General features: G+C 47.4%; 67 protein-coding genes and 1 tRNA gene (2 of these 68 running past the window's edge). 34 read left to right on the top strand and 34 right to left on the bottom strand.

The genetic code is table 11. The features are described 5' to 3' along the window. The 5 genes in view from GQ52_RS06455 to GQ52_RS06435 are tightly spaced (at most 49 nt apart) and all read left to right on the top strand, a layout consistent with a single transcriptional unit that may run on beyond the window. Positions 1-739, top strand: partial view of a type II secretion system F family protein gene (locus GQ52_RS06455; RefSeq protein ID WP_047516024.1) — the 3' portion only. The gene continues 179 nt to the left of window position 1, outside the view; the window shows 739 of its 918 coding nt (coding positions 180-918); its start codon lies beyond the left edge, outside the window; it ends in the stop codon at positions 737-739. Then, positions 736-1,425, top strand: a complete 690-nt coding sequence (locus GQ52_RS06450; RefSeq protein WP_047516021.1) for a hypothetical protein — start codon at positions 736-738, stop codon at positions 1,423-1,425. The genes GQ52_RS06455 and GQ52_RS06450 overlap by 4 nt, the downstream gene beginning before the upstream one ends. 17 nt (positions 1,426-1,442) lie before the next feature. Further along, entirely contained in the window at positions 1,443-1,712 is a 270-nt protein-coding gene (locus GQ52_RS06445; protein WP_047516019.1) for a DUF3613 domain-containing protein, read from the top strand. Next, on the top strand, positions 1,690-3,318 hold the full coding sequence (locus GQ52_RS06440; RefSeq protein ID WP_024930502.1) for a hypothetical protein: 1,629 nt from the start codon (positions 1,690-1,692) through the stop codon (positions 3,316-3,318). The genes GQ52_RS06445 and GQ52_RS06440 overlap by 23 nt, the downstream gene beginning before the upstream one ends. A 49-nt stretch (positions 3,319-3,367) precedes the next feature. Continuing rightward, positions 3,368-4,018 carry an NAD-dependent epimerase/dehydratase family protein gene (locus tag GQ52_RS06435; RefSeq protein WP_047516016.1) on the top strand — a complete coding sequence of 217 codons (651 nt, stop codon included), beginning with the start codon at positions 3,368-3,370 and terminating at the stop codon, positions 4,016-4,018. An 88-nt stretch (positions 4,019-4,106) separates the two neighbouring features. Here the strand turns inward: GQ52_RS06435 and GQ52_RS13910 are convergent, their stop codons facing one another. Further along, positions 4,107-4,448 (bottom strand): PilZ domain-containing protein, encoded by a 342-nt coding sequence (locus tag GQ52_RS13910; protein ID WP_081624269.1) that lies wholly within the window; start codon positions 4,446-4,448, stop codon positions 4,107-4,109. 215 nt (positions 4,449-4,663) lie between these two features. Between GQ52_RS13910 and GQ52_RS06430 the strand changes: the two genes are divergently transcribed. Further along, positions 4,664-5,356, top strand: a complete 693-nt coding sequence (locus tag GQ52_RS06430) for a hypothetical protein (RefSeq protein WP_235273011.1) — start codon at positions 4,664-4,666, stop codon at positions 5,354-5,356. Between the two features lie 223 nt (positions 5,357-5,579). Here the strand turns inward: GQ52_RS06430 and rnk are convergent, their stop codons facing one another. After that, positions 5,580-5,939 (bottom strand): nucleoside diphosphate kinase regulator, encoded by a 360-nt coding sequence (rnk, locus tag GQ52_RS06425; RefSeq protein WP_047516013.1) that lies wholly within the window; start codon positions 5,937-5,939, stop codon positions 5,580-5,582. A gap of 162 nt (positions 5,940-6,101) precedes the next feature. Next, on the bottom strand, positions 6,102-7,025 hold the full coding sequence (locus GQ52_RS06420) for a LysR family transcriptional regulator (RefSeq protein WP_047516010.1): 924 nt from the start codon (positions 7,023-7,025) through the stop codon (positions 6,102-6,104). Positions 7,026-7,150: 125 nt separating this feature from the next. Here GQ52_RS06420 and GQ52_RS06415 point away from each other — a divergent pair, with 125 nt between their 5' ends. The 7 genes from GQ52_RS06415 to GQ52_RS06385 all read left to right on the top strand — a co-directional run bounded on the left by GQ52_RS06415 (position 7,151) and on the right by GQ52_RS06385 (position 11,375). Next, entirely contained in the window at positions 7,151-7,486 is a 336-nt protein-coding gene (locus GQ52_RS06415) for a hypothetical protein (RefSeq protein WP_047516007.1), read from the top strand. A gap of 315 nt (positions 7,487-7,801) precedes the next feature. Continuing rightward, positions 7,802-8,212, top strand: a complete 411-nt coding sequence (locus GQ52_RS06410) for a hypothetical protein (RefSeq protein WP_047516005.1) — start codon at positions 7,802-7,804, stop codon at positions 8,210-8,212. Between the two features lie 45 nt (positions 8,213-8,257). Further along, positions 8,258-8,791 (top strand): cytochrome b, encoded by a 534-nt coding sequence (locus GQ52_RS06405; RefSeq protein WP_047516002.1) that lies wholly within the window; start codon positions 8,258-8,260, stop codon positions 8,789-8,791. A gap of 254 nt (positions 8,792-9,045) precedes the next feature. Then, entirely contained in the window at positions 9,046-9,384 is a 339-nt protein-coding gene (locus tag GQ52_RS06400) for a helix-turn-helix transcriptional regulator (protein ID WP_047516001.1), read from the top strand. Then, positions 9,384-9,842, top strand: a complete 459-nt coding sequence (locus GQ52_RS06395; RefSeq protein ID WP_047516000.1) for an ArsI/CadI family heavy metal resistance metalloenzyme — start codon at positions 9,384-9,386, stop codon at positions 9,840-9,842. The genes GQ52_RS06400 and GQ52_RS06395 overlap by 1 nt, the downstream gene beginning before the upstream one ends. Next, positions 9,842-10,888 (top strand): ACR3 family arsenite efflux transporter, encoded by a 1,047-nt coding sequence (arsB, locus tag GQ52_RS06390; RefSeq protein ID WP_047515999.1) that lies wholly within the window; start codon positions 9,842-9,844, stop codon positions 10,886-10,888. Before GQ52_RS06395 ends, arsB begins: the two co-directional genes overlap by 1 nt. A 16-nt stretch (positions 10,889-10,904) precedes the next feature. Next, complete coding sequence (locus GQ52_RS06385) at positions 10,905-11,375, top strand: arsenate reductase ArsC (RefSeq protein ID WP_047515996.1); 471 nt, start codon at positions 10,905-10,907, stop codon at positions 11,373-11,375. Between the two features lie 80 nt (positions 11,376-11,455). On the opposite strand, the gene GQ52_RS06380 is transcribed toward GQ52_RS06385, so the two are convergent. Next, complete coding sequence (locus GQ52_RS06380; RefSeq protein ID WP_047515994.1) at positions 11,456-12,367, bottom strand: alpha/beta fold hydrolase; 912 nt, start codon at positions 12,365-12,367, stop codon at positions 11,456-11,458. Positions 12,368-12,490: 123 nt separating this feature from the next. On the opposite strand from GQ52_RS06380, the gene GQ52_RS06375 reads away from it, so the two are divergent. Next, complete coding sequence (locus GQ52_RS06375) at positions 12,491-13,105, top strand: TetR/AcrR family transcriptional regulator (protein ID WP_047515991.1); 615 nt, start codon at positions 12,491-12,493, stop codon at positions 13,103-13,105. After that, positions 13,087-14,493, top strand: coding sequence for an MFS transporter (locus GQ52_RS06370; RefSeq protein WP_235273009.1), 1,407 nt, complete (start codon positions 13,087-13,089; stop codon positions 14,491-14,493). The genes GQ52_RS06375 and GQ52_RS06370 overlap by 19 nt, the downstream gene beginning before the upstream one ends. Before the next feature lie 58 nt (positions 14,494-14,551). On the opposite strand, the gene GQ52_RS06365 is transcribed toward GQ52_RS06370, so the two are convergent. Together GQ52_RS06365 and GQ52_RS06360 are read right to left on the bottom strand one after the other, a co-directional pair. Next, entirely contained in the window at positions 14,552-15,043 is a 492-nt protein-coding gene (locus tag GQ52_RS06365) for an ATP-binding protein (RefSeq protein ID WP_081979317.1), read from the bottom strand. 154 nt (positions 15,044-15,197) lie between these two features. After that, a complete protein-coding gene (locus tag GQ52_RS06360; RefSeq protein WP_047515973.1) occupies positions 15,198-16,358 on the bottom strand; it encodes a hypothetical protein in 1,161 nt (386 codons plus the stop codon). Between the two features lie 377 nt (positions 16,359-16,735). On the opposite strand from GQ52_RS06360, the gene GQ52_RS06355 reads away from it, so the two are divergent. The 3 genes from GQ52_RS06355 (at position 16,736) to GQ52_RS06345 (ending at position 19,200) form a co-directional block, all read left to right on the top strand. After that, complete coding sequence (locus tag GQ52_RS06355) at positions 16,736-17,005, top strand: hypothetical protein (protein ID WP_024930489.1); 270 nt, start codon at positions 16,736-16,738, stop codon at positions 17,003-17,005. 74 nt (positions 17,006-17,079) lie between these two features. Beyond that, complete coding sequence (locus tag GQ52_RS06350; RefSeq protein ID WP_047515972.1) at positions 17,080-18,735, top strand: DUF692 family multinuclear iron-containing protein; 1,656 nt, start codon at positions 17,080-17,082, stop codon at positions 18,733-18,735. A 24-nt stretch (positions 18,736-18,759) separates the two neighbouring features. Continuing rightward, positions 18,760-19,200, top strand: a complete 441-nt coding sequence (locus GQ52_RS06345; RefSeq protein WP_019883604.1) for a DoxX family protein — start codon at positions 18,760-18,762, stop codon at positions 19,198-19,200. Between the two features lie 110 nt (positions 19,201-19,310). Here the strand turns inward: GQ52_RS06345 and GQ52_RS06340 are convergent, their stop codons facing one another. The 3 genes from GQ52_RS06340 to GQ52_RS06330 are packed head-to-tail and all read right to left on the bottom strand — an operon-like array spanning position 19,311 to position 22,210. Next, complete coding sequence (locus GQ52_RS06340; protein WP_152604418.1) at positions 19,311-20,129, bottom strand: MipA/OmpV family protein; 819 nt, start codon at positions 20,127-20,129, stop codon at positions 19,311-19,313. Positions 20,130-20,133: 4 nt separating this feature from the next. Then, on the bottom strand, positions 20,134-21,543 hold the full coding sequence (locus GQ52_RS06335; RefSeq protein WP_052179038.1) for a sensor histidine kinase: 1,410 nt from the start codon (positions 21,541-21,543) through the stop codon (positions 20,134-20,136). Further along, complete coding sequence (locus GQ52_RS06330) at positions 21,536-22,210, bottom strand: response regulator transcription factor (protein WP_047515967.1); 675 nt, start codon at positions 22,208-22,210, stop codon at positions 21,536-21,538. The genes GQ52_RS06335 and GQ52_RS06330 overlap by 8 nt, the downstream gene beginning before the upstream one ends. A 161-nt stretch (positions 22,211-22,371) precedes the next feature. On the opposite strand from GQ52_RS06330, the gene GQ52_RS06325 reads away from it, so the two are divergent. Genes GQ52_RS06325 through GQ52_RS06280 form a run of 10 tightly spaced genes read left to right on the top strand, consistent with a single transcriptional unit; the run spans position 22,372 to position 30,475 of the window. Then, positions 22,372-23,247, top strand: coding sequence for a fatty acid desaturase (locus GQ52_RS06325; RefSeq protein WP_047515964.1), 876 nt, complete (start codon positions 22,372-22,374; stop codon positions 23,245-23,247). 14 nt (positions 23,248-23,261) lie between these two features. After that, complete coding sequence (locus GQ52_RS06320; protein WP_047515962.1) at positions 23,262-23,930, top strand: MtnX-like HAD-IB family phosphatase; 669 nt, start codon at positions 23,262-23,264, stop codon at positions 23,928-23,930. A gap of 16 nt (positions 23,931-23,946) precedes the next feature. Further along, on the top strand, positions 23,947-25,320 hold the full coding sequence (locus GQ52_RS06315; protein ID WP_047515960.1) for an aspartate aminotransferase family protein: 1,374 nt from the start codon (positions 23,947-23,949) through the stop codon (positions 25,318-25,320). Between the two features lie 9 nt (positions 25,321-25,329). Next, positions 25,330-26,202 (top strand): arginase family protein, encoded by an 873-nt coding sequence (locus tag GQ52_RS06310; RefSeq protein ID WP_047515958.1) that lies wholly within the window; start codon positions 25,330-25,332, stop codon positions 26,200-26,202. Continuing rightward, positions 26,199-26,576 carry an EamA family transporter gene (locus GQ52_RS13745; protein ID WP_052179036.1) on the top strand — a complete coding sequence of 126 codons (378 nt, stop codon included), beginning with the start codon at positions 26,199-26,201 and terminating at the stop codon, positions 26,574-26,576. The genes GQ52_RS06310 and GQ52_RS13745 overlap by 4 nt, the downstream gene beginning before the upstream one ends. Next, positions 26,576-27,421, top strand: coding sequence for a carboxylesterase (locus tag GQ52_RS06300; protein WP_047515955.1), 846 nt, complete (start codon positions 26,576-26,578; stop codon positions 27,419-27,421). Before GQ52_RS13745 ends, GQ52_RS06300 begins: the two co-directional genes overlap by 1 nt. Positions 27,422-27,430: 9 nt before the next feature. Further along, the gene (locus tag GQ52_RS06295) at positions 27,431-27,676 is read left to right on the top strand and encodes a phosphopantetheine-binding protein (protein WP_047515954.1); all 246 of its coding nucleotides are present in this window, start codon (positions 27,431-27,433) and stop codon (positions 27,674-27,676) included. Between the two features lie 5 nt (positions 27,677-27,681). Further along, positions 27,682-28,914 carry a beta-ketoacyl synthase gene (locus GQ52_RS06290; protein ID WP_235273007.1) on the top strand — a complete coding sequence of 411 codons (1,233 nt, stop codon included), beginning with the start codon at positions 27,682-27,684 and terminating at the stop codon, positions 28,912-28,914. A gap of 3 nt (positions 28,915-28,917) precedes the next feature. Then, positions 28,918-30,075 (top strand): GNAT family N-acetyltransferase, encoded by a 1,158-nt coding sequence (locus GQ52_RS06285; RefSeq protein WP_052179034.1) that lies wholly within the window; start codon positions 28,918-28,920, stop codon positions 30,073-30,075. Further along, positions 30,062-30,475, top strand: coding sequence for a hypothetical protein (locus tag GQ52_RS06280; RefSeq protein ID WP_047515950.1), 414 nt, complete (start codon positions 30,062-30,064; stop codon positions 30,473-30,475). Before GQ52_RS06285 ends, GQ52_RS06280 begins: the two co-directional genes overlap by 14 nt. Positions 30,476-30,514: 39 nt before the next feature. Here GQ52_RS06280 and GQ52_RS06275 read toward each other — a convergent pair whose 3' ends face one another. From GQ52_RS06275 to GQ52_RS06265, 3 genes are all read right to left on the bottom strand, one after another. Beyond that, a complete protein-coding gene (locus GQ52_RS06275; RefSeq protein ID WP_081979315.1) occupies positions 30,515-32,188 on the bottom strand; it encodes a phosphoethanolamine transferase in 1,674 nt (557 codons plus the stop codon). Positions 32,189-32,404: 216 nt separating this feature from the next. After that, the gene (locus GQ52_RS06270; protein ID WP_047515946.1) at positions 32,405-33,439 is read right to left on the bottom strand and encodes a sulfite exporter TauE/SafE family protein; all 1,035 of its coding nucleotides are present in this window, start codon (positions 33,437-33,439) and stop codon (positions 32,405-32,407) included. Positions 33,440-33,920: 481 nt separating this feature from the next. After that, positions 33,921-34,406, bottom strand: coding sequence for an ester cyclase (locus GQ52_RS06265; RefSeq protein ID WP_047515944.1), 486 nt, complete (start codon positions 34,404-34,406; stop codon positions 33,921-33,923). A gap of 113 nt (positions 34,407-34,519) precedes the next feature. Between GQ52_RS06265 and GQ52_RS06260 the strand changes: the two genes are divergently transcribed. Next, positions 34,520-34,957 (top strand): helix-turn-helix domain-containing protein, encoded by a 438-nt coding sequence (locus GQ52_RS06260; RefSeq protein ID WP_047515942.1) that lies wholly within the window; start codon positions 34,520-34,522, stop codon positions 34,955-34,957. Between the two features lie 227 nt (positions 34,958-35,184). Here GQ52_RS06260 and GQ52_RS06255 read toward each other — a convergent pair whose 3' ends face one another. Beyond that, on the bottom strand, positions 35,185-35,697 hold the full coding sequence (locus GQ52_RS06255; RefSeq protein ID WP_047515940.1) for a DUF2127 domain-containing protein: 513 nt from the start codon (positions 35,695-35,697) through the stop codon (positions 35,185-35,187). A 319-nt stretch (positions 35,698-36,016) separates the two neighbouring features. On the opposite strand from GQ52_RS06255, the gene GQ52_RS06250 reads away from it, so the two are divergent. Continuing rightward, entirely contained in the window at positions 36,017-36,373 is a 357-nt protein-coding gene (locus tag GQ52_RS06250; RefSeq protein WP_047518555.1) for a ribonuclease E inhibitor RraB, read from the top strand. 263 nt (positions 36,374-36,636) lie between these two features. On the opposite strand, the gene GQ52_RS06245 is transcribed toward GQ52_RS06250, so the two are convergent. Further along, the gene (locus tag GQ52_RS06245; RefSeq protein ID WP_047515938.1) at positions 36,637-37,203 is read right to left on the bottom strand and encodes a hypothetical protein; all 567 of its coding nucleotides are present in this window, start codon (positions 37,201-37,203) and stop codon (positions 36,637-36,639) included. A gap of 338 nt (positions 37,204-37,541) precedes the next feature. Here GQ52_RS06245 and GQ52_RS06240 point away from each other — a divergent pair, with 338 nt between their 5' ends. Further along, entirely contained in the window at positions 37,542-38,288 is a 747-nt protein-coding gene (locus tag GQ52_RS06240; protein WP_047515936.1) for a PEP-CTERM sorting domain-containing protein, read from the top strand. A gap of 184 nt (positions 38,289-38,472) precedes the next feature. Beyond that, positions 38,473-39,012 (top strand): hypothetical protein, encoded by a 540-nt coding sequence (locus tag GQ52_RS14095; RefSeq protein WP_152604417.1) that lies wholly within the window; start codon positions 38,473-38,475, stop codon positions 39,010-39,012. 308 nt (positions 39,013-39,320) lie between these two features. On the opposite strand, the gene GQ52_RS14340 is transcribed toward GQ52_RS14095, so the two are convergent. The 8 genes from GQ52_RS14340 to rpsU all read right to left on the bottom strand — a co-directional run bounded on the left by GQ52_RS14340 (position 39,321) and on the right by rpsU (position 46,009). Beyond that, complete coding sequence (locus GQ52_RS14340) at positions 39,321-39,542, bottom strand: DUF2695 domain-containing protein (RefSeq protein WP_369798338.1); 222 nt, start codon at positions 39,540-39,542, stop codon at positions 39,321-39,323. Between the two features lie 542 nt (positions 39,543-40,084). Beyond that, complete coding sequence (locus GQ52_RS13740; protein WP_152604416.1) at positions 40,085-40,618, bottom strand: hypothetical protein; 534 nt, start codon at positions 40,616-40,618, stop codon at positions 40,085-40,087. 63 nt (positions 40,619-40,681) lie between these two features. Next, positions 40,682-41,014 (bottom strand): DUF2628 domain-containing protein, encoded by a 333-nt coding sequence (locus GQ52_RS14335; protein WP_047515933.1) that lies wholly within the window; start codon positions 41,012-41,014, stop codon positions 40,682-40,684. 195 nt (positions 41,015-41,209) lie between these two features. Next, positions 41,210-41,288: transfer RNA gene (locus GQ52_RS06220), tRNA-Ile, on the bottom strand. Between the two features lie 20 nt (positions 41,289-41,308). Beyond that, positions 41,309-43,258 (bottom strand): RNA polymerase sigma factor RpoD, encoded by a 1,950-nt coding sequence (rpoD, locus tag GQ52_RS06215; RefSeq protein WP_047515931.1) that lies wholly within the window; start codon positions 43,256-43,258, stop codon positions 41,309-41,311. A gap of 149 nt (positions 43,259-43,407) precedes the next feature. Further along, the gene (dnaG, locus tag GQ52_RS06210; protein WP_047515929.1) at positions 43,408-45,147 is read right to left on the bottom strand and encodes a DNA primase; all 1,740 of its coding nucleotides are present in this window, start codon (positions 45,145-45,147) and stop codon (positions 43,408-43,410) included. Between the two features lie 79 nt (positions 45,148-45,226). Then, complete coding sequence (locus GQ52_RS06205; protein ID WP_047515927.1) at positions 45,227-45,670, bottom strand: GatB/YqeY domain-containing protein; 444 nt, start codon at positions 45,668-45,670, stop codon at positions 45,227-45,229. A 126-nt stretch (positions 45,671-45,796) separates the two neighbouring features. Continuing rightward, a complete protein-coding gene (gene rpsU / locus GQ52_RS06200; RefSeq protein ID WP_018987466.1) occupies positions 45,797-46,009 on the bottom strand; it encodes a 30S ribosomal protein S21 in 213 nt (70 codons plus the stop codon). A gap of 135 nt (positions 46,010-46,144) precedes the next feature. Here rpsU and tsaD point away from each other — a divergent pair, with 135 nt between their 5' ends. After that, positions 46,145-47,167: a tRNA (adenosine(37)-N6)-threonylcarbamoyltransferase complex transferase subunit TsaD gene (tsaD, locus tag GQ52_RS06195; protein ID WP_200884071.1), complete on the top strand. Its 1,023-nt coding sequence runs from the start codon at positions 46,145-46,147 to the stop codon at positions 47,165-47,167. Positions 47,168-47,177: 10 nt separating this feature from the next. On the opposite strand, the gene plsY is transcribed toward tsaD, so the two are convergent. Continuing rightward, complete coding sequence (gene plsY / locus GQ52_RS06190) at positions 47,178-47,789, bottom strand: glycerol-3-phosphate 1-O-acyltransferase PlsY (protein WP_047515924.1); 612 nt, start codon at positions 47,787-47,789, stop codon at positions 47,178-47,180. A gap of 114 nt (positions 47,790-47,903) precedes the next feature. Between plsY and folB the strand changes: the two genes are divergently transcribed. Further along, entirely contained in the window at positions 47,904-48,254 is a 351-nt protein-coding gene (folB, locus tag GQ52_RS06185; protein ID WP_047515922.1) for a dihydroneopterin aldolase, read from the top strand. A gap of 563 nt (positions 48,255-48,817) precedes the next feature. On the opposite strand, the gene xerD is transcribed toward folB, so the two are convergent. The 11 genes from xerD to tolB all read right to left on the bottom strand — a co-directional run. Further along, on the bottom strand, positions 48,818-49,735 hold the full coding sequence (gene xerD / locus GQ52_RS06180; RefSeq protein WP_047515920.1) for a site-specific tyrosine recombinase XerD: 918 nt from the start codon (positions 49,733-49,735) through the stop codon (positions 48,818-48,820). Positions 49,736-49,743: 8 nt separating this feature from the next. Beyond that, positions 49,744-50,220 carry a methylated-DNA--[protein]-cysteine S-methyltransferase gene (locus tag GQ52_RS06175; RefSeq protein ID WP_047518551.1) on the bottom strand — a complete coding sequence of 159 codons (477 nt, stop codon included), beginning with the start codon at positions 50,218-50,220 and terminating at the stop codon, positions 49,744-49,746. A gap of 105 nt (positions 50,221-50,325) precedes the next feature. After that, the gene (gene rplS, locus GQ52_RS06170) at positions 50,326-50,715 is read right to left on the bottom strand and encodes a 50S ribosomal protein L19 (protein ID WP_019883633.1); all 390 of its coding nucleotides are present in this window, start codon (positions 50,713-50,715) and stop codon (positions 50,326-50,328) included. A 32-nt stretch (positions 50,716-50,747) separates the two neighbouring features. Then, complete coding sequence (trmD, locus tag GQ52_RS06165; RefSeq protein ID WP_200884070.1) at positions 50,748-51,482, bottom strand: tRNA (guanosine(37)-N1)-methyltransferase TrmD; 735 nt, start codon at positions 51,480-51,482, stop codon at positions 50,748-50,750. 17 nt (positions 51,483-51,499) lie between these two features. Then, positions 51,500-52,036 (bottom strand): ribosome maturation factor RimM, encoded by a 537-nt coding sequence (rimM, locus tag GQ52_RS06160; RefSeq protein WP_235273005.1) that lies wholly within the window; start codon positions 52,034-52,036, stop codon positions 51,500-51,502. A gap of 38 nt (positions 52,037-52,074) precedes the next feature. Next, positions 52,075-52,536 carry a 30S ribosomal protein S16 gene (gene rpsP, locus GQ52_RS06155; RefSeq protein ID WP_019883638.1) on the bottom strand — a complete coding sequence of 154 codons (462 nt, stop codon included), beginning with the start codon at positions 52,534-52,536 and terminating at the stop codon, positions 52,075-52,077. 81 nt (positions 52,537-52,617) lie between these two features. Beyond that, positions 52,618-53,319 (bottom strand): 7-cyano-7-deazaguanine synthase QueC, encoded by a 702-nt coding sequence (queC, locus tag GQ52_RS06150; RefSeq protein WP_024930871.1) that lies wholly within the window; start codon positions 53,317-53,319, stop codon positions 52,618-52,620. A gap of 2 nt (positions 53,320-53,321) precedes the next feature. Continuing rightward, on the bottom strand, positions 53,322-53,963 hold the full coding sequence (queE, locus tag GQ52_RS06145; protein WP_047515916.1) for a 7-carboxy-7-deazaguanine synthase QueE: 642 nt from the start codon (positions 53,961-53,963) through the stop codon (positions 53,322-53,324). Between the two features lie 70 nt (positions 53,964-54,033). Beyond that, entirely contained in the window at positions 54,034-54,906 is an 873-nt protein-coding gene (locus GQ52_RS06140) for a YbgF trimerization domain-containing protein (RefSeq protein WP_047515914.1), read from the bottom strand. After that, positions 54,893-55,447 carry a peptidoglycan-associated lipoprotein Pal gene (gene pal, locus GQ52_RS06135; protein WP_019883642.1) on the bottom strand — a complete coding sequence of 185 codons (555 nt, stop codon included), beginning with the start codon at positions 55,445-55,447 and terminating at the stop codon, positions 54,893-54,895. Before pal ends, GQ52_RS06140 begins: the two co-directional genes overlap by 14 nt. Before the next feature lie 46 nt (positions 55,448-55,493). After that, a protein-coding gene (tolB, locus tag GQ52_RS06130) for a Tol-Pal system beta propeller repeat protein TolB (protein WP_047515912.1) crosses the window boundary here: on the bottom strand, positions 55,494-55,908 show its 3' portion. It continues 920 nt past the right edge of the window; 415 of the gene's 1,335 nt are visible here — the last part of the coding sequence; its start codon lies beyond the right edge, outside the window — the gene reads right to left on this strand; its stop codon occupies positions 55,494-55,496.

The following is a 55,908-nucleotide window of genomic DNA, read 5'->3' as shown; positions in this document are numbered from 1 at the left end:
GCAAAACATGCTGGACAAGGTTTCACGCAGCGAAATGGAAGAAATGCAGCGTTTGCTGCTACAGGCAGGCTGGCCGGGGGCCAAGGCAAAATGTACGTTCTTGCTAATCGCATGGGGACTGCCCACGGTACTTGGTGCCTTTTCTGCCATGTATGCCATATTGAACCAGGACAGCCTGATCAATGTGCTGTTTCATTTGCTTTTTGTGTTTGCAGCCACCTTTGTGCTCATTCGCCGCTCGCTGCGCTGGAAAGCGCAAAGCCGGCGTGATGCCATCCGCAAAGAGGTGGTGCCGTTTTTGCATCTGCTGCGCATGTTGTTTGAGGCAGGCCTGTCCATGGAGCATATTCTGCTGGTCATCGAGCAGCAGGGCAAAGACCTGATTCCCAACCTTGCCGAAGAGCTCGGCCTGGTAATCAAACGTATACAAACGGGTCAAGACAGGTCGGATGCGCTGGCCGAAATGGCCGCGCCATTAGAAGTGATGGAGTTGAACGACACGATTGCCATGCTTAAGCAGGTCACGCGTTATGGCGGTAATATCAGAGACTCACTGACTGAATATACCGCATTGATCGAGCAACGCCAGGTCTCGGAGTTGCGCGAATATGTCAGCAAACTCTCGGCAAAAATGACCGTGGTCATGATTCTGTTCTTGTTTCCAGCACTGATGATTTTCCTGGCCGGGCCAGGATTTATCGGGCTGGCGAAAGCATTGAAAGGAGCAAACGGCTTATGAAATCGATCACCATCATGATGGTATTGGCAGGACTTTGGCTGCATGGCTTGCCACATGCGCTCGCTGCTGATACCGATACAAAAGCGCTGCGACAGATCAAAGTCCCAGCCAATAAGGCTTGCACAGAAGTCTCTGCTGAAGAGACCACAAAGCTCGGATTCATTCAGCAGATGCTGGCAGAAGGCAAACCGCACGCGGCACTTGCCCATCTGGAAGCGGCCAACATTAAAAATGAACAGGCAGCTTTGCTGCGTGCCCATGGCTTACGCCAAACCGGGCGCGCCTTGCAGGCCCAGGTCATTTATGAGCAGTTAACCACCAGTTGCGTTTCCGGGTACGCCTATCGCGGCCTGGGGCTGATTGCCAGCAATGCCGGTCATTTGCAAGAGTCACTGCGCTATTTGCAGGCAGCCAGTAATGCGCTACCAACGGAACATACCATCCGTAATGATCATGGCTACGTCCTGATGCAATCGGGCGCAACGGAACCGGCTTTGCACGAGTTTTTAACCGCAGTGGAGCTTGCACCGGACTACCGGCAGGCGGCCCATAACCTCATCCTGCTGCTTTACCAGCAAGGCGACACCGCCAGGGCCGAGGCTTTTGCCAGGCAATTTGGCGTCGACGCCGAAGAAATGCAGCAGCTTAAGAAAATGACACCGGAAAACCGTCGGGCAGGCCCTTAAACCGCAAGGAGTGCATCATGAAACGATTTATTACGCTCACCCTCTACGGCTTTTTCAGCGTCACCCATGCCATGGCGGAAGACAACCAGGCCATCGTTCAGCCACCTGCACGCGCGCTATCGCCGACGCAACAATGGCTGGAACTGCAACGCTCTGGCAAAGCGGCCTCGCCCCAAGCCCAGCCGGTCTCTGGCGAGGTGATGGATAAAGTGCATAGCCGCTACATCAAGAGCTTTGAGAAACCCATCCCAGAGTATTATGAGCATGCAATGCCCACCACCCGCTAGCGCGCAATCCCAGCGCGGAGCGATCGGCCTTGCCGGCGGTTTGCTGCTATTGATGGCATTGCTGTTCACTGCCCTGGTGGTAGACAGTGGCCGCCTGTGGATGCAGCAAAAGCAATTGCAATCGATTGCAGATATGTCTGCCATCCATGCCTCACGCTATCTTGGCTGCCAGGCCAATCTGCAAAATATCGTACAAATGGCGCAACAAGCAGCGGTGAATAATGGCTACGGCGGACAACTTGCCAGCAATCCTAACCAAGTCCTGCTTGGCAGGCTGGATACCGTACAAGGCATACGGCAATTTACGGCTGATGGCAGTCATCAGGCGATTTATGTCAGGGCGACAAAAGAAGTCGCTAAAAGCCTGGTCGCCGGTGGGCTAATGGGTGGCACCATGCTCTTGCGGGCGGAAGCGGTGTCAGTGTCCGATCCGCCATTAGCCGTGTTTAGTGTAGGCAGTTTTACAACCAGCCTCAGCAGCCAGCAATCCGTGCTGTTGAACGGGCTGCTCGGAGGCATGCTGGGTGGGCCACTCAACCTGGATGCAGTGACCTATCGAGGCATCGCAGCCACCAAAATCACGCTGCACGATATCCTGGCCGTGTCCGGCCAAGCCGGTACGCTGGAGGATTTACTCAATACCAATATGCAAATTGGCGATCTACTCGATCTGCTCGCCAGTGCGGCAGGCCAGAGTGGGGCGGCAAATCTGCAAGCGGTCTCGGCCATGCAGAGTATCGCGGCGATTGCGATCAAAAATGTCCCCATCAAGCTGGGGGATGTGCTGGCGGTGACCACACCTGACACCAATGCCGCGGCTGCTGTTGCCCTGAATGCATTATCCATGATTACCACAGCCGCCATGATTGCCAATGGCACCAATGCGATCAGCCTGCCTTTAACACTCAACCTGGCCTCTATCACCAATATCAACGCGCAAGTGACGGTCATTGAACCGCCCCAACTGAGTGTAGGCCCGGCAGCGGGCAGTGGCAACCTATGTGCTATCGCGCGAACGGCGCAAATCAGGGCCAGGGTTGGCGTTCTGGTCAACATTCCACTGTTGGCACGCATAGACCTGGCGTTGAATACCGAAGTCGCACAAGGCTCTGCCGGGCTGCGTACCATACAGCAAAATGATGGCGTATCAGAGGTTGAAATAGACGCCAGCCCCGGCATCGCAGCGCTCACGCTCACCAACAATGCCGGTACGGGGCCAGCAAGAGTGTCCACCTTGTTGAGTATTCCTATTGCAGATATCGGCTTAAACCTACCTATTCAACCGGCCAATGCCCAAACGCTTCAATATTCAGTAGCGAATCCGGTGGAGAATCACTTACCCCAAATGCAGTCAGTCTCCAGCCCGGTGGGCAGCAGCCTGGAAAACGCCCTGTCAAAATCGAACGCACTCAATGTGACCATTTTGAGTGTACTGAATCTGGGATTGGTGAATAATGTGATTTCCACGCTGGTCAGCCCGCTGTTGGCGGAGATCGGGCGTGTATTGTTAGACCCGCTACTGAATTTACTAGGCATCCAGGTGGGTGGCATGGATGTCACCCTCGAGGATTTGCAATATCGTCAAGCCAAGCCTTTGGCCATGTAGCGACGGCCTGGCTGTCTATCCCCCCTTGACTTAACCGCAGGAGAATCAAGTGACCCATCGCAAAGTATTAATTGCTGGTGCAACAGGCCTGGTAGGCTCGCATATCTTGCAGCGCCTGTTACAAGACGATACGGTCTCAGAAATCCATCTGCTGTCCAGACGCGATCTCGCGCTCCAACATCCCAAGCTCCACCTGCATCAAGTAGACTTCAAGCAATTACCCCCACTGCCGCCGCTAGATGAAATTTATCTGGCACTTGGCACCACGATCAAACAAGCTGGTAGCCGGGCAGCTTTTGAAGCCATAGATCTGGACGCAAATGTGGCCGTGGCAAACGCCGGACTCACCGCTGGCGCAAAACGACTCGGCTTGGTGAGCGCCATGGGGGCAGATGTTGATTCAATGCTCTTTTATAACCGCATTAAAGGCGAGCTCGAAGCTGAGCTCTCCACGCTGCCCTTTGAAACCTTGGTGATCGCGCGCCCCTCTTTTTTGCTAGGTGACCGTGACGCGTTAAAGCAGCCGCAACGACATGCTGAAAAACTCGGTATTCTTATTTTCAAACTGTTAGCACCGCTCTTACCCATACACCTGCGCGCTGTAGAGGCCTCTAAAGTGGCGGCATGCCTGGTGACGCACGTGCCTGCTGTGTCAGGTGAGAAAATCATCCTCTCTGGAGAGCTGCAAAATGATGGATAAAAAAAACCAACAGATGAGAGAAATCAAGGGATCAGGGCCACCGGAATGCCCGGCTGAATATGTGATGATCGCGCTCAGTGAATGCAGCTTATTGCGCCATCACCGACTGAATCAAACTTCGATTTTCTGAAGAGACGTCCAGAAACTCCAGATTGGTTCTAAAGCCCTTCATGCCACACAGCGAAGAGAACGTCACCCGGCAATTAAACCGGTAATTACGCAGTGCCGACCCGACAAATACCGGCACATGCACATTGCATATCTGCCCGGGTTTATATTGCTTGTCGGCAAAGAGGCTCATTCCCATCAAAGAGATATCGTGCGTAAACACGATATATTGACAGCCGGTACTATCGACTAACTGAGATTTCTTGTGCCACGAGCGACGATTCTTGTCTATTGAGGTATTGTGCAAACTACTGGAAGACATGGACTAACTATGACTGACTTAATTGCCCGGCATTATATGATAGACACCTGTTGAAAAACCGGGATTGCCAAGCCAGGTAAATCAACTTTACGCATCCTATCCCGTCATAACAAATACAACGAGAAATGCATTAAAGTAAGGCATGACGCATCGAGCATTTCATCATGCCAGGTCATTTTAAGCACATAAAAACCACTACATACTTAGTCTAAAAAATGAATAACTCTCTGACTCATATTTTTGCAACCGCCATTGTTGCGCTCTCTGTCATTGCAAACGCTCGTTTAGCTGCCGAAGAAATGCCGCAACCCTCGACCATCAGGCTGCCTGGCATTTACCATGTATGGGGCAAAGAGACGAAAGACATGCCCTCGATTACTTTTGACGAACTAGAAGAATGCATGAGTTCTGATGTCACGATCAGGCAGCGATTTGATAGCTTCCAACTCGAAACAAAACAAATGAACGAAGAAGTGTTAAAAGCCGAGAATAGTGTGCAGGAAAACCAGCATGCCCGGCTAACTTTGGAAAAAGAGGCAAGTGCGGTGCAGTCAGAGATTGCAGCAATGAATGCGCTGAATGATCAGTTCTCTCAAAGAAAACAAGCGCTCTCTGTGCAAACGCGCCAAAGAGTGGATGCGCCAACGGCAAAGAAAATCAATCAACAGGTCGACCAATTCAATAAAGACATTGCTAAATTTAATGCTGACTCATCCGTATTAAAAGAAAAAACGCAGCAATTAAAAGCAAAACAGCAGCAATTTAATGACAATTTAGAAGGCTTAAAAAACCAGTTAGACCAATTAAATAGCAAAACCAGTGCGTTTAACGAACGCAAAAAATCTTTCGATAGTACGCTTCTCGCTTTTAAAGACAAATGCACAGGTGCACATAAGCTCGAAAAGTAAAAAGGCACCTCCGAAGAGATGCCTTTTCTAGCACTGAATCAATATGCAGTTAATCGAATGCGGATAGGGAATGTTTTACCCCGTTTAAAATAAGTCACCTCAGTTTAAACGGTCCTAGTGGCAAAGCATGCCCTGACTGAATAATGCCGGGAAGCGCCTATCTTTCATATGGGAAATTTTCCCGAATGTGCCGGGAAGGCGCTTCGTATCAACGCGAAAAACTTTAAGGTGCGTGAATCACATTCACCACTTTCAACCGCCTGGATTCGCCATTCGGGAATGGCCAGTCAATTTCCTGGCCGACTTTTAACCCGAGTAAAGCAGTGCCCACCGGTGAAAATACAGAAATCTTTCCCAGTTTAAAATCAGCTTCGTCTGGAAAGCATAACTCAACTTCTCTTTTTAAATCGTTGCTTTTATCCAGGTAAATCACACGTGAGTTCATCCTCACGACATCCACAGGCACTTGATCCGCTGCAACGACAATCGCCCTGCCTAGCTCATCCCGTAACAATTCATCATTCGCCAGCGTCGATAAGCGCGCATAGTCCTGATCCGACAATATTAAGTTTTCAGATTCCATATTTTCCAACCATACAAAATGCTAATCATCCCCAAGGGCAAGCGGACAGAATAATAGCTACAGCTGGAAAAAATAAGCCTGTGCAATAGAACATCACTGTTTCCTATATGACTACAATCACTCTATGTTGCAGCGATCAAGCATCATAAAAGAACTGCTTTTTCAATCCAAGTCGGATGGCGACGCTTTATCCCAATAAGGTTCTGCACCAAATCGCTCAGATAAATAGTCAATGAAGACGCGGGTTTTCAAAGGTAAATTCCGCTTGGGCAAATACAATGCGTAGACATGTTGTTCTACAGGAATGTATTCAGACAAGACCGATTTCAGACGTTTGGCTTGCAGGTCCTTACCGATAATAAACGTTGGTAATAGCGCCAAACCAAAGCCACCCAATACGACCTGCGACAATGCCTCATCGTCATTAATCCGCAACCTGCCAGAGACATTGACGGCAACCTCGCCTTGCGGCCCGTTAAAGCGCCACAAGCCTTTATCTCCCGAGTGAATATAATCCAGGCAATTATGATTGACTAAATCCTGCGGGATGACGGGAATGCCATGGCGCTCGAAGTATTTGGGGGTTGCGCACAGGTTTCGTCGAATCGGTGCCAGCTTTCTCGCCACCAGGCTTTGCGGCAAATCCCTGGTGATTGCAATCACCACGTCATAGCCCTCTTCAGTCAAATCCACGAAGCGATCGGTAATCGTCATGTCGATTTCCAATTGCGGATATCGATCCATAAACTCAGCAATGGCAGGCGCAATATGCAAGGTGCCAAAAGCCACTGAAGCGGCTACTTTAAGCACGCCGCGCGGTTGTGCATTCAGGCTTTCAATCATTTGCTGTGCTTCTTCGGCTTCATAACTGATGCGGGTGCAATAGTCATAAAAGCCAGTGCCAATTTCGGTCAAGCTGAGATGCCGGGTACTGCGGTTAAGTAAACTGGCGCCTAAGGCATGCTCTAACTTCGCGACCGCCTTGCTCACGGAGGATTTGGTCATGCCCAGCTTCCTGGCTGCAGCGGAGAAGCTTTGCTCATTGACTACATGCGCAAAAATGATCATCAGGTTTAAATCATACATCAGCTGATTGTATCCCAATAAGAAACAGTTATATGCAATCTGAAGGACTAATTTTATCCATAGAAATGTATAACATACGACTTAGATGAAGGTTAAAAATGAAGCATAAACAAGGATGTTGAGCCATGTATAAAACATTTTCCAATACCAGATTATTCGTGATGACTTATCTTGTCCTGATATTGCCAACCTATTTGGCTGATGCTGGCGCTGTTGCAAACGACTCCATACTTTATGTATTGTCCATGGTCGGAATATGGGGAATCTGCTTGATCAGAGGCACCATTATCGGCAAAAACTGGTTGGTGCTCATCCCGTCTGTCGCCTTTGTATTCGACCTGACACCAGCCCTGGCAGCGATTTCATTCGTGCCTTATTTGTATCACTTGCTGGCCATACTCTTAGGGGCAGCATCTCCATCAGTCGCCGTCACTCATACCGACACTTATAAAATGAGATGAATCAGGTTTAGAAATCTGAATGGATACCGTAACTGCCGCGCTCCTGAGCCCTTCAATGAGCGCGTGAAAATCGCGTACCTTACGCCAAGCCGACAGATCGGCCAACGATCTAACTCCAAATGACCATCAATTAGTCACCTCAATCCCCCTCTGACCAGCCCCCTCTTGCATTACTCCAAAAAAGTTTATACACTACATACAGACCTGTCTGCCTACAATGGCGACCTATCCTAATTTAAGCGTTTCGCATTAGGTTTAGTCAGGCAGCCTTAGTGGTGTGGCGAATTAAAACAAAGATTTCAAGGGGAAATAAAAATGAATGAAGATAAACATGCAGGCAATGTGATTTTACTGAGGACAGCTTGCATTACATTGCTATTGGGTTTAGTGCTTGCATGGTGCCTGGTGATGACCCGTGGCATGAAAATTCCTTACATGCTCAATATATTTACCAGCACCGAAAATCTGCTATCTGGCCATTTAGACTACTTAATGATGACCATGTTGTTATTAGGTTTTTATGCCTCAAAAATCAGCTTGCCCAAGTTTGTCCTGTGGCCAATGGCATTAGGTTCCATCGGCAATCCAACGGCATTTCTCGTGTTAGCGATTGCCCCCAAAATTCATTCATTGCCTTATATTGTGTTTCTCTATACGACATTATCGTTAACCACCTTTGGGTTTGGCATGGCTGCGATTAAAACGCTTAGATACTCTCTGAAGTAAGCTTAACGCTAGCGTAAAGCAATAGCATTTGGGCGCATACTCACCATGGGCATCAATCTTAAGAACTCGTATACACAATATGGTTTGATCGCCAGAATTCTGCATTGGACCAGTGTAGCGATGCTGTTAACCATCATCGTGGTGGCTAGCCAGTTCACAGACAAGGCTACCAACGCTGACAAACTGACACTAATCTCCCTGCACTCTTCAATCGGCATTCTGCTGCTGATATTGATGCTTGCCAGGCTGACATGGCGAAACCTGAACCCAAATCCTATTCATTCTTACAGTATCAAAACCTGGCAAAAGCTGGTGGCGATTTCCCTGCACAGATCTATATACCTCATCATCATGACACAATGCTTTTTAGGGATATTGATGCTGCTAAGCAGCGGCGAACCATTGCATTTTTTCGACATATTCGAATTACCGCCATTACTTGAAAAAGCGCACCCCATTCACCAAACCTTATTAGGCTTTCATTATTTAATTTCGGTGATGATTTACCCGCTATTTGCAGTCCATATTACTGCGGCCATTTATCATCAAATCTTTGGCTTAATAGAAGAGCATTCATAGAAAATCCTATCAGGGCAGCTTCTATCAATAGCGGCCACTATGAGGCGAGGCGAGCACTACAGTTTGCCATTCTCGCCCTGATAAATACCAACACGCACACCAAGCCAACACTCTCCACCGGAATGACCGCCCAAGCTTTATTGCCAGCGGTAACCATTCGCTCAATACGTATCGTTAGCTGACACACACCCATCTGATGCAATTAAATTATCAGATGGTTGCATTATTTCCATATTTATGGAAATATAGAATACATGGACATTAAATCAGCAGTGACGCAGCTTTCATCAATCGCTCAAGAGGCACGCCTGGAGATATTTCGCCTGCTTGTTCAAGCAGGCATTGAGGGGCTACCAGCGGGCAGCATTGGTGAGAAACTCCACATTCCGCCCAGCACGCTTTCGTTCCACCTCAAAGAGCTTAGCCATGCCGGACTGATTCACTCGCGCCAGGTCAGCAGATTTATTTACTACACGGCCAACTATGCCGCAATGAATGGTTTACTTGCGTATCTCACTGAAAATTGCTGTGCCGGTGTCACTGAATGCTGCCCCGATGTCACAAGCTGCAATCCCGAGAAAGGGAATGAATAATGAAACGTATGCATTTGCATGTCTCCGTTGACGATATCAATCAGAGTGTCGGCTTCTATAGCAAGCTCTTTGGCGCGTCTCCAACCGTCTCTAAACCCGACTATGCCAAGTGGATGCTGGATGACCCGTTAGTCAATTTTGCTATCAGCAAACGTGGTGCCAAAGCTGGCTTAGACCATATTGGCATTCAGGTTGAGCATGAATCTGAGCTTGAGGAAATCAAAGCGCGCTTAGAAAAAGCCGAGCTTAGCCTGGTGACTGAAGAAGGCACGACTTGCTGCTATGCAAAGTCTGACAAGCATTGGGTGCAAGACCCCTCTGGAATTGCCTGGGAAACCTATCGCACATTAGCCAGTGCGCCCACCTTTAGCGGGCAAGAAGCATCAGCGCCTGGTGCTGCCTGTTGCATTCCGGCTGCGCAAAAGATTGAAATAGCTACCCGTAAGAAGTGCTGCTAATGAATCAGATCACGCAAACCAGCCCGATGAGCAACTTTGAACGCAACCTGACATGGTGGGTGCTTGGCTGCATCGTAACCGGCATCGCATTAGGTCAGGTGTTTCCTGGCTTCTTCCAAACTGTGGGCAGTCTCAAAATCGCTGAAGTGAATCTCCCGGTAGCTGTCCTGATATGGCTAATGATTATCCCGATGCTGCTAAAGATTGACTTCAAGACCATGGGTGATGTCCTGGCGCACAGCAAGGGCATAGGCGTGACATTGTTCATCAACTGGATAGTGAAGCCTTTCTCCATGGCCTTGCTTGCATGGCTATTTATTCGCCACTTGTTTGGTGACTTATTACCCGCGGCGCAAATTGACAGCTACATCGCTGGCCTGATTCTGTTAGCGGCTGCCCCATGCACGGCGATGGTGTTTGTCTGGAGTGGACTATGCGGCGGCGAGCCTAAGTTCACACTCTCTCAGGTAGCACTTAATGATGCCATTATGCTGTTTGCCTTCGCGCCACTGGTCGCATTATTGTTGGGGCTATCCAGTATCGTCGTCCCCTGGAACACGCTCTTTTTGTCTCTGCTGCTCTTCGTTGTCGTCCCTGTGGTGATCAGCCAGTTTATGCGTGAAGTGATATTGTCAGGCCGTCAGCAAGCGCTGGACACATTACTCAAACGCATCCAGCCTGTTTCCCTGTCCGCATTACTGGCAACGCTGGTCTTGCTGTTTGGTTTCCAGGGTCAGCAGATTATTGCGCAACCCTTCGTGATCGCCTTGTTAGCAGTGCCTATCACCATTCAGGTGTATTTCAACGCCATGCTGGCGTACTGGCTAAATAAGAAACTGAAGGTGGCTCACTGTGTCGCCGCCCCATCGGCACTGATTGGCGCTTCAAACTTCTTTGAGCTGGCGGTAGCAACGGCTATCGCGCTGTTTGGGTTCAACTCAGGTGCGGCGCTCGCCACCGTGGTCGGTGTACTCATTGAAGTGCCCGTCATGTTGTCTGTGGTCGCAATCGTCAATCGTAGCCGTGATTGGTACGAGAACGCCTAATTATCGAAAGCATGCAATGAATATCCTATTTTTATGTACAGGTAACTCCTGCCGCTCCATCCTGGCTGAAGCAACATTCAATGCATTAGCGCCAGACAGCATGCAAGCCATGAGCGCAGGCAGCCAGCCTACTGGTGAAGTGCATCCGCGCTCTATCGCCCTGCTCAAGCGTGAGGGCATAGCCACAGAGGGCTATTACAGCAAGTCATGGGACAACCTACCAGTGACACCAGACATTGTTATTACAGTCTGCAGCAATGCGGCAGGGGAAACCTGCCCGGCATACCTTGGTAACGTACTAAGGGCGCATTGGGGCGTTGATGACCCCGCCAAAGCAACTGGTACAGACACTGAAATAGACGCTGCATTCACCAAGGCATATTCGACTCTACGCACAAGGATTGAGGCATTCCTGAGCCTGAGTCCTGACTGCCTAAATAATAAAGAAAAACTAAAGCAGGCATTACAGCTGATTGGTCATATTTGAGCGGTCTGAAAACGCACTCACCAAGAGTTGAGGCTCCTGGTGAGTGTCATGATCCTAGTTCAGAATCCCGGCTCAGAATCTTAGTTCAGAAAATTAGATACCTTGCTTACAAAGTCGGCATGAAATTGGAACAGTGAACCGTGAGCAGAGTCTGGATATAACACTAATTGCGCATTTGGTAAGTGTTGATACATGGCAATTGAGTTGGCCGTATCTAACATCGTGTCATTTGAGCCCTGAACAACTAGCACCGGTTGCTTGATGGATTTCAATAAATTAAATTCCGAATCAGGTGTGTTTGCCCAAGTAATCAATGCTTTGGCATGTGAGTTCATATCTTCTTTTGAGATTTCCGGGTCACGATCTTTGCGAACGCTGGATCGAGCTATGAAGGCTTTGCCTGCGGCCTGACTTTGCGCTGTCTGAGTGAAAAATAGATACAGTCTTGGATCACCATTATTCTGTGCAAATGCCTCCCCAAGCACTTTCAATAAATGATCTCCACCGCCTTTATTTGAAGTACCGACCAGGACTACCTTGCGGATTTTATCCGGGTGAGCCGCAGCAAGCTCTTGAGCAATAAAACCACCCATTGAGAAGCCCAGCAAATCAACCTGCTTATACCCCAGAGCATCAATAAATGCGTCTGCATCTTTGGTCATTTGATCAATGCTGTCGGCTACTTTTCCAGTACTGTGACCCATACCCGTGTTATTAAATACAATCACCTGATGTGTCTTAGCCAAGCCATCGACAACTGCAGGATCCCAATAATCCATTGTGCCGGTGAAGTGCTGCAAAAATACAATTGGCGTCCCTGTCTTTTTACCAAAACTTCTGTATGAGAATTTGACTCCATTCGCCTCAACGGTTTGATTGGGAGCTGTTGCCAGGCCCACATTGGCCACACCAGCAGTCGCTTCTGTCATACCCAAAGTCAGCAATGAGTTGAAAATCAGCGCTTTACTAATCAGGTTCTTAAACTTGTTCATTTCTATATCTCCTAAAGAAAAATTAATTATTTACCTATCGGTAAAAAATAATCTACAGAGAGATATTGCACTTGTCAACATATTTATGTACCATTTGGTATATAAATTATTGGAGGCAATATTATGAGTACTGAAATTGCTAAACGGCAACGTGGAAGACCAAGAACCTTCGATAAGGAAAAAGCACTTCACATCGTGCTAGATCTGTTTCGCAAGAAAGGATTTGATAACACTTCAGTAGATGACATCGCTTCTGCCCTGGATTTGAAAAAGCCGAGCCTGTATGCCGCATTCGGGAATAAAGAGCAATTATTCCTGAATGTATTACATGCATACGTGAGCGGACCTACCGCCTATTTCCATGAAGTGTTTAATGAGAAGACGACGAAAGAGCTTGTCAGAAAGCTACTTTTAAAATCGATAGAGGTGCTTTTTTATTTTGATAAGCCGAGTGGATGCCTGGTCGTCATGAGCACAGCCAGCCAAGAGCTGGAGCGGATTGGTATCCAGCAGAAACTTATCTATAACCTGCAACAACATCAACATAAATTAGCTGAGCGATTTGAAAGTGCCCGAAAAACAGGCGAGCTTAGAAAAGATATTCATGCAGATCAACTGGCTTTGTATGTCGTCACGATACACAAGGGGCTCTCTCTCCAAGCGATTAACGGCTCAACCGAAACTGAGTTAATTGGCTTGGTGCAACAGGTGATAGATTTTTGGCCAACAGCATCATGAATACTTCATCGAATACGATTGTAAATGATCAAATAGGCCAATTAAGGCCGTGGCTGATCTTCCATATTGCGAGCCTGGCTACTTTCCTGGTTTCAATTGATACCACTGTCCTTTATGTGGCCTTTCACAGCATTGCCAAGAGCTTTCCGGATGCCAGCGCGACTAGCATCTCATGGGTAATGAATGCTTACACACTGGTCTACGCGACATGCCTGATACCCGCCGGTGGATTAGCTGACCGCTTTGGCCGTAAAAGAGTATTTATGTATGGCGTCGCCGCATTTATTTTGGCTTCGGTGTTATGCGGATTGTCTCCCAATGTACATACTTTAATTTTAGCCAGGATGCTGCAGGCAATGGGGGCATCCCTGCTCGGCCCAGCGGCTTTGTCGTTAATCTTGGAAGCATTTTCCAAAGAGAAACGTGCCATCGTAGTGGGGGCCTGGGGTGCCATAGGCGCATTAGCTGCAGCACTTGGCCCAGCTTTTGGTGCCTGGATTGTAGACAGCTTTGGTTGGGAGTGGGCGTTCTACATCAATTTGCCAATAGGTTTGTATTGCCTGATCAGAGGCCGAAGACATTTGATCGAATCCAGCAACCCTGTCGCCAAGGTGAGATTTGATCTGGTGGGCGTGGTATTCATTATTGGCGCAATTGCTTTGATCGTTAGTAGCTTGATTGAGTACAAGCTATATATCAATCAACTGATTTTTCCAGCAGCTTTGCTGACTGCAGGCGTATTTCTGCTCGCAGTGTTTGTATATTGGTGCAAGCGAGCGTCGAATCCGCTCGTTGATCTCAACCTTTTTAAAAGTAACACTTATCGTGCAGTGAATATTGCTGCATTTTTCTTTTCCATCGCTTTCGCAACGATGTTTTTCTCATTTTTCTTCCTCATGACCAAAATCTGGGGTTACAGCTTGCCGCAAGCCGGATTAGCCATGATGACGGGACCTGCAACTGTGGTACCCACAGCTCTCCTCGGTGGTAGAGCCGCGTCTAAATATGGTCACAAAGTGGTACTCACTTTAGGTTGTATTATTTTCTCCATGAGTTCCCTTTGGTATTTATATGCGATCACAGCGACACCTGATTATTTATGGGCATGCTTACCTGGGCAGATCATTTCAGGCATTGGTGTGGGTCTTGTGATGCCGTCTTTATCTGGTGCAGCGGTACATGATTTACCGCAAAAGGATTATGCCATTGGTAGCGCAATTAACCAGGCAGTGAGACAGGTTGGGACTGTGTTTGGTGTGGCAATCACCGTTGCAATTTTGGTAAAAACGTCTGTCGTATTAAATGACTTTCATCACTTATACGTCATCCAATTCTTATTGGTGATTATTTCTGCAGCGCTAGTCACCCAAGTTAATACAAAAAAGTAATCATAAACCCTCGTTTGGCGCAGAGCCACGGGGGTTGCAATGAGAGTTAAGTGATAGATCAAGACTCAATATGCACCATGTTCAAACCTTCGTCTTGTGAAGGTGGCTCAAAAAAATTAGTCACATGGTAGAACACCGCTTCATTATCAAACTGCGCGCGTTCTGGCTGTTCCGTTCTGCGCTTGGCTATGTGCAACAGGCATTGCTCATTACTTAAATCCAGATAAATCAGCGCATGATTGCATTCAGCCTCACTACACAGTTGATTAAACCAGGCTCTTTGGTTAATCGTATTGGCTGGAAAGTCCATCACAACATTCGTGCCGGTTTTAAGAATGGATTGCACATGCAATTTCACAAAAGGTTTTATCCGGGCGGAGTGCGTCATATAGTCATCAAATGAATAAATTTGATCCGGATAATGTGCAGACAACCAATCATCTTCTGATATCAATACAGCGTTTTTCTCTAGCGCAAGCGTCTTGGATTTTGTCGTTTTTCCAGCGCCCATCTTTCCACAAAAGAAAGTTAACGTTCCTTTCTGATTCACAGCTTATCCTTGGGTTTTGATGAACATGAATACTAACACCCAGAAACAAAAAAGACCCAAGGCGTTAACCTTGAGTCTCTTAGGATGCATTGCCTACCTAACGCGTCGAGTACTTACAATACCCAAAACTACAGGTGAGTGAATGACGGGCGCATCAATGCCCTTTACCACTCGGAAGAATATCGGTATTAAAACCAAGCACCTTACCCGCCCAGATAAATACCACCCACACCAGCACACCAAAAGGCAAATAGCCTGCAAATCCCAACAGTGGCATTTCAGCATAAATATGAATCACATTCACATAAGGAATATCGTAGACCCAGTAATTCGGGTTGGTGACCGGTAATGCCGGATGCGCGCTGCCGTAGTTCCAAACCTCCCAGAAAAATCCGTTAAACAATGAGCTGATCGCCATCAAAAGAACCGGACTCCAATTGCCGTTGGCGACATCGGTAAATGGGGTCCAGATACCACGCATCATCAATATGCCAGCGATACCTATTAATGGCGCAATCCACATGGCCCAAAACAACGGGTAAGGCCAGAACGGCACGGCGGCAAACAACACAAAACTCAGGTATAACATTGGCTTTGCCGGCAGGGCCAGTTTGGGGCCTTGCGCATAGCGCCCTGCAATTTTAGGAAAAGCATTCAGCAAGGTATACCACTCAAAAATGGCAGGCCAAACAGTGGTGTAGGCAAAAATAAAAATCCACACAATCTTGGCATGGCTTAAACCAGGGATGTCAGTATTAGGGTAATACCAGTTACCTAAGGCAAAATAATCGAAATATTCAAAGAAATACCAGCCAAAAATCGATACAACCGCACTAATCAGAAATGTTTTAGGACGACTTGCAAACAGCGAGTAACCACCAGAATAGCGGTATGCCAAGCCATCAAGCACAAAGATAAATCCCCACCACATCGGCGTAAAGGCGTAATACACCAAATCACCAAACGGTGTGGTGCGCGTCCACATCAACCACCAGAAAAACACTGTGACAACCGCCCCCACCCAAAACCACCAAGGCAACGCCCGCAGTGTAGGCCGCGGAGACGGGGCGGCCGGTTTAAAGCCGAACCATTGCGGGAATATTAAAAAAGCAGCAAATGCCGCTTCGAGCAGGGCAACCGCAATAAAAACAATCAGATTAAACCCCGGCGGCTCTGCCACAAACTGGGGTGGAAAAACGCCAAAACCTGGCGGTAGATGCGTAGTTGGATAAGCAAACCAGGACGCGGCTAACGGAATCAATAGCATCGCCACAACGGTCATCACCAACGCAGAACGTGTTGTAGTTGAAAACATAATTTCCCCTTTTGATTTACAAACGATTTGTGCTCAATCATGAGCACTTATAAATATTACATAGTCACCGCCACTGGCGAGACCATTTATTGTCGTACATATGCACTTCGGTCAAATTCATAAACTGGGACATGTTTCTGCCTTAAGGCCCAAATGCAAGTAATGGATACCATCGCTGATTTCTGAACGATGGTTCGAGAGGAGCGATGAGAGGCAAGATAGCGCAATCAATTGTTTTTATTTTTTGCTTAACGTCCTATAAGGAAAATCAAAAAAACTTTCAAAATAAATGTAAGGACTGCCTATTCCAACTGACTAATGCTGGCACTACAAGGTTATTGATTCATTTTTATTGATTGTTACTTTTAGGAGATGTTATGAAAACTACTAACAAATTGGCTACTGCCGCACTTTTGGGTCTTTTTACAGCTTCAGTGATGACGGCCTCTCCAGCATTTGCAGGAGAAGATGCTAAGTCTAGCTGTAACGGCAAAGATAATGCCAAGATGGAAAAAGCCAATTGCAAAACGGCAGATGGCAAAGAGAAACATGCGTGTAAGGGCAAAAATTCATGCAAAGGCCAGGGCGGTGATGGCAAAAATGCATGCAAAGGTCACGGCTCCTGCGCAACAGACGGCAGTAAATAACTGAGCAATTATTTCAATCAGCACCAAGAAAGCAGGGAGAGTTACCCTGCTTTCTTGCGGAGGCCTTTTCTTAAATGTGCTTAGTTAATTCATCATTTTCGCTCGGTTTCGGGCTCGGGCTTAGGCCACAGCATTATTCTTATATTTTTGAACATCAGCCCAAGCTTGACTGGTTTGAGGTGATTTCCGAAAACTTTATGGATACCGACGGCAAACCAAAACGCAACCTGGCGCGCATCAAGGAACTTTATCCAGTGGTGATGCATGGGGTTTCCATGTCGATTGGCAGTGTGGATCCGCTGAATTCCGAGTATCTTACAAAGCTGAAAGCACTGATGGACTGGCTGAACCCCGCCTGGATTTCAGATCATCTGTGCTGGACTGGCGTCGCGCACAAGAATACGCACGACTTGCTACCGCTGCCTTACACCGAAGAATCGCTGAAGCACATTGTTCGCCGTATTCAACAGGTACAAGACCGGCTGGGGCGCAGAGTCGCCTTGGAAAACCCCTCGACTTATCTGGAGTTTAAGCACTCCACCATACCAGAAGCAGAGTTTATTGCGGCCATGGCCAAAGAGGCTGATTGCCACTTGCTGCTGGATATAAATAATGTGTATGTGACCTGCTTTAACCACAGACTGGACCCGCAAAACTACCTGGATGCGCTGCCTTTGGGCCGGGTGATACAGATGCATCTTTCAGGGCATAGCAATAAAGGGCATTACATTGTGGATACCCATGATGACCATGTCATTGATGAGGTGTGGAACCTGTACAAGTATGCGGTCAACCGCGCCGGACGCGTTCCGAACACCATGATTGAATGGGACGACCATATCCCCGAATTTCCGGTGTTGTATGCGGAACTGGACAAAGCCAGGGAAGCTGCCCAACATGCGACCGAATTTACTCTACCGCACATTGCACAAGCTGACAGCGTGATTTTTATTGAGAAAAATGTCACTCTGCCAGAGGCACAAACGCATATGCAACAGGCGGTGATGCTTGGCGACCGCTTTGATAGCGTCCCTGATCAGTGGATACGGGCCAAGAATGCATTTGCGCCACATGAGCAGCTATCGGTGTACGCAAATGCTTACCGCTACCGCTTGTATGATGTGGTTGCGGAAGACTACCCGGTATTAATGCATTACCTGACCGAACAAAGATTCTCTGCACTCATTGGGGCATTTGTGGGCGAAGTGTTGCCGGATCACTTTAACATTGGCCGCTTTGCGCTGAAACTACCAGCATTTATTCAAAAAACCTTGCCCAACGATGCCTTTGCGCATGCCTTGTGCCAGCTGGAAACCGCTGTTGCACAAATGACTGATCCCACAGAAACCGCAGCACTCCATGAAGCGGATATTCAAGGATTGACTGCCGAGACACTTCTGGACCTCACACTTTATCCTCGGCAAGCGCTGGCCCTGATGCAGTTTGATCAGCAGGTGAATGCCTATTACCAGGCCGTCATGGATGACCATAGGCCTGTGGTGCCAGTGAGTGAGGCCGTTTACCTGGCCGTGTTCAGGCATGAGGACGTGGTCTGGCGTATGGAGCTGGAGGCACAGGAGTTTGGGTTACTCTCCAAACTATTTGATGGCGCCACCATCGGTGAGACACTTTCTGACGTACATGAAACCGAGCAACACAAGATCACGGCATATTTTTCAAAATGGATGCGAAACGGCTTATTGGCATCGCATCACTACGAGTATCTATAAAGGGGAAAACACATGAACGCTCTTATGAACATATTGATCTGGTGGCCTAAAACAATTGCCTCGCATTTTGAATGGGTGGGCCCATTGATCGCGCGCATCGTCGTCGGATACACCTTTATGCTGACCGGTTGGGGTAAACTCACGAATCTGCCCGCCATCATAGAAAACTTCAAAAGCTGGGGCATTCCTTATCCGGAATTGCTGACGCCCTTTGTCGCAGGTTGGGAATTCCTGGGCGGATTGGGCTTAATACTGGGGCTGATGACCAGAATCTGCGGCGGCGCACTTGCCACGGTGATGGTCGTGGCGATTATTTCAGCCCGGCTGGCTGACATTGACTCTGTGGAAACCCTGCTGGGTTTTGAAGAGGCGACCTACTTTGCAGTATTTACCTGGCTTGCCATTGGTGGTGCAGGTAAGGTTTCTATCGATTATTTCTTAGAGCGTTTGAATCGAAAAAAGTGACCGTGTGTTTTATGTGTATTTAACACCCATTGGCCTCCATGCCTAGCCAACATAATGGCAAACGGTTACTACCGGAATTAGCTATGGTAAGGAGAGCGCGATAATTAGAATTAGAATTCGAATGCCAAACCAAAACTAATGTAATTGATATTGGAACTTCGGGTAATAGGGCTATTGCTCGCTTCATTTCCTAAAAATATCTTCTCGGCATAACCCACCAAATATGTTTTAGGGCATAGCATATAAGCTCCCCATAAGCCGACCTCGGAATTCAACACGCCTTGGTCAGGATGATAGCTTACATGACCAAACCTATGTGAGAAGCGATCTTTCAGGCCATAGTATGTTTCCATTGCGCGTTGGTCCGCTAAGGTGCGCTGCGCAAAAATGCCAAGATTGAGTTTCTCGTGTTCACCGCCATAAATACCGGCAAATATTCTAAAGTCTATTTGCGAACCACGTGAAGTATCGATGTCCTTTCTGTATCTCACAATCACATCTACGGGCATAGGGCCGATATTATCTTCATATTGAAGAAAGGCGCCGTAAGACATACTGGGATTAATTGAAAGAAACTTCAGCCCATTCGAAAATCCATTTTGGGTCCTGCCATCCTCATAAGCCAATTGTGCACCATAAGATAATGTGTCATTGATTGGCTTGCTGATCCCGGTTTCAAGCATGCCCTCCGTTGTGCGCAGAAACAGTGACTCTTTTGTTAAAGACAACACCGGAATAATACTTGGAGTACTTCGATCAGAGCCTAAATAGGCGGGCCCATATTGCACGACTGCCCCTACCATATTCGGTTCATGAGATTGCTCATCTGCAATAGCCACATCTGAGACTGCAGGCATTAAAAACAGCGCAATCCAGCTCAGCATTTGAGGCGTTGATGGCATTTGTTGCACGAACAGTGTTCTACTCAAAGCTTTAAACTTTCTTTCTCAAACGAACAATGATCACTGTTCCCGATGCATTTGCGGCAGACTCAATATTGATACTAGCGCCGTGCAATGCAATGACTTCTTTGACGATAGACAGGCCTAAACCACTACCTTCCTGAGAGTTGTCGATGACCCGATGGAAGCGTTCAAACACCATATCGCGTTCGGCTTCAGGAATACCTATGCCATTATCTTCAACCCTAAGCTCAATCGTATTTTCCAGCTCGGTTAGCAAAAGCGTCACCCTGCCACCATTCGGAGTGTATCGAATGGCGTTATCCAGCAAGTTAAGCAACATGACTTTTAGCCTTGACTTGTCTCCGACAATCTCGAAGTCCGGGATGGCGTGATAGGCGTGCGATTCGAAACCAAGGTCAATATTCTTGCGCAACGCGAAATGAATGACTTCCACACAACTGTCCTGCGCCAAGGCAAGCAGATCGACTGGTTTGAGTTCAATCAGATTGGCGGCTTCCGGTTGATTGTGTGAAAGTCTGAGTAACTGATTGACCAGGTGAGTAAGCTTAAACACGCTGTCACCGATCATGGACAGAGGGCGTTGGCTGCTCTCCTGTTTCAAGGCAAGCTCTACCTGAGCTTGAATACCGGCAATCGGTGTTCTGAGTTGATGCGCGGCATCTGCAATAAATTGATTTTGCGCCAGGATGGCATTCCTTAATCTTCCCATCAGCAGGTTGATGGACTTAATAAGTACCATGGCTTCCTCGGGGACGTTCTTTAACATCACCGGGTCAAGTTGTGTACTTGAGCGCTTGGATATTTCGTCATTAAGCTCATTCAATGGCGCCAACCCTTGTGTGACCCCCCAAAACAGCATTGCTCCACAAACCAGCATAAGCATCAGTTGTGGCAGGATGATCGCAAGTAAAATACGGTTATGCAGGTTGCTGCGTTTGTTGAGTGTTTCTGCAATGACAACGAAATAGGGGTGTGATTGATGTGCGTTATCCTGATAAGTACTTTTTAACGTCAGCATACGCACGCGCTGATGGTTGATTTCTGCATGTTTAAAACATTTGCTTTTTGACGCATGCCTGACTTTAAGTGGTAACTTCAGGTTGCCACTGAGAAACGCGGTACTTGAGTTATAAATAGCATAGTAAGTTTTATCGTATTGATTCGAAAACAGCACGCCTTCTGTTTCGTCACTCATCCGAAACGATTCAGGGTTCTTCCCTGACTCTTTAATCATGGCAATCACATCATTGGCCATATCTTCCAAGCTGTCATCAAACGATTGATTCACAAAATGGATGCCAACTTTATAAAGAATCGTGGTATCCAGCGGAATCAGTACAAACATGGGAATGATGACCCATAAAAGTAACTGTCGGCGCAATGTATAGCGGCTATTCAGGCGAAGCAAGTTAGCCATGCGACAGTTGCTCCAGCATGTAGCCTAAGCCCCTGACATTGGAGATAGTGACATCGCACTCACCAAGCTTTTTACGCAAGCGGTGCACATAGACCTCGATGGCATTCGTGCCTATGTCATGGTCCCAGTTGCATAAACTTTCAATGAGCGCATCTTTGGTCACAACCTTACCGTGTTTAATCGACATCGTTTCCAGTAGTGAGAACTCCCTGGGGGAGAGGGCAAGCTTTTCGCCTTTCACAAACGCCATACGCTCCTTGGTATCTAGCTCTAACTCCCCTATCGAGATTTTGGATGAAAAGTGTGTATGGACTCTGCGAATCTGCGCCCGGATACGGGCAGTTAACTCTGGCAACCTGAAGGGTTTGATCAGGTAATCATCTGCACCCATATCAAATGCCCGCACGATATCTTCAGAATCATCATTGGCAGTGAGCACAATGACCGGAACTGATTGCTTACCATTACGTAAGCGTTTGATGAATTCAAAACCGTTGACAAACGGTAGGCCCAGATCCAATAGCACAAGATCATAAATTTGCATTTGTGCAGCTGAAATACCGTCCCTGCCGTTGCGAAACCAGTCGACGGCATAAGTTGCACTGACAAGAGATTGCACCAATGCATCACCCAGTACCACATCATCCTCTACCAACAGTATTCGCACGGATTTCTGCCCAATTTAAAGACTTCCGCTAGCTTGCACCAGACAGACTTACAGATTACTTACAGTGGAATGACAGAGAAATGACTGTAAGTGTTTAGTAAGAATTTGACTTCATGATGAGCACAGATCGAAACCATTGAGTTCATTTTCAGGAGACTGGCATGCAGGCAGCAGTTAAAAAATCAGGCAAGCCAAGCTGGTTTTTTGCTTATTCATACTGGGACAGTGTTCCTGTACTCGCTGGCATTTTGCATTTTGTTTGCCTGATTACTTTTTTTGTCAGTTTTGATCATTTGCCGTGGCAACTGAACGTCTTATTTGGCTTGTTATATGCCGTTAGCATCTCCTGGAACATCAACGGCATCGCCCATAACTTTATTCACAACCCATATTTCAAATCTGAAATATTCAACCGTTCTTTTAGCTTGATGGAATCCATCACCCTGCTGTTCTCACAAACTTTTTATGATGCCGTGCATAAAAGGCATCACATTGGTAACAGTGATTTGCCGGGTGAAAATGGCAACACCATAGACTGGTTATCCATCTATCGTTATGGACACAATCATCAGCCCGAAGGCGTATGGGCGTATACCTTCAAAAGCTATTTCCGCGATGAGCCGCAGAAAATCTACCAGGAGATTCACAAACGCAATCCCTTCCTGGCTCATTTTGGTGTGTTTGAAATCATCGTTGTGATCGCGCTGGTCATCACCGGTTGCTGGTTGAACTGGCGCTTCATGCTATTCCTAGCCCCGTTTTACTACTTTGGCCATAGCCTCTCCTCTTTGAATGGCTATTACGAACATTGGCGCGGCAATCCCAATTTACCCATCGCCTGGGGCGTCAGTTGCTATAACCGATTTTATAACTGGTTATGGTTTAACAACGGCTACCACGCCGAGCACCACTATAGGCCCAAACATCACTGGACGCAGATGAAGGCTTTGCATCTGCAAATTGCCGAACAACAAAAAGCGGCTGGTGTACATGTGATTGATTGGTCGCATGGCCTTGGCTTTATGCAATCGAAATAACGGGGGAAAGTGGAATGTTATTTATTGTCGACTTTGATGGCACGATTTCCAGGAGTGACACCATTGATGCCTTGCTAGAAAAGTTTGCCGATAACCGTTGGCAGCAGTATGAGCAGGACTGGCTGGCAGGAAAAATCGATGCAGTTGAGTGTATGAGCCGTCAATTGGCCCTGGTCAAGGCTGACAACATTGCGCTGGAGAGTTTTTTCCGCTCGATTGAGCTGGACAGTAGCTTTCGCAACTTTCATGCGTTTGCCAAACAGTTTGCCCATATGGTGATTGCGAGTGATGGCTTGGACCATGCAATTAAGGTCTCCATGCAACACTCCAGCTTCCCCGAGTTGCCGGTGTTCGCCAACCATCTGCAATTTGATCCGCAGGGCATCCAAATGACTTTCCCTAATCGTCAGCCGAATTGTGCTGGCGGCAATGGCAACTGCAAGTGTGCAGTCGCGAAAGCGCAGCAGGCATTTCCGACTGAAAAAGTGGTACTGATTGGCGATGGCAAGTCTGATGCTTGCCTGGCCGGAAAAGCCGACGTCGTGTTTGCCAAAGGCAAGCTGGTGACGCATTGCGCCAACAATCACATTCCATTCATTCCTTTTTCTACTTTTGATGACGTCCTGGCCACGATCAAAACCTGGCCTGAATGTCATGTTCACCTTTCTCATCAAACCGCATAACTGAGGTCGCTTTAGTATGGACACCAAAATCATTGAAATTCTTGATAAAAACAACAAGTATTGTTCACATGGGGATACTGTTAACTATGCTGACCCGCCCAAGGTATTTGAAAGTTGCGATGGCAGTTTTTTGTATGACGAACAGGGTATTCGTTACCTGGACTGGCAGATGTGGTATTCAGCGGTCAACTTTGGTTACAAGAATGAACGGATTGCGAATGTATTGAGAAAACAGATCGATACATTGCCACAACTGGCCAGCCAATACCTGCATAAAGAAAAAGTAGAACTGGCAGAAATCATCTGCCGCTACATGGAAGAAAAGTACGGCGTCAAAGGCCGCGTGCACTTTAACGTTGGCGGCGCTCAGGCGGTTGAAGATTCTCTCAAAGTGGTGCGCAACCACACCGGCAAAACGCACCAGTTCGCTTTTATGGGTGGCTACCACGGCCGTACGCTAGGCGCCTCTGCGATCACCTCCAGTTACCGCTATCGCCGCCGGTTTGGCAACTTTGCTGATCGCGCGCACTTTGTGCCATATCCTTACTGTTTCCGCTGCCCCTACGACATGAAGGTAGAGAGCTGCGACACCTATTGCCATAAGGAATTCGAGAAGCTATTTGACACAGAATACCAGTCATTCTGGGATGAGAAATCGAAGCAATGTGAGTTTGGTGCATTTTATATCGAGCCTATGCAGGGCACCGGTGGTTACATCATTCCACCTGATGGCTATATGCAGAAACTGCAGGAGTCACTCAAAAAACGCAATGTCCTGCTAGTCGCGGATGAGATCCAGATGGGTGTGTACCGCACCGGGAAATTATGGTCCTGGGAGAACTTTGGCATCGTGCCTGACATTTTCGTCTTTGGTAAAGCCATCACCAATGGTTTAAACCCACTATCTGGCATTTGGGCACGCGAAGAATTGATCTCACCAGAGAAGTTTCCACCAGGCTCAACCCACTCTACCTTCGCCTCTAACCCGCTAGGCACGGCAGTGGCATTGGAAGTCCTGAAAATGACGCAGGAATCAGATTTTGAGCCGCATGTGCGTGAGCGCGGTGCTTACTTCCTCAAACGGTTACATGAGCTCAAATCGCGCTGGAAATGTATAGGTGATGTCAGTGGACTGGGCTTGGCATTGCGTATCGAGTTATGCAAGAGCGATGGTTTTACCGCCAGCCGTGCATTGGCAGACCGCATGTTCAACGAAGGCCTGAAAGGCGATGTGATGATTGATGGTAAGCCACATGGCCTGGTACTGGATATCGGTGGCTACGAGAAGAATGTGATTACGCTGGCACCTTCACTGATGATTTCCGAGCAGGAAATTGACCTTGGCATACAACTGTTTGAGGCTTTACTCAAACGTTGCGGTGCTGAATAAGATTCACGCATGGAAATTGTGGCATACGACTTTGATGGCAGCCTGACCTTGCAGCAAGCTTTGCTGCAGGCAGATGGTATTCATTTATCGTTACAACCTATGCGTCAATTTGAACACTCTGTACGCTTGTGGGCATCATGCGCCACTTTTAAAAAAATGGCGCATGCATTACGCCCGCCTTCAAGCAAGCCGCGATTCAGCTTGATCGGATCAGGAGACTACCACCACGTGTCTCTCGCCTTGATAGACCAGTGCCAGGGACCACTCACCGTGGTGTTATTTGATAACCATCCAGACTGGATGCAACCACCGCAAAAATTCCATTGTGGCACTTGGGTATACAGCCTAGCCAGGCTTCCACAGGTGCAGCGTATTGTCATTATTGGTCTTGAGAGTGGTGACATTGAAGGGGATCACTTCAAGCAAGGCGATATGGAGAGCTATCAGCAAGGAAAAATTGTGTTGCTACCTTATCAACCAGTGCAAGTAAATGCATTCTCAGCAAAACTCAGAAGTAGTCTTCAGCAGGATCTTTTGGCTGGTATTGCTGAGGTGCTGACACACATCCCGACGGACAACATATATATCAGCGTAGACAAGGATTGTCTGCGGACAGAGGATGCCAGAACTAACTGGGAACAAGGCAGTATGCCGTTAAGCACTGTCACAGCGATTATTCAGGCACTCAGCGCACGTAAACAGATTGTTGGCGCCGATACGGTAGGTGACTTCTCTCCCGTGCGCTTCCACTCCCCTCTGAAGTGGATTGCATCTTATTTTGATAGGCGCGAAAACCCGCATGAACAACGGCAAGTGGCCAGCCTCATTAATGCGACGACAAATGCCCGGTTAATTCAGGCATTAATGGGGAAAGCCACATGATGAGTATGTACGGTCTATTTGCGGCAGCAGTGTTACTAGATACGTTGGGCACGACACTTTTCAAGCTTGGCGCTAATCGGTCTGCACTCCTGAGAACGACTCCAGCAGTGGGGTTTGATTGGCACACAGTGCGGTCATTTTTCAGTCATTGGCAAATTCCACTTGGATTAGCCGTCTACGTTGTCGAATACGTCATTTGGATTGCCTACTTGTCATCCTCATCGCTTAGCCGTGCTTTCCCGATGTACAGCATCACAATTGTCTTGATCTTGATTGTATCCAGATTTCTTTTAAAAGAGCAGGTAGGTAAAAACCGCTGGCTGGGGGCCGCCCTGATTGTGTGTGGTGTGTTGATGCTGGGAGGCAATGAGTAATGACGTTACAGCAGATGATCGGTGAGAATGGTTTCTGCCTGGGGCACTCTGAGCATGCCGTGTTGCTGGTGCATGGATTGACCGGCACACCTGCCGAGATGAAGCATTATGGCAAGCAAATCGCCCGTAAAGGGTTATCTGTCGTTTGCCCAGTGCTGGCTGGTCATTGTGCATCCGTCAATGAATTAAGCCAGACCAATTGGCAGCAATGGCTGGCTTCGATTGAAGAAGTATTCCTCGAAATGCGTAAGCACTACAAAAGCGTATTCGTGTCAGGGCTATCCATGGGCGCCCTTATTGCCCTGTTACTCGCCGCAAAATATCCATCAGAAGTGGCTGGTGTGATTCTGTTGTCTGTCACCTTTTTTTATGACGGCTGGAACATCCCTGCTTTTAAACAGCGTTTCTTACTACCACTGGTGTTGTACTCACCGCTGCGCTATTTCATGCAATGGGAAGAAACCTCACCGTACGGCATTAAGTGTGAACGTACACGTGCCATGGTAGCGGCTGTGCTGGAAAACAAAGATGTGCGCACTTCTGAAAAAATCGGCTATTTCAAAACGCCGGCAACGGTGATTTTTCAAAGCGTGAAGCTGATTAGTGCCGCCCGTAAAAGTCTTCCGCATGTTTCTTCACCAGTGTTGATTGTGCATTCCACAGAAGATGACATGGCCAGCCTCAAAAATGCCTACGTGGTGGAAAAAGAAGTCTCAAGTCCTCGCATTGACACTTTTTATATTGGCGATACCTACCATGTGGTGACGCTGGATAAGCGCAAGGATGATATTGCAAAACGTAGTGCGGAATTCTGTTTGTCAGTGATCAAAGAAAAATTCAGTTAAGGAAGTCATATGAATAATACATTTGAAGTTGTGAGCAAGCTGATTGCCAACAAGTTGGAGATCGATCAGCAATCGATTACTCGTCAAAGTAAATTGATTGAACTCGGGCTGGATTCGCTGGATATTTTCGACATTATTTTTCAAGCCGAAGATCAATATGGCATTAAAGTGCCCAACCCTTCTGAAGAAGTTGTGACCGTCGATGATGTGGTGAAAATGCTTGATGAGCTATTAGCTGCAGGTGCATCAGCATAATGAGCATGCCAAGAAGAGTGGTGATCACCGGCGCAGGCATCGTCTCACCACTTGGTAATGACCTTTTATCCTTTCAGCGGAATCTGCTGTCCGGCAACTCTGGCATTGATCACCTCAATGCGGATTTCTGTGAACAATTGGAGACGCGCATCGCTGCACAATGCCAGTTTAATGGAGAGCAGTATTTCACTCGCCAGGAATTAGCGTTGCTGGATCGTGTCAGTCAATTTGCGCTGTATGCGACAGAGCAAGCGGTGAAACAATCCGGCCTGGATTTACTGAGCGTGAATCCCGCCAGTATCGGTTGCTTTATTGGTACCGGCATGGGAGGAGCCAGTGCCACAGAGGGCGGCTATACCAGGTTATTCAAAGAAGGCATGAATCGTTTAAAACCCTTCACGGTGCTCATGGCCATGAATAGTGCCGCGGCTTCGCAGATTGCGACCAAATATGGCGTGGCTGGGCCAAACATCACCATTTCTACAGCGTGCTCCTCTGCGGCAGTCGCGATTGGTGAAGCGGCCAAACAAATCGCATTTGGCCGCTGTGAACTAGCGATTGCTGGTGGCAGTGAAGCATTGTTGACCTTCGGTACTATCAAGGCATGGGAAGCATTGCGCACGTTGGCACAAGAGGATCCACAAGACCCCGCTACTTCTTGCAAACCATTTTCAGCCAATAGAAGCGGATTAGTACTCGGTGAGGGGGCAGCTACATTCGTGCTAGAAACCTACGAGCATGCCGTGCAGCGTGGGGCAACAATCCTGGCCGAAATTGCAGGCTATGGCTCGTCAAATGATTTTAGTCATATGACCCAGCCCTCAGTACAGGGGCAGGCATTGTCCATGCAAAATGCGTTACGCGATGCGAACTTACGTGCAGATCAGATTGGTTATATCAACGCACACGGTACTGGCACGCAACTCAACGATATCACGGAAACCAGGGCAATCAAACAGGTATTCGGTTCGTCAGCGATACGTATTCCTGTCAGCTCCACCAAGTCCATGCACGGACATTTAATGGGCGCCGCCGCTGCCGTTGAGCTGGTTGCTTCGCTGGTTGCCCTGCATACCAATACTTTGCCACCGACTATGCATCTTGATGCACCTGATCCCGAGTGTGACTTGAATTATGTCGCCAATACGGCACAAGAAGTGACATCGCTTGAATATGTCATGAGTAATTCATTTGCCTTCGGCGGCACGAGTGGCGTACTTATTTTAAGGAAAATTTAAATCATGCAAACGGCTTTATATATTCAATCCGATCCCGATATCCATCAACAAACCTCACTGTTTGATGTGGAGGTGGGTTACAGCGCGGCCAAGTTTCCTGAGGAAATCTGGAAAAGTCTGATGAAGGATGACCTGGAAGGTTATCGCCTGCACCTGGCGTTTGATTCAGCGAACGTACAAGGGTTTAAAACCGGCTATCTCGCAATCAAGAAAAACCAAGTGGTGGTGTGTTTGGCACCATTTTTCATTACAGATTACCACCTGGATACGACGGTACAAGGTAAGTTGAAATCGTTATTGCAGAAAGTCCGCGAAAAAATACCCTTTTTGATGCGCATAAAGATTTTGTGCGTGGGTTCACCTATTACCGATGCATGCAAAATGACCATGCATCCCGAGTACCCTTATGATCCGGATATCTTACAGGTACTCAATGAGCAGCTACAGAAGATTGCCTCGAAATCAGGTGCCTCTGTCATTGCCTTTAAAGATGTATTGGCGAAAGACTTGCAGAAGTATGGCGCAAAGCTGAACCAGTTGGGTTACAGCACAGTTAAAAATATGCCAGTGGCAGTCAACCGCATAGATTTTGCCACCCTTGAGGATTACTACGCCAGCTTAAGCTACGCGACACGTAAAGACCTCAGGCGCAAAATCAAGAAAAGCGCGCATATAGAAATCAAAGAATATCAGGGGATGCCGCCCAATATTGAGGAAATTCATGCCTTGTATCTGGAAACGTATGAGCGCAGTGATCTCAAATTTGAAAAGCTGACCAGTACTTTTTTTGAATTCACCGCTGGCTTAATGCCACAAAATACACGCTTTGTTTTGTACTACAGTGACCAGCGATTAATCGCTTTCAATATGCTGCTACATAACGAGCACACCTTGATGGACAAATATATTGGTATGCACCAACCGCTAGCGGCTGACAATAACATTTACTTCCTGAGCTGGATGTACAACATAGAAATGTGCCTCAGAGATGGCCTGACAAGGTTTCAAAGCGGCCAGGCTTCCTATGAAGTCAAAAAGAAATTAGGGGCTAGCCTGGAAGATACCTATATTCTGTTCAAACATACCAATCGACTACTCAATCAACCACTGGCTTGCCTGGCAAAATTTCTTGCATATGAAAACTTCGATGCAAACCTTTAACTCCATTAAATCCTGGCAAGTGGCCTGCCTGTATTTGGTGCTGATTGCCTGTGATACGTTCAGTCAAATTCTGTTTAAAGCCGCATCTATAGACATTGGCCCGGCTTCGCTGAGTAGCTGGGCCAGTTTTTTTAGCTTTATTGAAGCGTTACTCTACCAGCCTGCCCTAGCTGCTGGTTTGTTACTGTTGGTGATTGCTTTTTGTTGCTGGATGCTGCTGATTTCACATGCGGACTTATCAAAAGCACATTTGATTTCCTGCACAGCTTACGCGACCGTACCACTCTGTTCAGTCTTCATATTTTCTGACTATTTAAGCAACCATCAACTTTTAGGCATATTTTTGATTACGCTTGGGGCCGCTATATCGTCAATTGAGACATCAACATCAGTTGAGTGACGCCAGAACTCAAACTCATAACACGATGATGCAGGGCCATCAGTTGATTACAATCTCGTCAGATACTGCGTAATTTCTAAGATTTTTGTTTTTCATCAGCATGACATTTTTGCCACTACACATATTGGAATCGAGCTCGTAAGCAATCATTACCGTGCAGAATAAATCATCATGCGTTAAGGCTGCATGCTGGTAAGGTTTAATGTCGTTCAAATCGTAATCAAAGTTCTCACCTGTCCACAAGATCACTGGCACATGGGTTTGCTCTTTAGGGGCCAGCATATATGGGGCAGCATGCAAGTAAAATCCATGCTCGCCCAGCGACTCACCATGGTCTGCAACATATAGCATGGCGGTTTCATATTGATGGTCATATTTCTTCAGAAAGTGGATGACTTCTGATAAAAAATAATCCGTGTACAAAATGGCATTGTCATAAGCATTATCGATTTCTTGTTTTGTACAATCTCTCAACTCTCCCGTTTGGCAGGCCGGTTTAAATCGCTCGAACTCTTTAGGATACCGACGATAGTACTCAGGGCCATGGTTACCCATTTGATGCAGGACAATCAGCATGTCTCTATCTTTGTTTGCATCAATATATGTCTCCAGCTTGCTCAGCATGCCAACATCTCGACACTCACCATGGCAAATTGGGTTCATGGTCGGTGATTTAAAATCCTCATAGCGAATACGCGTAGCTACCCCTTTGGAGTCAGAGTTGTTGTCCCGCCAAAGCACGGCAATGCCATGCTTGTTAAGAACATCGAGTAAATTCTCTTGTGCAAGCGCCTTCTTTTTTTCGTAATCTTTACGGCCTAATGAAGAAAACATACAAGGGACTGAAACCGAGGTCGATGTACCACAGGATGTGACGTTACTAAAACTCAGGATATTTTCTTTAGCCAGCAGTGGATTGGTTAAGCGTGAATAACCATTTAAAGAGAACCTATCTGCACGCGTAGTCTCGCCTACGACCATGATGATCAACTCTCTTTTACTGGTAGAGAGGCCTAAACTTTTAGTATCCCCAGCCACCATCACTAAAGGCTGATGATTGCGCTGGATGAAGGAATGCTGGGTTGTATATTTAATAGCAGAGTACGCAGCATATGTTGGGTTTGCGTAGAACCTCACAATCTTGTGCTCTCGAATAAAGCATGTGTAATCTGCTGTAAATGGAATGATTAATAGGACAATGGCTAATAAGCAGAACGTCATAGCCTTTAACCTGGAACCTAACTCCATGTTGAAGTTCGCTGGTCGTGGACAAAACTTAATCACCAATAGCGCAGGAAGAATGCCTAATAAAATAGTTCTCACTACCAGACTTGAAGTAACCAGGCCGGTCAATTCACCCTGGTCTGTTTGCATCACGTTATCAATCATTACAGTGTCTATGATGACCCCTAAATGATCCATGTAATATGCAGACTGTGCGGCAATGATTAACATGAGTGCCAGCACCCAGCGAGTCCATCGGCCATGGCTGACAACTAAGAAAAACATCGCGGTTAATGCTGTGAAGAACAGAAATAGCGATGTTAGAAAAGGCAGATTTCTGATAGTGAACGGGTAGATATCCAGAATGCCATTGAACAGGCGGTAATTGCCTGTCAGCATAATAAAAACCGTTACCAGCAGAATGGTTGCGACCTGTTTAGATATCCCAAAGTTACTTTGGGATATGCGCATTAGATTTAATGGTGACATACACCCCCCGATATCACTAAAACCTATGTCTACATAATTAGTGCATTAATATTATTAAATGCATTCTGACAATTAACGTAATTTAATGCAATTCTATTTATTGTTATTTATTGCCGCGAAGTTGTATCCAATTAAATATGCTTATTATGGTGATGGGTCGCATCTGTCAACTCACATCATCAAATCACGATAAAACATCATCACGGTGGATAAACTTTATCGAAACTGAATACTTTTGATTAACTGATTACTAGAGTCATAGTAGTAAGCTTCGTATGATATTTTTTTCAATGCGTAGACTTTTTCAATGACAATTTTGTGGGCACTGACCTCCTGCGCTCGCACATAGTCCTGCCTGATTTGGTCTAGATCCGTTAACCGAATAATGCTTTCGAACTCAAACCCTTCGCTGTATTTAAACTCAATCGAATAGATCAAATCATCCCAATTAAAAGATGCATCGTAGCCTTTTGACACCCGGACAACATGAAAACTGGGGTTATGGGCTTCATGAATGCTAATGAGGGCACTATTTAACAAAATGACGCCTGAGAATACCATCGCACCATAGCCTATCTTGCTAAAGATACTGATTGATATTTTGGGTAGTACATATTTCATTAAATATGTAGCTGCAACTGCCGCGACAGCAACTAACATGCCGATATAGAACGCCTTAAGCGTAAAGAGGCCGAAGGACGCGTACAGGCATATTTTCACTAAATGTAGAATAATCTCATTTGCCGCACGCGTAGCAACGATTTCCTCTTTGCTCAATCCATACCTGAGATACACTGCATTGAATAAAACGCCCACTGCGCCTGTTAAGGCAGAAATGAACCCTGCTAGAAATCCAATTAACTTGAGAAAATGGTTAGAAAATGGAGACGCAGTTTTACTAGGAACTGATGTCTTTTTGAATATGTAAGGCAAATTAGAGACAAGAAAAACTGCCATGCATAACTCTATATAAATAGGCGACAAATAACTCAGCAGCCAAGCCCCAACCAAGACGCCGACTAACGCAAACGGCAAAAAATGTCTGACAATATGCCAATTAATTTGCCTGAAAAATAAATAAAGCTTAGTGACTGAACTAACCGATGTGCCGATTGAAAGCGCTACCGGAACCTGAGCGGCTGGCAATGCATATCCCAAGATAGGGATTAATAAAAGCCCAGCACCTCCCCCACAAATCATACTTAAGGCAAAGGCAAAGAAAGCAACGACCAAAATATTCAAATAGATCATGACGACCTCACCTGAATAAGCTGCCTGCTACTCGTCCCCTTAAGGCAAAAATTTACGACACAACTTTTGCGACTAAAACGCTGCCCGCTCGTCTGCACATCATCCATCAATAGAACTTTCATAAATTGCCCTCAATGAATTTTGGGGCTTAATCAAGTTTAGAAGCTAAACTGAATTACACGATGGTCATGCTACTTAGTAAACCTTATGTGAACCTTAGGCATATAAGTGTTATGTGAAAAGATTAAAGTAGCTTTTGGAGTATCTTGAAGAGGAGATCATGACTTGAGATTGCTCAACCCCCTCTAAACTAGCGGAATGCTGAAGAATTGAAAGCTGAATCGCTGCTTTCTGTTCGACATGGATAAAAACACGGCTCGCATTTCTGCAAGCCGTGTTTTATATGTTGCCAGGGGATCGAGCCCACGACAAACGGATTAAAAATCCGCCTACCTGATCAAAAGATACCCAAAACCAGTAACTACTGAATGACACCCAACTGTTTGAACAAGCCATAGGTGTCAATCACATCCCAGTGTTCGGCCAGCTTACCATTCTCGATACGAAAGATATCTACAGCATGAATACTGTAATGCTTGCCTGTAGATGGGATACCTAACCAGTCGCCTTGCTGGGTACCAGAATAAACACCATAGGCCCACACGGTATCGCCTTCACTCACAATTTTCTCCAGCCGATATTGCCAGTCCGGCACAGCTTTAAACCAGTCGGCAAAGAATTGTTTAAAACCTGACAACCCCTGCGGCACGATGGGGTTGTGCTGGATATAGTTATCATGCAAGTACTCTTGCAAATTCGTTAAATCTTTTTTTACAAATACCTCATTAGCAAAATTGGCTAGTAATTGTTTGTTCTGTTGCGATAAATCCTGGGCCATAGCAGACGCTCCATAAATAAACGATAAATAAAAAATAAATGCGCTCAGCATCACTTTCAATAACTTCATAAACACTCCTTTTCAAACAAATCATAAAATGGAGTTGCGCATATTATTCCCAATAGTTACTATTAGTAAGTAGGAACCTACAAGTAACTAATGAACTTAATTCCGAGTACATCATGAGTGATCAAGAAAAAAATGAATTAAACATTTCGACTAGCTGGAACGCATATAACGAGCAATGCCCGACCCGCCTGATGTTGAACAGAATTGCTGATAAATGGGCAGTATTGCTTTTAGGATTACTCGAGCGGGAAACCAAGCGATTTAGTACTTTGCAGCGTGAAACTGGCGGGATTTCGCAAAAAATGCTGACACAGACACTGCGCAGCCTGGAACGTGATGGCTTGATACAACGGACTGTTTATGCCTCAGTGCCACCAAAAGTGGAATACAGCATCACACCGCTCGGTTTCACACTGGTGGCACCCTTGGCCGCCATTCGGGTCTGGTCTGAAACACATATTGAGGAAGTCCTGGCAGCGCAGTCTGCTTACGATAAGGCTCAAGACTCAGAACAGCAGCGACCAAACGTGCGTAAGATCGTATTTAACTAAGATCCAATCTCAAAACAAAAAAGACCCAAGGCGTTAACCTTGAGTCTCTCATGTGTACTGTCCACCAAACAATCTTGTACTAACGCTCAGTTACTTCCGCCTGATTCAGAGGCAATTACCACGCCAAGCAAACATAACGGCCAAAAATCTCAATCGGCATCACACCATCAGTCAATCAGCCTCTGGTTGCCTGCCAATGACCCGAGATGCGCACCTAGAGCAGAATTTTAGAGTTCAGATGAAGATAGAATTGTATGTCTATTGAAAAACATGAATAGATACAAAACAATAGAAGTATTGATTAGTAAAACCATTAACTTGAAATGAGTGTATTGGTGGAATAAAGCGTAAACCTCATACGGGATAAGCACACCTATACTGGCAATACCCAAAGTCCTTCCCCATGGGCGTTGATTCCATAACCCAATAGACTCAGAAAATTTGATTACAGAATACATCAATGCGCACACGCAAACAGCGGCGAGTTCGCCTCCACTAAAATTCTCAGCCACCTTGAGCAGCAGACTCACGTAATGACCTTGAGGATCGAGATGGAGTCTGCCGACGAGTGTTTCCGCTAAATCATAGGCATTAAGATGAAAATCCAAAATAAAAACGAGCAGGGCAACCAACATGAGCATGGCCTTACCGCCCTCAAACAATGCAATCACCCGAATGCCTAACCTATTTGCAAGTTTCAACCTAACCCCTTTACCGAATTCGACTCTAGCCACGTTCATCTTAAATTAGAACCAGCTATAACGATAGCTGCGTCTGAAGAAATCCCAACTCCCACGCAAAACCAATATAACGGCCAACGATCACAACCGGGATTACCATCGTATCAGCTAGCCCGTGATTAATTGCCTACGGCTCAAAGCGTGCGATTATGGACACCAGCTGTGGCTGGCAAGTATGTGAATCTCAGATTGAAAATAAAACGTCTTAGTTTGATAATATGATTTAACAAATCACTAGATTATTGCTGCTATGTACATTTTGAAATTAGTTAGATATTTTTTATTCGTATTAACTTTCTGGAGTTTTGGGAACATAGCGATGGCTGAAGGCAGTGCGGTTATCACGTTAGAACAACTAAACCAGATGTTTCAAGAAATGCGGGCAAATCCTGCGTACAAGAAAGGGAGTATTGACGGTAAGTTACTTTGGGGGTATTTCTTTACTGACCCTAGTCCCAAGAAACTTGAGCCGGTTGCTGACTACTTAACAAAAAACGGGTATCGCTATGTCAATATTTACCCAACTGACGACAAATCAACCTTTTTTCTTCATATGGAAAGAGTCGAACACCACACACCTGAATCACTCAATGTTCGTAACCATGAGTTCTACAAGCTCGCAGAGAAATATCATATTGAATCATATGATGGAATGGATGTTGGCCCAACTAATTAAGGCCTTCTTATCGATAAACCCCACTCCCACGCCAAGCCAACATAACGGCCCACGATTGCCACCGGGATTCGTCGTATCAGCCAGCCACTGACTGATTGGCTATGGCTCAAGGCGTGTGAGTATACGCAGTGTTTTTGAGCTGCAAATTTAGTGAGTTTTCGGAGTATGGCCTCATTCCCAGAACTGGGAATTAATTGTCATTTTGGCTAACGCCGCCATATCAACTCTCTTTAAATTCATTTTGGCATATAAACTTGGAGTATTTACTCACCAATATAACCAGCTTTCGAAAGCTTGCTAATAAAGTCATGAGTGAAGTAATTCAGCGGAGTGTTTGAGCCTTCAAGATTTGGTCCGGCTAGTGTATATCTCTCTTCCATACCTTTACCAATCTGAAGCATTTCACCGTTGCCACTAGCACTATACTGCAATGGGTTGTAAGCCAGCTCTAGATAAATAGTATTTTCAGATGTATTTTTAACATGTCGAATCATAACCTGAATTAAGCCATCGCGTTTTTTCTGCGCTATCTGCTGCGCCATAAATGTTCTGGTGGCAACAGATGAATTCAAGTTAACAAATTGGTCAGCTTCAGTATGTTGTTCGTTTTGAATTTCCGACTTTAAGTACTCTGAAACCTTTTGTGATGCTTCCAGCAGGGTAGCATTAGCATTTTTGCCAGTGGGGTCGCTATAGGAGGAGTTAAAACCTTCGCCTGCTACTATTAACACTCCAAGCTTGCTTTTATCAGGATTATTTACTTTTTCTGGTAATGATGAACATGCGGGAATAATTAAAGCAGTAGCTATTAGAAGCGTTTTGAGCGACATGATTATTATTCTTTTGTGTTGGGAGATGCGCAAACTTATATCAGCCATGTTGCAAATGTGTGATTTCAGACTATCAAAAAATTAACCTGAGTAATAAATGCTTCATTAAAAGACACTAGGTAGTTTACCTCACCCCAAAACAAAAAAGACCCAAAGGCGTTAACCTTGAGTCTCTCTATAAATGGCGGCCCCTCTGTGAGTCGAACACAGCACCAACGGATTAGTTATTTTGGGCTATGCCTTATAGCAAATTAATCTGCTACCATCCCGTGCGAGAATAATTCTCAACTATAAGCGAATTCTAATAAGACAGTATTCATAAGGAGAGGGTATTAAAAATGATAATAAATAAAAAGAAACTATTGACCTGTGTTAACTTTTTGGCGTTTAACATATTAATAATGTTCTCTGTTCCTGCATTCTCACTACCAATTGTGCATACAGTAGACTTTATCAGCGACTCAGATCGAACTGGTTTCAACGGTTTTGAAGAGTTTACTGAAGACATAGTCTTCAACACAACATCACACACAGAAAATGGTATTAGGGTTGAGCGTGTTGAAGGGGATATAGCAGATATCTGGACCTCTCTGGGCTCTACAGAAAGAACGGGCTTTGAAGGTGTGCGCTCCTGGTACCCTGAACCTGTTTTAGTTTATCCTCTTTTTACAGGTTACGACAAAATTACTCTTAGCTCTGGAGCTTCTTTCGAATCAATCGGGATGTTAGTTGGCTCTGGTTATGGAGGCTATTGCTTGCCGAATGAGTGTGATTATTTTGCAACAAAAATTATTCTTCACTATGAACTGCTATACCAAGGAGTCAGTGTTTCTAACGGGACGCTAGCTCATCACCCTAATGCTCATTATGTAGGCTTTTCTGGTGGCGGATTCGATGAAGTTAGAATTTGGGATCGGGCAATTGATGGATTATGGGAGCAGAGTGCTCTATTAATAGATTCTATTGAAGTTATTTCTTCCGGAGTTTCCTCTGTACCTGAGCCTAAAACATACGCCTTAGTTATATTGGGGCTTGGATTTTTGACTGTAACTACTCGAAGAAAAACTCAAAAAAAGAATATTTGAAACTTTAATATCAAATGGCCCTGTAAATGCAGGGCTTTTTATTTTTATCTACAAAACAAAAAAGACCCACGGCGTTAACCTTGAGTCTATCAATAAATGGTGGCCCCCCTGTGAATCGAACACGACGGAGTTAATGTTTACATGTAACATCTAGAAATAAAACTTGAATTCACACATAACGACCATGACTTTTCAGTTATCTCCTTCTGTACCTTGGTTGCTCATACGAATAATATTAGTAACCGCTCTGTCCTCTATTACCGGTTGTGCACACAACTCTGGATCAACAAATTGCCCTGACAATAATCTAGTTGATCAAGCATTCAGCTTTGGCGACTCTGGAGAAAATCAAGATATAGAGATACTTAAGGTTTATTACGGTATTCCTGGCTGCCCTCCCAACTATGATTCAGAAAAGCTTTTATTTAATGGTAAACCTCTACAAGTTACCAATATAGTTGGCGGCCCAGCACGTAGGGCTTGGATACTCACTGTTGAGTGGAGAGTAAAAAATACCAATACTGAGTACAAAGAGTCAGTAGATCTGAAAAGTCGCTTACCTACAGATATGACTAACCATAAGATCCACTTTTGGATAAAGGGTAGTCAATTATTTGTATTTTTAATCACGCCAGAGAAACGACCAAAAAATACACCTCCTAACGGACCAAGAATGACTCAACACCTTAAGACCATAACCGTTTTCCCCGATCAGCATTATTAACTCGCCAACGATTGCCACCGGGATTACCCGTCGTATCAGCCAACCCCTGATTGTATGGCTGTGGCTCAAGGCGAGCGACTATGGGAAGGGTTTGGGGCTTTAGGAGGTAAGTTTCTGGAGAAAAGTGGACTTGACGATCTGACGAAACCGATGCTGCCCGCTAAGCCATATGGAGAGTCGAAAGGTAAAAAAGTCGTCGAGTGCGTCGGGTGATTTTGATAACTAAGTTAGTGTTAATAGACTCTCACGAATCCGGAGGCCGCACGCCGGAAGAGGACCCTGCTTGACCGAAGGGTTAGACCGAGAATTCATGATCGAAGAATGCACTCGTAATCAGACTCGACATTAACTAAGACTTCGCAATCACAATAACCGCCGTGCTCTTTAAGCCAAGGAATTACAGTTGCGGGCTCAAACTTTCGGTCCCCCAGAAAGTCTAAAGTTTTACTCAAAGTGTGATCGCACCCTGCCTTTAGCTCAGAGTCCAAGTGAACGAATAGTGCCTTTAAGTCGCTTACGCTCAACTCCATAGAGCTCACAAGCATTTCTTGTTCTTTGGCTTTGAATGATTCCTTAAGCACTTTTTTTCGTTCCAGATCAGGCATGGCTGCGGTCTAACGTTTGAATTAAGGAGCGCCGTTAGACGTCTCGCTTGATTGATGGGTAGGGTTTGTTTGCATGACGAAAAATGAGATACAAAGCCCATGGCAAAACAACTGGAAACAATAAATTTGCTACCACTCCTGCGATGGCATTGAATTGGAGTAAACGATAGCCTTCGTATGCAAATAGCCAACTAAGTACACCGTATGACACAAGACCTCCGAAAAACCAATAAAGCCGCCTTTGTTTTGATAGGTTAGCAGATGTTGCAATCAGAAAGAACGGAGCCAGAGAAACCAAAAGAAAAACGAGACCTATAAGCAACGTGACATAAGGATTGAGCATTTGTATTCCCTAACGTTTGAAGTAAGGGGCTGGCGACAACCTGGGCTCAACCCTCGTTATTAATAAACATTCCATAAAAGAACCCTTTCGCCAGTCCCGCTTGAATGATGCGATTGTGCTTTCATCATTGCAAGTTACTTTCTCGGGTTAGTTCTCCCATGCCAACTGAGGAAAATTTGCTACCTTTCTTTTCGACTGGCATGTCAATGTTATTCACAATACGTGTCCAGTGGACGATCATGTGATTAGGATCAGAAAGAGTCATTGCAAATGACCACGTTTCTACCCACGTACCGTCTTCATCAATTCCAGACTCAATAGAAATCGCAATTGCATTTGTAGCAGAGCGGACAAATTTAAAGCGCCCAGGATTGATAGTGGATTTGATTTTTTTCCCGTTCTTGGTACGAACGACTTGCTCAACAGATATTGAGTTTCCATGAATATCAAATGTGAACTCTACGTCACATTCATCATCTGGCCAAAGCCCAGGGTCATAAAGGCACTTTACAACACCAAACCAATTGCCTTCATAGGTTGCGTCACGAAGATCACTCGCTTTTAGTTGAGTCTCAGACATTGCCAAGGAGGTTTGCGCTATAGCTGGGGAGATGAGCGATAGTAGCGATAAAACAATGGTGCGGATTAATAAGCTCACTCTTCGACTCCCAATGAGAATATTGGAGTTGAGACCTGCGCTAAAAAATTACTTTTACTACAGCTATGCATTTACAGTCTGATCCATCACTGGTGAATATCCCCGCTTTAGTAATGAAGATTGTAACCAATGATTTCCATAGCGCCCACACACAAACGCGTATGCAATTAATGTAATCGACGAAATTAAACTGATTGAAGTACTCTTAATGTGTTCCGCGTACTCTGAAAATAAATAGAGAAGCAAGCTAACTATTAATAACACAAAAAAGTGAACCCACATTTTCTTTACTAAGAACCAAAATGGTCCGAGCAAAAAAGCTAGCCAAGAAAATCCGAGCGTCACCTTAGCCACTTTGCCAGACGGATGCCTGAATATTATTAGTTGCTTCGCCATTTGTTATTTTTCTTTATTAGTAATGATCCACTACTGTACTGAATTTGCATTTATTATGCAAAAAGTCCAAGGCGTCAATCTTGAGTTTTGATGATTCCGCTTAATCCATTAGCGAGACTATTGCTCGGTTGAACTTTCTATTGAACAGCACCATAAAAACAAAGGGCTACGAATTAACGTAACCCTTTGTTTTTATGGTGGCCCCTCTGTGAGTCGAACACAGCACCAACGGATTATGAGTCCGCTGCTCTAACCAAGCATGAGCTAAGGGGCCGGAAAGCGTGGGATTATAAACTAATCCTGACCGTTTTCGAGGAAGCTGCGCAGACGTTCGGAGCGCGTTGGGTGGCGCAACTTGCGTAGTGCTTTTGCTTCAATCTGACGGATACGTTCACGCGTCACGTCAAACTGTTTGCCCACTTCTTCCAGGGTGTGGTCGGTGTTCATTTCAATACCAAAGCGCATGCGCAGTACTTTGGCTTCGCGCGGGGTCAGTGACTCCAGCACTTCACTGGTGGCGTCGCGCAGGCTGGCGTAAACCGCTGCGTCCATTGGCGCCAGTGTGGTGTTGTCTTCAATAAAGTCGCCCAAGTGGCTGTCTTCATCGTCACCAATCGGCGTTTCCATCGAAATTGGCTCTTTGCTGATTTTGAGGATTTTGCGGATTTTTTCTTCCGGCATTTCCATTTTTTCAGCCAAGGTTGCCGGATCAGGTTCCAGACCGGTTTCTTGCAGAATCTGGCGGCTGATGCGGTTCATCTTGTTGATGGTTTCGATCATGTGCACCGGAATACGGATGGTACGCGCCTGGTCAGCGATCGAACGCGTGATGGCCTGACGGATCCACCATGTTGCATAGGTAGAAAATTTGTAACCACGACGGTATTCAAATTTATCCACGGCTTTCATCAGGCCGATGTTGCCTTCCTGAATCAAATCAAGGAATTGCAAGCCACGGTTGGTGTATTTTTTGGCGATAGAAATCACCAGACGCAGGTTGGCCTCAATCATTTCGCGTTTAGCGCGACGGGCACGTGCTTCACCGGTGGTCATTTGTTTGTTGATTTCGCGCAACTCTTTAATTGGCAAGCCAACTCGGTTCTGCAGGTTTTGCAGGCGCTCTTGCTGGTCGAGAATCGAGTGTCTGAAACGGCTCAAACGCTCTGCATAGGCGGGCTTACCAGCAAGTTCGCCATCTAACCAGCTGAGGTTGATTTCGTTACCGACAAAGCTTTTGATAAATTGCTGACGCGGCATGTTGGCTTTTTCAACGCAGAAATCCATGATTTTGCGTTCATGCGTGCGCACTTCTTCTACCATGTTGCGCACCTGGTCACACAGGGCTTCTACTTGCTTGGCAGAGAAACGGAAAGCCGTCAGTTCGTCCAGCACCTGTTGATGCAGGGTTTTGTACTCAGCATCATTGGTACCTTTGGCTTCACGAATGCTGTTCATTTGCGTATTCGCAGCGCGAATGACGGCAAAGCGAGACAGGACTTCATCTTTGAGTCTGGCCAGCGCTTCGGCAGACAAGGCGGATGCTTTAGCATCGCCATCTTCGTCGTCCTCTTCCTCTTCTTCGTCAGCAGCTTCCTCTTCTTCTGCGTCAGCCACTGCCAAAGCATCATCCAGGCCGAGATCACTGTCAATCAAACCGTCTACCAGTTCATCGACGCTCATCTCGTCTTTTTCGACTTTATCTACCATATCCAGCAACTGGGCGATGGTGGTCGGACAGGCGGCAATCGCATGCACCATGTGCTTGAGGCCATCTTCGATACGCTTGGCGATCTCGATTTCACCCTCACGTGTCAGCAGGTCAACCGTGCCCATTTCACGCATATACATACGCACAGGGTCAGTCGTACGACCGAACTCTGAGTCTACCGTCGCCAGCGCTTGCTCGGCTTCTTCGGCAGCATCTTCGTCAGTCACCGCTGGAGGCGCATCAGACATCAGCAAGACTTCGGCATCCGGCGCTTCTTCATAGACCTGGATACCCATGTCATTGATCATGCCGATAATGCTCTCGATCTGCTCGGAGTCTTGCACATCATCCGGCAGGTGATCGTTAATTTCGGCGTAGGTCAAATAACCACGTTCTTTACCCAGAACAATCAGGGTTTTCAGGCGGGTACGGCGTGCCTCGGCATCCATTGCCTGGGTGGCGGGGTCTTTGTGTGTTTCGACTTCGTTAATTCCGAGCTCTTTGTCTAAACTTTTATCTGCTTTGGGTCTGGCCATGGCCGATTCCACCTCTAAAATGATTGATGCCGAGTGTTGGCTACCGCTACTGTCACATCACTCGATTTAACATTACGGGAAACCCTTTATTTTACCAGATTTTTGCATGTTTTTTAAGCATGCCCACACGGTTTTTAGGGAATTGCTGACTAGCGCTTGCTGGTTAACTGCCGCAGGGCCTCACGCTCTGCGTCCGACAGCGTAGAAAATGGCTTTTCAGTCAGCCGCCCTAACAAGGACTTTTCACGCGCAATGACTGCCATGTCTGATAATTGGGTACACGCCCCCTCAAATTCAAGCGTGAAGTCCAGCGTTTCGTCCAATAAAGACAACTCACGTTGCAATTGGTGTCGCAAAACCTCAGAAATATACGGGGTGATCATTTGCAGCAATACCACTGGCCGCGCCTCTGGCTTGGCGACAGCAGCCCTCAACACCACACGCAACATCTGCTCTTCATCGCCTTCGCCGACAATCTCCGCCATCAACTCTGGCTTAGCCCATTGCGGCCGCATCAGCAACATCAAGGCCAGGCGCACATACAGTGATAATGGTGTGCGCGAACGCTGGCGCACAGGCTTTTGTTTGGTTTTAACCGGATCTGGCAACTTGAGCATGCGTTGCATTTCGCCGCCGGCCAAGCCGGTCATCTCGGCTACTTTTTTGCGCAATAACATGGCATAACGGGGCGCCTGAATTTGCTTGAGAATAGGCTCGGCATCATTCAGAAACTGCAGCTTGTCCTCTTGCGAAGCCATCGGGTTATGCTCGCTCAAATGCTGAATAATGTATTGCGACAGCGGCATCGCCTTATCCATTTCAGCTTCAAATGCCTCTTTACCAAATTCACGCACAAAACTATCCGGGTCATGTTCGGCAGGCAAAAATAGAAAGCGCAACTTGAGACCATCTTTAATCGCAGGCAAAGCGTTCATCACTGCGCGCCAGGCAGCCGTGCGCCCGGCTTTATCGCCATCAAAACTGAATACAATTTCATCGGTCTGCCGCATCAGCTTGGCAATATGAAACGGGGTGGTTGCTGTACCCAGCGCCGCGACGGCATATTCAATGCCATATTGCGCCAGCGCCACTACATCCATATACCCTTCAACCACCAGCACGCGGCCTGCATCACGGATGGCGCGACGTGCCATAAACAAGCCATATAATTCATGGCCTTTTTGAAACAGCGGTGTTTCCGGCGAGTTGTAATACTTTGGCGTATCCTCGGGGTTAATCACGCGGCCACCAAAGCCAATTACTTCGCCTTTTTGGTTGTGGATGGGGAAAATAATACGGTCACGAAAGCGGTCGTAACGGCGCCCTTGCTCATTCTGCACCACCAACCCGGCCGTCTCCAGTGCTTCAGCCTCATATTGCGGAAACACCGTTTGCAGATTTTGCCAGCCAGCCGGGGCATAACCAACCTGGAACTTGGCCGCAACCTGACCACTTAAACCGCGGTTTTTCAGGTAATCAATCGCGCGTGGTGATTTTTTCAATTCTGCTTTGTAATAGTTGGCGGCTTGTTGCAAGGTCTCTTGCAAACTCAATAACACCGCCTTTGAGGGTGACGCTGGTTGATTAGGGTCGCGCTGTTCTTGCGGCACAATCATGCCAATCTGTTTGGCCAGGTCGTGTATGGCCTCAACAAAACTAAGGCCGTTATACTCCATCAAAAAGCTCAAGGCTGAGCCGTGCGCACCACAACCAAAACAATGGTAAAACTGCTTGGTCGGGCTGACGGTAAAACTGGGGGATTTTTCGTTATGGAATGGGCAGCAGGCCGAATAATTGGCCCCGGCTTTTTTCAGCGGTACTGCCTTGTCGATGACTTCGACAATATCTACGCGATTGAGCAGTTCTTGAATAAAACTTTCGGGGATCATAGATGCAAGTATCGCTTATGCGCACTAAAAAAACAAAGGGCGCCAAATGCGCCCCGTTGTTTATGCGGTTAAAGACCGATTAACCTAAGGCAGCCTTGATCAGGCCAGAGACTTTCGCCATATCTGCCTTACCTGCGACCAGCGGCTTCACCGCACCCACTACTTTACCCATGTCTTTGGCACCCGCAGCCCCCGTCTCAGCAATAACCTTGGCGATGATGGCGTTGATTTCACCCTCAGACAATTGCGCTGGCAGATACGCCTGCAATACAGTAACTTCAAATTTTTCCTGATCCGCCAGGTCGTGGCGGTTAGCACCTTCAAACGCAGCAATCGAATCACGGCGCTGCTTGAGCATTTTCTCAATCGCCGTAATCACGGCATCATCATCCAGCTCAATACGCTCGTCGACTTCGCGTTGCTTGATCGCCGCTTGCAACAAACGAATCACACCCAGCTTTTGCATGTCTTTCGCACGCATGGCGGTTTTCATGTCTTCGGAGATTTGTGCTTTCAGGCTCATAGAAATATCTTTATCTGAATGGAGGCTTAAATATGGGCTGTATAAATAGCTAAAGGTTGCGGAAACCCACAACCTTCGCATCATCGGTTAACCTGAAAGCGGCTAACCGTTCACTTCCACTAAAAATTAGTAGAGTTTTGTCGGCAACTGTTGGTTGCGCAGACGACGGTACTGACGTTTAACCGCGGCAGCGGCTTTACGTTTACGTTCCCAAGTTGGCTTCTCGTAGAACTCGCGTGCACGCAAGTCGTTCAACAAACCGGTTTTTTCAATCAAACGCTTGAAGCGGCGCATTGCAACGTCAAACGGTTCGTTCTCTTTCACACGAATAGCGGTCATGTAAATCCCTATCCTTCAAAAATGGTTGGCAAATCGTGCATGCGGATTGATGCAGCACTGAAAACCGCGTATTCTATCGCGCTTATTTGGATTTATCAATCATTTCCGCAAAATATTGTCTGCGAGAAAGCACGTATGTTGGTATTGGGCATTGAATCTTCTTGTGATGAAACCGGGGTAGCGTTGTATGACACGCGCCGCGGCCTGCTGGCGCACGCCCTGCATTCACAAGTAGACATGCATGCCGCTTATGGTGGCGTGGTGCCAGAACTCGCTTCACGCGACCATATCCGTCGTGCGTTGCCACTGACCCAACAAGTCCTGGCAGAGGCCGATAAAACCCTGCAAGACATAGAAGGCATCGCTTATACACAAGGTCCTGGCCTGGCGGGTGCCTTGCTGGTAGGCACCAGCATTGCGCAATCACTGGCCATGGCGCTCAATGTACCCACCATCGGCGTGCACCACCTGGAGGGCCATTTGCTGGCGCCCATGCTGGAAGAAAATCCGCCAGCCTTCCCATTTGTTGCCTTGCTGGTTTCAGGTGGCCACAGCCAACTGATGCGCGTAGACGGTATCGGCCAATATGAACTCTTAGGTGATACGCTGGATGACGCCGCTGGCGAAGCATTCGACAAAACCGCTAAATTACTTGGGTTAGGTTATCCCGGCGGACCGGCCGTCTCCAAACTAGCCGACCAGGGCAAACCACATTTTCAACTACCGCGCCCCATGCTCAACAGCCCGGATTTGAACTTCAGCTTTAGCGGCCTCAAAACAGCGGTGCTCACGCTGGTGAACAACCAGCCACAACTGGATGATGACACCGTCAAAGATATTGCCTGGGAGTTTCAGGAATCTGTCACCGAGATTCTGGTGCACAAGTGCCTGAAAGCACTCAAGCAAACCAAGCTCAAACGGCTGGTAGTCTCGGGCGGCGTGGGTGCCAACAAGCGCCTGCGCATCAGGCTTAACGAAGCCGCCAGCAAGCGCGACATCAGCGTCAGTTACCCACGGCTGGAGTTCTGCACCGACAATGGTGCCATGATTGCGTTTGCCGGTGCCATGCGCTTACACGCCATGCAAGCAGTGAAACAAGATTACAGCTTCAGCATCCGCCCACGCTGGGATTTATCGGAGCTCAAAGCCCCCGCCTAAATATGGTTGGCTATTTCTTGCCGAAGCGGCTTTCAGTGCCTGCCAGCAACTTCTCAATATTGCCCTGGTGACGAATAATCAGAAACGCCGTCATCACGACAACCACCGCAACATATACCGGATAAGGCGACAAAAATTGCCAGGCGATAATTGGAGACAACACGGCAGCGACCAAGGCAGACAATGAAGAAATTCGACTGATTAAGAACACTGCCAGCCAGACCGCCACCACACTTAACGCCAACCAGCCAGAAAAGGCAATCATCACGCCCAACGCTGTCGCCACGCCTTTACCGCCTTTGAACTTATGGTAAATCGGGTACAAATGCCCAATAAATACCGCCAGACCCACCAATGCGACCACATCCATTAACATCCCGGCTTGCAATGCCAACCAGGTCGGCAACCAGCCTTTAAAAGCATCACCCAGCAAAGTCAGAATCGCAGCAGATTTCTTACCGCTACGCGCCACATTGGTCGCGCCGATATTACCACTGCCCACCGTGCGTGGATCAGGCAGGCGATACAGCTTGCTGATGATAATGCCAAAGGCAATCGACCCAATCAGATAAGCCGCCACAACCCACACCAGCGCCTCAATATCAAACCCAATTTCGTTCATGCTTTAAATTCCACTGAAATGCAGCCGCTTATGCCAGCCACTGCACGATGTTGTATGATGCCGAATCATACTGGATTCCGGCCTGCGCGGAAATAACAACAAGGGTGCACCTCAATGGATATTATCTTTCTCGAACAAGTCAAAGTGCAAACCAAACTCGGCGTTCCCGAGTGGGAGCGCGCGGTCGCACAGACCATCATTCTGGATATTGAAATTGGCTATGACTTTAGCAAGGCTTGCCAGAGCGATGCGATTGAAGACACCATTGATTACGGGCAAGTAGCTGCTCGCATCCGCGAGACTTTGGCGGAACATAGCTTTAAACTCGTTGAAGCGTTGGGTGAGCATGTTTGCCAGCTGATTCTGCAGGAATTTAAAGCGCAGAATGTGAAGTTAAAAGTGAGTAAACCGGGGATATTGCCGGGGTTGAAGGCTTTAGGGATTCAAATTTACCGTGCAGCATAAACTCAAAGCTCCTTTCGCCTTTAGGCGAGTCACTTTCTGGTGCTTGTCCCCCAAAAAGTAACCAAAGAGGAAGACACCCAGCCATCACGGCCTTACGGCTCCCTTGCGTTGCTCAACAAAATAAGCGGTCACGAAACTCATCCTAGCGGGCTGCACAATACGCAGCCCACCGCGGGATTCGAACAGTCGCTCCCTCTACTCTTATTTTGCCTCCGCTACTCAGCGTGATGGAATGGGATTTGTCTCATCTAACTTGCATTGGTTTAGTTCGGACGATTCAAAAACTAGATTCTTTTGTTAAACCTTCTAAACGATGGCGCTCACTTGGTGTTCGGGGCCCCCATCTGCCGCGCCGAGCAACGCAGGGTTGACGGGGGTCTTCGGCAAGCAACTGTTTGAGCTCCAAAGGAGCGAGTTTTTGATTGCCGCCCGGCAAACCGAGTAGCACAGGAAACAAGCGGAAGCTGGGGTGCACTTTCTTTTGGTTACTTATTCTTTGTGCAAGCAAAGAAAAGTAACTCGCCGAAAAGGCGAAATAAACCATTCATCAAAGCACGACTCACTCAGCCTCTAGGATGATGCACCTTATGCAATTGCTGCAATCTCTCCCTAGCCACATGCGTATAAATCTGCGTCGTAGAAATATCCGCATGCCCCAGCAACATCTGCACTACACGCAAATCCGCGCCATGATTGAGCAAATGCGTGGCAAACGCATGGCGCAGCACATGCGGGCTGATATGTTGAGAGATACCGGCTTGCACTGCATAACGCTGAATAATGTGCCAGAATGCATGCCGCGTCATGGCCGCGCCGCGTGTGGTGACGAATACCGCATCACTCAGGCTGCCTTTTAATATCTCAGGCCGCGCGATCGCTAGGTAGCGGTCTATCCATTCTGCCGCTTCTTGCCCCATCGGCACCAGGCGCGTCTTGCTGCCCTTGCCCGTCACACGCACCACACCATCCTGCGTACTGACTTCGGCAATACTCACATTCACCAACTCGGAGACACGTAAACCACTGGCATATAACAATTCCAGCATGGCACGATCGCGCAGACCCAACGGTGTATTCACATCCGGCGCATGCAGCAAATCTTCCACCTGCGACTCACTCAAGGTCTTGGGCAGTGATTTTGGCATTTTTGGCGCTTCGATATGCAGCGTCGGATCTTGCTTGATCAGGTTAGCCAGTAAGGCATAGCGGTAAAACCGGCGTAGGGTTGCAATCAAGCGATTGATACTGCGAACTTTGACTAACGGAAAGCGATGGGCGAGGTATTCCTGAACATGGTGTGATTGCACACCCCACAGCACTAACGATTGCTTGCCACACCACTCGGCAAAGCCCTTTAAATCATTGCGATAGCTTGATAGGGTGTTGGCTGACAAGCCATCTTCCAGCCATAGCTGGTCGATAAAAACATCAATTTCAGGAAAATGCGCTGTGACTGCCACAGCATTCTTTTTTTGCCGCATGTGATCGCTTATTTGCGTCGCTGCTCATGCGCCAACAACCAGCGCTTGATCTCCAAGCCACCGTCTATGCCTTGCATAAAGCCACCCAGGCCATTGCTAGCCACGATGCGGTGACAAGGATTAAACAAAGGCAAAGGGTTGGCGCCACAGGCATTCGCAACTGCACGCGGACCAGACTTTACCGCAGCGGCTAACTGGCCATAGGTGCGCGTTTCACCGACGGGAATTTCACGCATGGCTTGCCATACGCCTTGCTGAAATGGGGTGCCACGATGACTGGCAATCGGCTGCCAATCATGGCCGGGGTTGTCGAGATAGGCCGCCACCTGATCAGCCACCGCTTGTGCACGCAGATTCGGCCGGGCCTTGACCGGTAAGGCATGCAACAAAAACTGCAAGGTTTCGCCTGCCTCATCACAGCGTACGCCGACGAAGCCGAATGGCGCCGGGACTAAGGCATCAAGTTCATCATAAAGACTCTTCATCACGCTATTAAACTGCAATCTTGCCCAGGCTGCAACCAAGTGCAGCGGCAGCAGGTAATAAAAAAGCCCAGATCGAAATCCGGGCTTTTTGGTGCAACGTTTAAATTAACCGTTGTTTGCAGCGATGTCTTTCTCGCGCGCAACCAATTTCTCTTTAATACGTGCAGATTTACCTGAACGCTCACGCAAGTAGTACAGTTTAGCGCGGCGAACATCACCACGGCGTTTCACTTCGATAGAAGCGATTTGTGGAGAGTAAGTCTGGAATGTACGCTCAACACCTTCACCTGAAGAGATTTTACGCACGATGAATGAGGAGTTCAGGCCTCTGTTACGCTTGGCGATTACAACGCCTTCGTAAGCCTGCACACGTTTACGTGTACCTTCAACCACGTTTACACCAACGATCACTGTGTCGCCTGGCGCAAAGCTAGGGATGGTTTTGTTCAAACGAGCAATTTCTTCTTGCTCTAACATTTTGATAATGTCTGCCATATTGGTTCCTTTTAATTGTAAAGAGCTCGTTCCTACTCTACATCCTTGAGTAGCCTAGCCTCTTCTTTCGTCAACAGCCTTTCGGCCAATAAATCCGGGCGTTTCGCCCTTGTTAGCAGTAGCGATTGCTGTAATCGCCATTGTCTAATCTTTTCATGATGCCCGGAAAGTAATACTTCGGGCACCTTCAATCCTGCAAATTCTTCCGGGCGCGTGTAGTGCGGATAATCCAGCAGGCCATTCACAAACGAATCTTCCTGCGCCGAATCAGCATCACCCAACGCGCCTGGTAACTGCCGAATGATCGCATCCAGCAGCACCATGGCGGGTAACTCACCACCACTTAATACATAGTCGCCAATGGAGACTTCTTCATCCACCAGTGTATCCAGCACACGCTGGTCTACGCCTTCATAGCGACTGGCTAACAACACCAGCCCCTGACATTCTTTTAGCTGCAACACCTTTTCATGCGTCAGCGGTTTACCGCGTGGTGACAAATGGATCACCCTGGGTGACAATCCTTGTGCCTGCAACCGCGCTTTAGCATCCCCAATCGCAGCAGTCAGCGGCTCAGCCAGCATCACCATGCCAGGGCCACCACCATAAGGCCTATCATCGACCGTATGATGCACATCCTGCGTATATTGGCGAGGATTGGTCAGCGTTAACTGATACAAGCCACGTTGCCTGGCACGGCTGGTAATGCCATATTCCGTCAGTGCCGCGAACATCTCAGGAAACAAACTGATGACTTCAATCTGCATCATGAGAGCCACCTTCTTTAAAAATCAGCATCCCAATCTACCAGCACAGTGCCTGCTTGCAAATCCACCTCGGGCACCGCTTCACTGGTAAACGGAATCAAGCGCTCACGGTACTCCTGCTGCAACTTGCCATCTTTACCTTTAACGCTGGTTGGCTGCGCTTCACGGACCACAAGCACATCATTCGCGCCAGTTTCAAACACCTGCGTAATGTTGCCAAAAGCCACACCTTGCGTATTGGTCACACTCAATCCAATCAAGTCTGACCAGTAATACTCACCTTCTTCAGGCTCAGGCAGCGACTCACGCGGTACGGCGATTTGCTGCCCTTTCAAGGCAAATGCTGCATCGCGATCAGCCACACCGGCCAGCTTGATCAGCAATACATCATTGTGAAGCTTGGCTTGTTCAACCGTTGCTTCACGCCAATTCGGCGCTTTACCCACCCACCAGGCATCGTAATCCAGCAGGCCGTCCAGATACTCAGTATCAGGCACCACTTTCACCCAGCCATAAACGCCATATGGGGCGACGATGCGCCCCATTACGACCATGTTTTCAAACGCCATCTGAATTAAGGCGCTAAAAACAATTACTCAGCAGCTGGTGTTTCAGCAGCAGCGGCTTCTGCGGCAGCAGCTGCATCAGCCTCTGCTTTGGCTTTAGCATCGGCTTCCGCTTTAGCGGCAGCTTCTGCAGCGGCGGCGTCAGCTTCAGCTTTCAACTTGGCAGCAGCTTCAGCGATTGCTTTTTCTTTAGCAGCTTCAGCTTTGGCAACTTCTTTCGCTTTAACAGCAGCCATACCTTCAGCGCCTTTAGCGTGGAATTTTACCAAACGTGCCACGGTCTCAGACAGTTGTGCACCGTTGTCCACCCAGTATTGTGTACGTGCTTCATCGATACGCAAGCCTTCAGCGCCAGCGCGTGCAGATGGATTGTAGAAACCAACGCGCTCGATAAAACGACCGTCACGACGGTTGCGCGAATCTGCTACAACCAGGCTGTAGAACGGGTTCTTTTTGGAGCCACCACGTGATAAACGAATAACGACCATAATCTTGTTCTCTTAAAATTGAATTTCTTTGCAGAAAGGCGCGGATTATACTTGATATTATCAAAGCATGGCAAGTGTTTTTCACGCACCAGAAGATGCGCCTACATACGGTGTAGGATCAGCCACTCCGGCTTGCGCGAACCCTGCTTTGCGGAAACGACAGGAATCACACACCCCACAGGCCGCGCCCTGCTGATTGGCCTGATAGCAGGAGACGGTTAACCCGTAATCCAGCCCGAGCGCATGGCCGCTGCGAATAATATCCGCTTTGGTCATCTCTATTAATGGCGCATGCACCGTAATCGTCTGGCCCTCTACTGCCGCCTTGGTCGCCAAGTTGGCCATTTGCTGGAAAGCTTTGACATATTCACCCCGGCAATCCGGGTAGCCTGAATAATCCAGCGCATTGACGCCGATAAAAATATCGCGTGCCTGCAATACCTCTGCCCAGGCCAGCGCCAACGATAACATAATAGTGTTGCGCGCAGGCACATAAGTTACGGGAATACCTTGTGTTTCCTGCTCTGGCACAGCGATATTGCTGTCAGTGAGCGCCGAACCACCAAACAGCGACAAATCCAGCTGCACAGTTTTATGTTCGGTGGCACCCAGTGCAACCGCCACGCGTTGCGCCGCCACCAATTCGACATTATGGCGCTGGTGATAATCCAGGCTCAGGCAATAACAGTCATAGCCTTGTGATTTGGCAATCGCCAGCACCGTGCTGGAATCCAGCCCGCCGGATAACAAAATCACGGCTTTGGGTTTATGTGTTGCAAGCAAGCTTAAACTCCTTGTTTCTCGCCCCAGAGGATTTTGTGCAATTGCAATTGCATGCGCACCTTGAGGTGATCCTGCAAAATCCAGCTGGCCAGCGTTTCGCCACTGACATCATGAAAACTCGGGGAAAATAATTGGTCACAGTCCGCTGGAAACGGCCGGGTTTGCAACATCTGCTTGGCCCAGTCGAAATCTTCGCGACTGCAAATCACCCACTTCACTTCGTCCCCCGCTTTGAGCAAAGCCAGGTTTTCCCAACGGTTTTTGTCCACTTCACCAGAACCAGGCGTTTTAATGTCCATGATCACTTTGACGCGCGGATCGACTGGCGCAATATCCATGGCACCACTGGTCTCCAATGACACCTGGTAACCGGCATCACTCAAGCGAGTCAATAATTCAATACATGGCTTTTGCGCCAATGGCTCGCCGCCCGTCACACAGACATAAGGCGTCCCATAAGCCGCAATCTGCTGCATGATGTCATCCAGCGTCATATTGTTGCCACCTTTAAACGCATACTCGGTATCACAATAGCCACAACGTAGCGGACAACCAGTCAGGCGGATAAAAATAGTAGGCAGGCCAACGCGCGAGCTTTCGCCCTGCAAGGAATAGAAAATCTCGAAAATTCTGAGTGTGGTCATGGGGATATAAAAAGTAAACGGGCAGATATTGCTATCTGCCCGCTATTATCGCCGAACTCGCGAAATTCTGCTATTTGATACTTTCCAGCACTTTCAAACGTTTTTGCGCACTTGGCGTCACTTCTGCTGACGGATAAGTGGCAATCAGGTCTTTCAAAGTCTTTTTGGCAGCCGGAATCTGGCCTAATTGAATCTGGCTGTTAGCCAAACTCAACATGGCATTAGGCGCCAAGGCATGCGCAGCATAACTATCTAAAAACTTTTGCTGCGTCGCAGCAGAAGATTTGTAGCTCTTGAGCGCAAACTGGGTGTAGCCCATGCCATACAGCGCATCCGGCACCAGCTTGCTGCCTGCATGGCTTTTCAAAAAGGCATCATAAGCATTAAACGCCTCTTTGTACTTGCCAGCCTGATTTAAAGACTCCGCTTCAGCAAACGCATTGGCTTCCTGCTGTGACACATCTGCTTTCGCATCTGCCGCACTGCCGCCGCCATTACCGTTAGATGATGACACTGGCAATTGCCCACTGCTGACTGACTGCGCCAACGTTTCCAGCTTGCGCACACGCGTATCAAGATCAGTGTATGCAGCCCCTTGCTTGTTACGCATATCCTCCAGCTGATGCGTCACAAGCTCAAGATCTCCCTTGAGCTGTGCCACATCCTGCCTCATCTGCTCCAGCTGGTTTTGCATATCCAGCAAGCCCTTACCGTTAATCAGGGCTTCCAGGCTTTGCACACGCCGGTCCAGCGATTGCTGGGTACGCGTCAGGTCAGTGATGGCTTTTTGTTGCGCATCATGGTCAGTTGTTTGCTTGTTTTCCAGCTCAAAGATCCGCTTCCGGGCCTCGGTATCGTCAAACAAGGCTGCCTGGCTGACAGTCGACACTGTCAGGCCCAGGGTAATCAAAGCAACAGAGAGTCGCAAATTACTGACCTGCATAGACGATGTCTACGCGACGGTCTTGCTGGAAGCAACCGTCATCAGCACAATTCTGCTTGGAACGCTCTTCACCGTAGCTCACGGTTTCGATTTGGCTATCGCTCACGCCCAATACATTCAGCGCGTTTTTAACCGCCACTGAACGACGCTGACCCAATGCCAGGTTGTACTCGTGTGTACCGCGCTCATCTGTGTTGCCTTGCAGCACCACTTTAGTTTGCGGGTGAGCAACCAGGTATTTAGCGTGGTTAGCTACCAGGCCTTTGTACTCTTCACGAATCGCATCGCTGTCATAATCAAAGAACACTTGACGTTTAGCCAACTCAGCAGCGCTCAACTCATCTTTGCTGCTGTCAACATCAACGGTTTTGATATTGATTTTGTCTGTGCTGGCAGAGCTGTCAGCACCAGTGTTGCTTTGTGATTTGGCAATTGGGCGAGTCACGCTGGAATCTTCCACTTTTGCCGGGTTCATCGGGGTGCTTTTACAAGCAGTCAACACCAATGCAAGTGCTGCAACTGTCCAAATTGTCTTGTTCATACTTTCTCCTTAAAATGAGTGACTAAATAGATTGACCACGGATAGACTACTTGGGCGCTGCTTGTGCAGGTCCCCATGCAGGTTCACGAATATCTCCACCCGCTTCTGACAAACGCTGCCTGACCAGACCATCAACAGTGACGGTCGCCAGCGTGCCTTTGCCGCCAACACGGGTTGCATACATAATGGTACGCGAATTAGGGGCAAAGCTGGGCGATTCATCTTGCGAGCCAGTGCTGAGCACTTTGACATCACCGCTGCCCAGATCCTGCACCGCCACCTTGAATGCACCGCCATCATTGCGGATATAGGTCAGGTATTTACCATCTGGCGAAAAGCGCGGACCATCATTATAGCTGCCTTCAAAGGTCACCCGTGAAGCCGAGCCACCGGACGCGGACACTTTATACACTTGCGGGCGCCCGCCACGATCAGAAGTGAAGTATATCCATTGCCCATCC

Origin of the sequence: Methylophilus sp. Q8, from assembly GCF_000800115.1 — a bacterium.
Taxonomy (GTDB): Bacteria; Pseudomonadota; Gammaproteobacteria; order Burkholderiales; family Methylophilaceae; genus Methylophilus.
This window is presented reverse-complemented; position numbering and strand designations above follow the sequence as displayed.

Coding starts and splice junctions, on each gene's coding strand:
- GQ52_RS06450 (WP_047516021.1), top strand. CDS start 736: ATGAAATCGATCACCATCATGATGGTATTGGCAGGACTTTGGCTGCAT.
- GQ52_RS06445 (WP_047516019.1), top strand. CDS start 1,443: ATGAAACGATTTATTACGCTCACCCTCTACGGCTTTTTCAGCGTCACC.
- GQ52_RS06440 (WP_024930502.1), top strand. CDS start 1,690: ATGCAATGCCCACCACCCGCTAGCGCGCAATCCCAGCGCGGAGCGATC.
- GQ52_RS13910 (WP_081624269.1), bottom strand. CDS start 4,448: ATGTCTTCCAGTAGTTTGCACAATACCTCAATAGACAAGAATCGTCGC.
- GQ52_RS06430 (WP_235273011.1), top strand. CDS start 4,664: ATGAATAACTCTCTGACTCATATTTTTGCAACCGCCATTGTTGCGCTC.
- rnk (WP_047516013.1), bottom strand. CDS start 5,939: ATGGAATCTGAAAACTTAATATTGTCGGATCAGGACTATGCGCGCTTA.
- GQ52_RS06420 (WP_047516010.1), bottom strand. CDS start 7,025: ATGTATGATTTAAACCTGATGATCATTTTTGCGCATGTAGTCAATGAG.
- GQ52_RS06415 (WP_047516007.1), top strand. CDS start 7,151: ATGTATAAAACATTTTCCAATACCAGATTATTCGTGATGACTTATCTT.
- GQ52_RS06410 (WP_047516005.1), top strand. CDS start 7,802: ATGAATGAAGATAAACATGCAGGCAATGTGATTTTACTGAGGACAGCT.
- GQ52_RS06405 (WP_047516002.1), top strand. CDS start 8,258: ATGGGCATCAATCTTAAGAACTCGTATACACAATATGGTTTGATCGCC.
- GQ52_RS06400 (WP_047516001.1), top strand. CDS start 9,046: ATGGACATTAAATCAGCAGTGACGCAGCTTTCATCAATCGCTCAAGAG.
- GQ52_RS06395 (WP_047516000.1), top strand. CDS start 9,384: ATGAAACGTATGCATTTGCATGTCTCCGTTGACGATATCAATCAGAGT.
- arsB (WP_047515999.1), top strand. CDS start 9,842: ATGAATCAGATCACGCAAACCAGCCCGATGAGCAACTTTGAACGCAAC.
- GQ52_RS06385 (WP_047515996.1), top strand. CDS start 10,905: ATGAATATCCTATTTTTATGTACAGGTAACTCCTGCCGCTCCATCCTG.
- GQ52_RS06380 (WP_047515994.1), bottom strand. CDS start 12,367: ATGAACAAGTTTAAGAACCTGATTAGTAAAGCGCTGATTTTCAACTCA.
- GQ52_RS06375 (WP_047515991.1), top strand. CDS start 12,491: ATGAGTACTGAAATTGCTAAACGGCAACGTGGAAGACCAAGAACCTTC.
- GQ52_RS06360 (WP_047515973.1), bottom strand. CDS start 16,358: ATGTTTTCAACTACAACACGTTCTGCGTTGGTGATGACCGTTGTGGCG.
- GQ52_RS06355 (WP_024930489.1), top strand. CDS start 16,736: ATGAAAACTACTAACAAATTGGCTACTGCCGCACTTTTGGGTCTTTTT.
- GQ52_RS06350 (WP_047515972.1), top strand. CDS start 17,080: ATGTGCTTAGTTAATTCATCATTTTCGCTCGGTTTCGGGCTCGGGCTT.
- GQ52_RS06345 (WP_019883604.1), top strand. CDS start 18,760: ATGAACATATTGATCTGGTGGCCTAAAACAATTGCCTCGCATTTTGAA.
- GQ52_RS06335 (WP_052179038.1), bottom strand. CDS start 21,543: ATGGCTAACTTGCTTCGCCTGAATAGCCGCTATACATTGCGCCGACAG.
- GQ52_RS06325 (WP_047515964.1), top strand. CDS start 22,372: ATGCAGGCAGCAGTTAAAAAATCAGGCAAGCCAAGCTGGTTTTTTGCT.
- GQ52_RS06320 (WP_047515962.1), top strand. CDS start 23,262: ATGTTATTTATTGTCGACTTTGATGGCACGATTTCCAGGAGTGACACC.
- GQ52_RS06315 (WP_047515960.1), top strand. CDS start 23,947: ATGGACACCAAAATCATTGAAATTCTTGATAAAAACAACAAGTATTGT.
- GQ52_RS06310 (WP_047515958.1), top strand. CDS start 25,330: ATGGAAATTGTGGCATACGACTTTGATGGCAGCCTGACCTTGCAGCAA.
- GQ52_RS13745 (WP_052179036.1), top strand. CDS start 26,199: ATGATGAGTATGTACGGTCTATTTGCGGCAGCAGTGTTACTAGATACG.
- GQ52_RS06300 (WP_047515955.1), top strand. CDS start 26,576: ATGACGTTACAGCAGATGATCGGTGAGAATGGTTTCTGCCTGGGGCAC.
- GQ52_RS06295 (WP_047515954.1), top strand. CDS start 27,431: ATGAATAATACATTTGAAGTTGTGAGCAAGCTGATTGCCAACAAGTTG.
- GQ52_RS06290 (WP_235273007.1), top strand. CDS start 27,682: ATGCCAAGAAGAGTGGTGATCACCGGCGCAGGCATCGTCTCACCACTT.
- GQ52_RS06285 (WP_052179034.1), top strand. CDS start 28,918: ATGCAAACGGCTTTATATATTCAATCCGATCCCGATATCCATCAACAA.
- GQ52_RS06280 (WP_047515950.1), top strand. CDS start 30,062: ATGCAAACCTTTAACTCCATTAAATCCTGGCAAGTGGCCTGCCTGTAT.
- GQ52_RS06275 (WP_081979315.1), bottom strand. CDS start 32,188: ATGTCACCATTAAATCTAATGCGCATATCCCAAAGTAACTTTGGGATA.
- GQ52_RS06270 (WP_047515946.1), bottom strand. CDS start 33,439: ATGATCTATTTGAATATTTTGGTCGTTGCTTTCTTTGCCTTTGCCTTA.
- GQ52_RS06265 (WP_047515944.1), bottom strand. CDS start 34,406: ATGAAGTTATTGAAAGTGATGCTGAGCGCATTTATTTTTTATTTATCG.
- GQ52_RS06260 (WP_047515942.1), top strand. CDS start 34,520: ATGAGTGATCAAGAAAAAAATGAATTAAACATTTCGACTAGCTGGAAC.
- GQ52_RS06255 (WP_047515940.1), bottom strand. CDS start 35,697: ATGAACGTGGCTAGAGTCGAATTCGGTAAAGGGGTTAGGTTGAAACTT.
- GQ52_RS06250 (WP_047518555.1), top strand. CDS start 36,017: ATGGCTGAAGGCAGTGCGGTTATCACGTTAGAACAACTAAACCAGATG.
- GQ52_RS06245 (WP_047515938.1), bottom strand. CDS start 37,203: ATGTCGCTCAAAACGCTTCTAATAGCTACTGCTTTAATTATTCCCGCA.
- GQ52_RS06240 (WP_047515936.1), top strand. CDS start 37,542: ATGATAATAAATAAAAAGAAACTATTGACCTGTGTTAACTTTTTGGCG.
- GQ52_RS14095 (WP_152604417.1), top strand. CDS start 38,473: ATGACTTTTCAGTTATCTCCTTCTGTACCTTGGTTGCTCATACGAATA.
- GQ52_RS14340 (WP_369798338.1), bottom strand. CDS start 39,542: ATGGAGTTGAGCGTAAGCGACTTAAAGGCACTATTCGTTCACTTGGAC.
- GQ52_RS14335 (WP_047515933.1), bottom strand. CDS start 41,014: ATGGCGAAGCAACTAATAATATTCAGGCATCCGTCTGGCAAAGTGGCT.
- rpoD (WP_047515931.1), bottom strand. CDS start 43,258: ATGGCCAGACCCAAAGCAGATAAAAGTTTAGACAAAGAGCTCGGAATT.
- dnaG (WP_047515929.1), bottom strand. CDS start 45,147: ATGATCCCCGAAAGTTTTATTCAAGAACTGCTCAATCGCGTAGATATT.
- GQ52_RS06205 (WP_047515927.1), bottom strand. CDS start 45,670: ATGAGCCTGAAAGCACAAATCTCCGAAGACATGAAAACCGCCATGCGT.
- rpsU (WP_018987466.1), bottom strand. CDS start 46,009: ATGACCGCTATTCGTGTGAAAGAGAACGAACCGTTTGACGTTGCAATG.
- tsaD (WP_200884071.1), top strand. CDS start 46,145: ATGTTGGTATTGGGCATTGAATCTTCTTGTGATGAAACCGGGGTAGCG.
- plsY (WP_047515924.1), bottom strand. CDS start 47,789: ATGAACGAAATTGGGTTTGATATTGAGGCGCTGGTGTGGGTTGTGGCG.
- folB (WP_047515922.1), top strand. CDS start 47,904: ATGGATATTATCTTTCTCGAACAAGTCAAAGTGCAAACCAAACTCGGC.
- xerD (WP_047515920.1), bottom strand. CDS start 49,735: ATGCGGCAAAAAAAGAATGCTGTGGCAGTCACAGCGCATTTTCCTGAA.
- GQ52_RS06175 (WP_047518551.1), bottom strand. CDS start 50,220: ATGAAGAGTCTTTATGATGAACTTGATGCCTTAGTCCCGGCGCCATTC.
- rplS (WP_019883633.1), bottom strand. CDS start 50,715: ATGGCAGACATTATCAAAATGTTAGAGCAAGAAGAAATTGCTCGTTTG.
- trmD (WP_200884070.1), bottom strand. CDS start 51,482: ATGCAGATTGAAGTCATCAGTTTGTTTCCTGAGATGTTCGCGGCACTG.
- rimM (WP_235273005.1), bottom strand. CDS start 52,036: ATGGTCGTAATGGGGCGCATCGTCGCCCCATATGGCGTTTATGGCTGG.
- rpsP (WP_019883638.1), bottom strand. CDS start 52,536: ATGGTCGTTATTCGTTTATCACGTGGTGGCTCCAAAAAGAACCCGTTC.
- queE (WP_047515916.1), bottom strand. CDS start 53,963: ATGACCACACTCAGAATTTTCGAGATTTTCTATTCCTTGCAGGGCGAA.
- GQ52_RS06140 (WP_047515914.1), bottom strand. CDS start 54,906: ATGCAGGTCAGTAATTTGCGACTCTCTGTTGCTTTGATTACCCTGGGC.
- pal (WP_019883642.1), bottom strand. CDS start 55,447: ATGAACAAGACAATTTGGACAGTTGCAGCACTTGCATTGGTGTTGACT.